At 64.0% G+C, this 56,622-nt stretch carries 56 protein-coding genes (2 of these 56 only partly in view); 31 read left to right on the forward strand and 25 right to left on the reverse strand.

The genetic code is table 11. The features are described from left to right. The 4 genes in view from tsaB to FBY36_RS02320 are tightly spaced (at most 56 nt apart) and all read right to left on the reverse strand, a layout consistent with a single transcriptional unit that may run on beyond the window. On the reverse strand, window positions 1-411 hold the 5' portion of the coding sequence (gene tsaB / locus FBY36_RS02305; RefSeq protein ID WP_142117154.1) for a tRNA (adenosine(37)-N6)-threonylcarbamoyltransferase complex dimerization subunit type 1 TsaB. The gene continues 261 nt to the left of window position 1, outside the view; only the first 411 of its 672 coding nucleotides appear in the window; its start codon is at window positions 409-411; its stop codon lies beyond the left edge, outside the window. Further along, window positions 405-1,037, reverse strand: a complete 633-nt coding sequence (gene tsaE, locus FBY36_RS02310; RefSeq protein ID WP_142117155.1) for a tRNA (adenosine(37)-N6)-threonylcarbamoyltransferase complex ATPase subunit type 1 TsaE — start codon at window positions 1,035-1,037, stop codon at window positions 405-407. The genes tsaB and tsaE overlap by 7 nt, the downstream gene beginning before the upstream one ends. Then, window positions 1,034-2,272: an alanine racemase gene (gene alr, locus FBY36_RS02315; protein ID WP_142117157.1), complete on the reverse strand. Its 1,239-nt coding sequence runs from the start codon at window positions 2,270-2,272 to the stop codon at window positions 1,034-1,036. The genes tsaE and alr overlap by 4 nt, the downstream gene beginning before the upstream one ends. A gap of 56 nt (window positions 2,273-2,328) precedes the next feature. Continuing rightward, the gene (locus FBY36_RS02320; protein ID WP_142117158.1) at window positions 2,329-3,420 is read right to left on the reverse strand and encodes a carbohydrate kinase family protein; all 1,092 of its coding nucleotides are present in this window, start codon (window positions 3,418-3,420) and stop codon (window positions 2,329-2,331) included. Between the two features lie 91 nt (window positions 3,421-3,511). Between FBY36_RS02320 and FBY36_RS02325 the strand changes: the two genes are divergently transcribed. The 4 genes from FBY36_RS02325 (at window position 3,512) to FBY36_RS02340 (ending at window position 9,120) form a co-directional block, all read left to right on the forward strand. Next, on the forward strand, window positions 3,512-4,939 hold the full coding sequence (locus FBY36_RS02325; RefSeq protein WP_142117159.1) for a family 4 glycosyl hydrolase: 1,428 nt from the start codon (window positions 3,512-3,514) through the stop codon (window positions 4,937-4,939). A 76-nt stretch (window positions 4,940-5,015) separates the two neighbouring features. Beyond that, complete coding sequence (gene mshA / locus FBY36_RS02330; RefSeq protein WP_142117161.1) at window positions 5,016-6,281, forward strand: D-inositol-3-phosphate glycosyltransferase; 1,266 nt, start codon at window positions 5,016-5,018, stop codon at window positions 6,279-6,281. Between the two features lie 119 nt (window positions 6,282-6,400). Beyond that, window positions 6,401-8,077: a formate--tetrahydrofolate ligase gene (locus tag FBY36_RS02335; RefSeq protein ID WP_142117163.1), complete on the forward strand. Its 1,677-nt coding sequence runs from the start codon at window positions 6,401-6,403 to the stop codon at window positions 8,075-8,077. Window positions 8,078-8,427: 350 nt separating this feature from the next. Continuing rightward, entirely contained in the window at window positions 8,428-9,120 is a 693-nt protein-coding gene (locus FBY36_RS02340) for a hypothetical protein (RefSeq protein WP_327436686.1), read from the forward strand. 81 nt (window positions 9,121-9,201) lie between these two features. Here FBY36_RS02340 and FBY36_RS02345 read toward each other — a convergent pair whose 3' ends face one another. The 7 genes from FBY36_RS02345 to FBY36_RS02375 all read right to left on the reverse strand — a co-directional run bounded on the left by FBY36_RS02345 (window position 9,202) and on the right by FBY36_RS02375 (window position 19,936). Next, window positions 9,202-10,287, reverse strand: a complete 1,086-nt coding sequence (locus FBY36_RS02345; RefSeq protein ID WP_142117165.1) for an inositol-3-phosphate synthase — start codon at window positions 10,285-10,287, stop codon at window positions 9,202-9,204. Window positions 10,288-10,446: 159 nt separating this feature from the next. After that, a complete protein-coding gene (gene mgrA / locus FBY36_RS02350) occupies window positions 10,447-11,487 on the reverse strand; it encodes an L-glyceraldehyde 3-phosphate reductase (protein ID WP_142117167.1) in 1,041 nt (346 codons plus the stop codon). Between the two features lie 100 nt (window positions 11,488-11,587). Then, window positions 11,588-13,360 carry a malto-oligosyltrehalose trehalohydrolase gene (treZ, locus tag FBY36_RS02355; protein ID WP_142117169.1) on the reverse strand — a complete coding sequence of 591 codons (1,773 nt, stop codon included), beginning with the start codon at window positions 13,358-13,360 and terminating at the stop codon, window positions 11,588-11,590. Beyond that, complete coding sequence (gene treY, locus FBY36_RS02360) at window positions 13,357-15,684, reverse strand: malto-oligosyltrehalose synthase (RefSeq protein ID WP_142117171.1); 2,328 nt, start codon at window positions 15,682-15,684, stop codon at window positions 13,357-13,359. The genes treZ and treY overlap by 4 nt, the downstream gene beginning before the upstream one ends. Continuing rightward, complete coding sequence (glgX, locus tag FBY36_RS02365; RefSeq protein WP_142117172.1) at window positions 15,681-17,921, reverse strand: glycogen debranching protein GlgX; 2,241 nt, start codon at window positions 17,919-17,921, stop codon at window positions 15,681-15,683. The genes treY and glgX overlap by 4 nt, the downstream gene beginning before the upstream one ends. A 68-nt stretch (window positions 17,922-17,989) precedes the next feature. Beyond that, window positions 17,990-19,573, reverse strand: a complete 1,584-nt coding sequence (locus FBY36_RS02370; RefSeq protein ID WP_142117173.1) for an NAD(P)H-hydrate dehydratase — start codon at window positions 19,571-19,573, stop codon at window positions 17,990-17,992. A 15-nt stretch (window positions 19,574-19,588) separates the two neighbouring features. Next, on the reverse strand, window positions 19,589-19,936 hold the full coding sequence (locus FBY36_RS02375) for a holo-ACP synthase (RefSeq protein WP_013601780.1): 348 nt from the start codon (window positions 19,934-19,936) through the stop codon (window positions 19,589-19,591). Window positions 19,937-20,168: 232 nt separating this feature from the next. Here FBY36_RS02375 and FBY36_RS02380 point away from each other — a divergent pair, with 232 nt between their 5' ends. Next, window positions 20,169-20,681, forward strand: coding sequence for a hypothetical protein (locus tag FBY36_RS02380; RefSeq protein ID WP_142117175.1), 513 nt, complete (start codon window positions 20,169-20,171; stop codon window positions 20,679-20,681). A gap of 57 nt (window positions 20,682-20,738) precedes the next feature. On the opposite strand, the gene glmS is transcribed toward FBY36_RS02380, so the two are convergent. After that, window positions 20,739-22,631, reverse strand: coding sequence for a glutamine--fructose-6-phosphate transaminase (isomerizing) (gene glmS, locus FBY36_RS02385; RefSeq protein WP_142117177.1), 1,893 nt, complete (start codon window positions 22,629-22,631; stop codon window positions 20,739-20,741). 117 nt (window positions 22,632-22,748) lie between these two features. Between glmS and coaA the strand changes: the two genes are divergently transcribed. The 5 genes from coaA to mscL all read left to right on the forward strand — a co-directional run bounded on the left by coaA (window position 22,749) and on the right by mscL (window position 27,781). Continuing rightward, the gene (gene coaA / locus FBY36_RS02390; protein WP_200830554.1) at window positions 22,749-23,744 is read left to right on the forward strand and encodes a type I pantothenate kinase; all 996 of its coding nucleotides are present in this window, start codon (window positions 22,749-22,751) and stop codon (window positions 23,742-23,744) included. A gap of 5 nt (window positions 23,745-23,749) precedes the next feature. Beyond that, window positions 23,750-24,613, forward strand: a complete 864-nt coding sequence (locus tag FBY36_RS02395; RefSeq protein WP_142117181.1) for a M15 family metallopeptidase — start codon at window positions 23,750-23,752, stop codon at window positions 24,611-24,613. 228 nt (window positions 24,614-24,841) lie between these two features. Next, complete coding sequence (locus FBY36_RS02400) at window positions 24,842-25,711, forward strand: hypothetical protein (RefSeq protein ID WP_235008683.1); 870 nt, start codon at window positions 24,842-24,844, stop codon at window positions 25,709-25,711. Next, window positions 25,704-27,302, forward strand: coding sequence for a phenylacetate--CoA ligase family protein (locus FBY36_RS02405; protein ID WP_235008685.1), 1,599 nt, complete (start codon window positions 25,704-25,706; stop codon window positions 27,300-27,302). The genes FBY36_RS02400 and FBY36_RS02405 overlap by 8 nt, the downstream gene beginning before the upstream one ends. A 77-nt stretch (window positions 27,303-27,379) precedes the next feature. Further along, window positions 27,380-27,781 carry a large conductance mechanosensitive channel protein MscL gene (mscL, locus tag FBY36_RS02410; RefSeq protein WP_142031959.1) on the forward strand — a complete coding sequence of 134 codons (402 nt, stop codon included), beginning with the start codon at window positions 27,380-27,382 and terminating at the stop codon, window positions 27,779-27,781. A 61-nt stretch (window positions 27,782-27,842) separates the two neighbouring features. On the opposite strand, the gene glmM is transcribed toward mscL, so the two are convergent. The 4 genes from glmM to rplM form a co-directional block, all read right to left on the reverse strand. Next, window positions 27,843-29,204, reverse strand: a complete 1,362-nt coding sequence (gene glmM, locus FBY36_RS02415) for a phosphoglucosamine mutase (RefSeq protein WP_142117182.1) — start codon at window positions 29,202-29,204, stop codon at window positions 27,843-27,845. An 85-nt stretch (window positions 29,205-29,289) separates the two neighbouring features. Further along, window positions 29,290-29,469 carry a hypothetical protein gene (locus FBY36_RS02420; protein ID WP_142117183.1) on the reverse strand — a complete coding sequence of 60 codons (180 nt, stop codon included), beginning with the start codon at window positions 29,467-29,469 and terminating at the stop codon, window positions 29,290-29,292. Window positions 29,470-29,730: 261 nt separating this feature from the next. Then, window positions 29,731-30,237 (reverse strand): 30S ribosomal protein S9, encoded by a 507-nt coding sequence (gene rpsI, locus FBY36_RS02425; RefSeq protein WP_142117185.1) that lies wholly within the window; start codon window positions 30,235-30,237, stop codon window positions 29,731-29,733. A gap of 38 nt (window positions 30,238-30,275) precedes the next feature. Continuing rightward, window positions 30,276-30,719 (reverse strand): 50S ribosomal protein L13, encoded by a 444-nt coding sequence (rplM, locus tag FBY36_RS02430; protein WP_015937805.1) that lies wholly within the window; start codon window positions 30,717-30,719, stop codon window positions 30,276-30,278. 384 nt (window positions 30,720-31,103) lie between these two features. Here rplM and FBY36_RS02435 point away from each other — a divergent pair, with 384 nt between their 5' ends. The 18 genes from FBY36_RS02435 to FBY36_RS02520 all read left to right on the forward strand — a co-directional run bounded on the left by FBY36_RS02435 (window position 31,104) and on the right by FBY36_RS02520 (window position 46,730). Next, complete coding sequence (locus FBY36_RS02435; RefSeq protein ID WP_235008690.1) at window positions 31,104-31,676, forward strand: prepilin peptidase; 573 nt, start codon at window positions 31,104-31,106, stop codon at window positions 31,674-31,676. A gap of 278 nt (window positions 31,677-31,954) precedes the next feature. After that, window positions 31,955-32,152, forward strand: a complete 198-nt coding sequence (locus FBY36_RS02440) for a Flp family type IVb pilin (RefSeq protein WP_142117188.1) — start codon at window positions 31,955-31,957, stop codon at window positions 32,150-32,152. Between the two features lie 84 nt (window positions 32,153-32,236). After that, a complete protein-coding gene (locus tag FBY36_RS02445) occupies window positions 32,237-32,629 on the forward strand; it encodes a TadE/TadG family type IV pilus assembly protein (RefSeq protein ID WP_142117190.1) in 393 nt (130 codons plus the stop codon). Next, window positions 32,617-33,642 carry a pilus assembly protein TadG-related protein gene (locus FBY36_RS02450; RefSeq protein WP_142117192.1) on the forward strand — a complete coding sequence of 342 codons (1,026 nt, stop codon included), beginning with the start codon at window positions 32,617-32,619 and terminating at the stop codon, window positions 33,640-33,642. The genes FBY36_RS02445 and FBY36_RS02450 overlap by 13 nt, the downstream gene beginning before the upstream one ends. A gap of 18 nt (window positions 33,643-33,660) precedes the next feature. Beyond that, window positions 33,661-34,437 carry a Flp pilus assembly protein CpaB gene (gene cpaB, locus FBY36_RS02455; RefSeq protein WP_142117194.1) on the forward strand — a complete coding sequence of 259 codons (777 nt, stop codon included), beginning with the start codon at window positions 33,661-33,663 and terminating at the stop codon, window positions 34,435-34,437. Continuing rightward, on the forward strand, window positions 34,434-35,633 hold the full coding sequence (locus FBY36_RS02460; protein WP_142117196.1) for an AAA family ATPase: 1,200 nt from the start codon (window positions 34,434-34,436) through the stop codon (window positions 35,631-35,633). Before cpaB (FBY36_RS02455) ends, FBY36_RS02460 begins: the two co-directional genes overlap by 4 nt. After that, complete coding sequence (locus FBY36_RS02465) at window positions 35,630-37,039, forward strand: CpaF family protein (RefSeq protein ID WP_142117197.1); 1,410 nt, start codon at window positions 35,630-35,632, stop codon at window positions 37,037-37,039. The genes FBY36_RS02460 and FBY36_RS02465 overlap by 4 nt, the downstream gene beginning before the upstream one ends. Window positions 37,040-37,041: 2 nt before the next feature. Further along, window positions 37,042-37,989 carry a type II secretion system F family protein gene (locus FBY36_RS02470; RefSeq protein WP_142117199.1) on the forward strand — a complete coding sequence of 316 codons (948 nt, stop codon included), beginning with the start codon at window positions 37,042-37,044 and terminating at the stop codon, window positions 37,987-37,989. A 25-nt stretch (window positions 37,990-38,014) separates the two neighbouring features. Further along, window positions 38,015-38,878, forward strand: coding sequence for a type II secretion system F family protein (locus tag FBY36_RS02475; RefSeq protein WP_200830417.1), 864 nt, complete (start codon window positions 38,015-38,017; stop codon window positions 38,876-38,878). 253 nt (window positions 38,879-39,131) lie between these two features. Continuing rightward, window positions 39,132-39,341, forward strand: coding sequence for a Flp family type IVb pilin (locus tag FBY36_RS02480; RefSeq protein ID WP_142117203.1), 210 nt, complete (start codon window positions 39,132-39,134; stop codon window positions 39,339-39,341). Between the two features lie 88 nt (window positions 39,342-39,429). Next, window positions 39,430-39,804, forward strand: coding sequence for a TadE/TadG family type IV pilus assembly protein (locus FBY36_RS21115; protein ID WP_142122445.1), 375 nt, complete (start codon window positions 39,430-39,432; stop codon window positions 39,802-39,804). Next, window positions 39,792-40,862: a pilus assembly protein TadG-related protein gene (locus FBY36_RS02490; RefSeq protein ID WP_142117205.1), complete on the forward strand. Its 1,071-nt coding sequence runs from the start codon at window positions 39,792-39,794 to the stop codon at window positions 40,860-40,862. Before FBY36_RS21115 ends, FBY36_RS02490 begins: the two co-directional genes overlap by 13 nt. A gap of 25 nt (window positions 40,863-40,887) precedes the next feature. Beyond that, on the forward strand, window positions 40,888-41,643 hold the full coding sequence (gene cpaB, locus FBY36_RS02495) for a Flp pilus assembly protein CpaB (protein ID WP_235008691.1): 756 nt from the start codon (window positions 40,888-40,890) through the stop codon (window positions 41,641-41,643). Next, window positions 41,640-42,836: an AAA family ATPase gene (locus FBY36_RS02500; RefSeq protein ID WP_142117209.1), complete on the forward strand. Its 1,197-nt coding sequence runs from the start codon at window positions 41,640-41,642 to the stop codon at window positions 42,834-42,836. Before cpaB (FBY36_RS02495) ends, FBY36_RS02500 begins: the two co-directional genes overlap by 4 nt. Next, window positions 42,836-44,320, forward strand: a complete 1,485-nt coding sequence (locus FBY36_RS02505; protein ID WP_142117211.1) for a CpaF family protein — start codon at window positions 42,836-42,838, stop codon at window positions 44,318-44,320. The genes FBY36_RS02500 and FBY36_RS02505 overlap by 1 nt, the downstream gene beginning before the upstream one ends. A gap of 9 nt (window positions 44,321-44,329) precedes the next feature. Then, window positions 44,330-45,262, forward strand: a complete 933-nt coding sequence (locus FBY36_RS02510; protein WP_142117213.1) for a type II secretion system F family protein — start codon at window positions 44,330-44,332, stop codon at window positions 45,260-45,262. Window positions 45,263-45,269: 7 nt separating this feature from the next. Then, window positions 45,270-46,154, forward strand: a complete 885-nt coding sequence (locus FBY36_RS02515; protein ID WP_142117215.1) for a type II secretion system F family protein — start codon at window positions 45,270-45,272, stop codon at window positions 46,152-46,154. Window positions 46,155-46,247: 93 nt separating this feature from the next. Continuing rightward, window positions 46,248-46,730: an Hpt domain-containing protein gene (locus FBY36_RS02520; protein ID WP_142117217.1), complete on the forward strand. Its 483-nt coding sequence runs from the start codon at window positions 46,248-46,250 to the stop codon at window positions 46,728-46,730. Window positions 46,731-46,733: 3 nt separating this feature from the next. On the opposite strand, the gene FBY36_RS02525 is transcribed toward FBY36_RS02520, so the two are convergent. Beyond that, a complete protein-coding gene (locus tag FBY36_RS02525) occupies window positions 46,734-47,519 on the reverse strand; it encodes a response regulator transcription factor (protein ID WP_142117219.1) in 786 nt (261 codons plus the stop codon). Between the two features lie 251 nt (window positions 47,520-47,770). Between FBY36_RS02525 and FBY36_RS02530 the strand changes: the two genes are divergently transcribed. Next, entirely contained in the window at window positions 47,771-49,438 is a 1,668-nt protein-coding gene (locus FBY36_RS02530) for an ATP-binding protein (RefSeq protein WP_142117221.1), read from the forward strand. 128 nt (window positions 49,439-49,566) lie between these two features. Here the strand turns inward: FBY36_RS02530 and FBY36_RS02535 are convergent, their stop codons facing one another. The 8 genes from FBY36_RS02535 to FBY36_RS02570 form a co-directional block, all read right to left on the reverse strand. Beyond that, a complete protein-coding gene (locus tag FBY36_RS02535; protein WP_142117223.1) occupies window positions 49,567-50,460 on the reverse strand; it encodes a tRNA pseudouridine synthase A in 894 nt (297 codons plus the stop codon). Between the two features lie 32 nt (window positions 50,461-50,492). Continuing rightward, window positions 50,493-51,065 carry a 50S ribosomal protein L17 gene (rplQ, locus tag FBY36_RS02540; RefSeq protein ID WP_142117225.1) on the reverse strand — a complete coding sequence of 191 codons (573 nt, stop codon included), beginning with the start codon at window positions 51,063-51,065 and terminating at the stop codon, window positions 50,493-50,495. A gap of 67 nt (window positions 51,066-51,132) precedes the next feature. Beyond that, window positions 51,133-52,143: a DNA-directed RNA polymerase subunit alpha gene (locus FBY36_RS02545; RefSeq protein WP_013601812.1), complete on the reverse strand. Its 1,011-nt coding sequence runs from the start codon at window positions 52,141-52,143 to the stop codon at window positions 51,133-51,135. A 130-nt stretch (window positions 52,144-52,273) separates the two neighbouring features. Beyond that, window positions 52,274-52,675, reverse strand: coding sequence for a 30S ribosomal protein S11 (rpsK, locus tag FBY36_RS02550; protein ID WP_018760435.1), 402 nt, complete (start codon window positions 52,673-52,675; stop codon window positions 52,274-52,276). A 54-nt stretch (window positions 52,676-52,729) separates the two neighbouring features. After that, a complete protein-coding gene (rpsM, locus tag FBY36_RS02555; RefSeq protein WP_028275004.1) occupies window positions 52,730-53,104 on the reverse strand; it encodes a 30S ribosomal protein S13 in 375 nt (124 codons plus the stop codon). A 176-nt stretch (window positions 53,105-53,280) separates the two neighbouring features. Then, window positions 53,281-53,394 carry a 50S ribosomal protein L36 gene (rpmJ, locus tag FBY36_RS02560; protein WP_009358722.1) on the reverse strand — a complete coding sequence of 38 codons (114 nt, stop codon included), beginning with the start codon at window positions 53,392-53,394 and terminating at the stop codon, window positions 53,281-53,283. Between the two features lie 71 nt (window positions 53,395-53,465). Beyond that, on the reverse strand, window positions 53,466-53,687 hold the full coding sequence (infA, locus tag FBY36_RS02565) for a translation initiation factor IF-1 (protein WP_009358723.1): 222 nt from the start codon (window positions 53,685-53,687) through the stop codon (window positions 53,466-53,468). Window positions 53,688-53,858: 171 nt separating this feature from the next. Then, on the reverse strand, window positions 53,859-54,866 hold the full coding sequence (locus FBY36_RS02570; protein WP_142117227.1) for a P1 family peptidase: 1,008 nt from the start codon (window positions 54,864-54,866) through the stop codon (window positions 53,859-53,861). Window positions 54,867-55,081: 215 nt separating this feature from the next. Between FBY36_RS02570 and FBY36_RS02575 the strand changes: the two genes are divergently transcribed. Both FBY36_RS02575 and FBY36_RS02580 read left to right on the forward strand, forming a co-directional pair. Continuing rightward, a complete protein-coding gene (locus FBY36_RS02575) occupies window positions 55,082-56,041 on the forward strand; it encodes a carbohydrate ABC transporter permease (RefSeq protein WP_200830418.1) in 960 nt (319 codons plus the stop codon). Continuing rightward, window positions 56,038-56,622, forward strand: partial view of a carbohydrate ABC transporter permease gene (locus FBY36_RS02580; protein ID WP_142117228.1) — the 5' portion only. It continues 336 nt past the right edge of the window; the window shows 585 of its 921 coding nt (coding positions 1-585); its start codon is at window positions 56,038-56,040; its stop codon lies off the right edge, out of view. The genes FBY36_RS02575 and FBY36_RS02580 overlap by 4 nt, the downstream gene beginning before the upstream one ends.

Consider the following 56,622-nt stretch of genomic DNA (forward strand, 5'->3'; position numbering starts at 1 on the left):
CTGGCCGTCGTCGAGGCTGTAACGGGCCCAGTAGACCTCTTTCCGGCGGGCATCGGTCACCACCAGGAACTCCGGAACGGCGGCAGTGGATTCGGCCACCTCCAGGGCCACCGCGTCCAGGCTCATCAGCCCGTGTAGGGGCTTGCCCCAGACAAACGCGAGGGTCCGTGCCGTGGCGATGCCGGAGCGCAGGCCGGTGAAGGGGCCAGGACCTACCCCCACCACCAGCGCATCAATGTCCTGCCCGGTGACTCCGGCGTCTGCCAGCATGGCGTGAATGCCCGGCGCGAGCACCTCGGCATGGCTGCGCGTGTCTTCGGTGGCGAAGCTGGCCAGCACCCCCTCCGGGGCTTGATTGGACAGCAGCGCCGCGCTGGCCACCGCGGAGGTGTCAATCGCGAGGATCAGCATGGGACGTCTCCTCCCGGCGCATCAAGTTCCGGTCCGCCCGGTTCAGGGGCGCCCAGTTCCGGGGCGCTTGCCCACCGCGGCCCGTACCCGCGCATCACGATGGTGCGGGGCTCGTCGGTGTCTTCGCCGTCGAAGTCCAGGGTCCCACCTCCGGCCCCGCTGCCAGAGGTATCAAGCCCGATGGCACGCAGGAGGTCGATTTCCAGCCGGCTGTCGCTCAGGTGCTCCACCCGCTCATGCCCCCACTCCACCACCGTCACGGACGAGTCCATGGTGTTTTCGAGGTCGATGTCGTCGATTTCCGCCGCCGAACCCAGCCGGTACGCGTCCACGTGCACAAGGTCCGGGCCGCCGGGACGCGGACCATCGGGCAGGTTGGGATGGATCCGGACCAGGACGAACGTTGGCGAGATGATGCCGGCGCGGACACCCAGGCCCTCGCCCAGGCCTTGGGTGAATGTCGTTTTTCCTGCCCCCAGCTCGCCGGACAGCACCAACAGGTCCCCGGCCTGCAGCACCTCCGCTAAACGTGCGCCGAACGCATGCGTCTGGTCCGCCGTCGTCGCCGTAAACGTCTTTTCCCAGTTGGCGGCCTGGTTGGCGGCCAACTCTTCCGGCGCGCTCATGCGGCCCCCGCCGCGCCGGGCACGCCCACCAGCCCCTGGCCGTTGACCGCCGGTTCGTCCTCGTTGATGAAGCGGCGCGGAACACGGGGGCTGATGCGGGTCACGATTTCGTAGTTGATGGTTCCGGCGGCGCGGGCCCAGTCCTCCGCGGTGGGTCCGCCGTCGGCACCGTCCCCAAAGAGCACCGCTTCCGTACCCTGCAGTGCCGCCCCGGATGCCTCCGGCCCAAGGTCGATGACCATCTGGTCCATGGCGATTCGGCCCACTACCGGGTAGGTCTTCCCGCCTACGCGGACGGGTCCGCCGGTGGCAATCCGGGGGACCCCGTCGGCGTAGCCCATGGGAATCAGGGCCAGGGTGCTTGCGGTCCTGGTGCGGTAATGCAGTCCGTAGGAGACGCCCTGTCCTTCGGGAACCTCCTTGCACTGCGACACCAGGGTGCGCAGCGTCATGGCGGGCCGGAGGCCAAGCTCTGCCGAGGTCTGCCCGTCAAACGGCGAAAGCCCGTAGATGCCCAGGCCAACCCTGACCAGGTCGAAGTGGGTGTCCGGCCGGGACAGCGTGGCGGGGGTGTTGGCGAGGTGCCGGACCTCGGGGTCCACGCCCGCGTCCTCGGCGATGGCCAGCGCCTCCCGGAATGCGGCCAGCTGTTCGTCCGTCTCGGGCCGCTCCGGCTCGTCAGCCACGGCCAGGTGGGAGAAGATGCCCACCACGCGCAGGAGGCCCTGGTCCTGGTACTCCACGGCCTCCCCCACCAGGCGGTCCCAGGCCTCGGGAGTGGCTCCGTTGCGTCCCAGCCCGGTGTCCACCTTGAGGTGCACCCGTGCCGGACGCTCCTGTTCACGGGCCGCGGCCACGATGCGCTCCAGCTCCCAGCCCGAACAGCCAATGTCGACGCCGGCGGCCACGGCGGCGCCGAAGTTGCTGTCCGTGGTGTGCAGCCAGGCGAGGAGCGGCGCATCGATGCCGGCTGCGCGCAGGGCGAGGGCCTCCGAAATGTGGGCCACGCCGAGCCAGGCGGCACCGGCCTGCAGGGCTGCGCGGGCGACCGGAACGGCACCGTGCCCGTACGCATCCGCCTTGACCACTGCCATGACTTTCGCGGGGGAAGCGGCTGCGGCCAGGCGGCGGACGTTGTGCCGGATGGCATCCAGGTCGATCACGGCGGACCGCTCGTGGCGGGGGTCCGGCCCGGAGGCAGCGCTGAATTCACCGGTTGTTGCGGGGTAAGTCACCTAAGTGATTCTAGTGCGGGCACTTCGCGCCGAATAATCAGGGCCTCCAGCACTCCCTAGGCGTCCGACAGGTGCGCGATGGTGGCGGCCGCCCGGCGCTGGGCTGCCAGCGGCACATCTTCGATGATGTCCGCGAGGAACCCGAAGCGCCGCAGCCATTGACTCGTTTGCCGTTCCGGACGGGCATTGGCGCGTCTCCACCAGTCGGCGATGTCGCCCCAGCCCGGGGCGGCCAGCGAACCGCCCACCTCCTGTACCGCCAGGGCTGCGCACAGGTTGGCGAACCGTAGCCTGTCCCCCAACGGCCAGCCGGCCAGGGTTCCCACAATGAACGCCGCATCGAAGCAGTCGCCGGCTCCAGTGGGGTCGTGTGCCTTTACCGGAAGCGACGGGACCCACTCCTCCTCGCCGGTTTCCGAGTCCACGGCCATGGCGCCCTGGGGGCCCAGGGTCACCACGGCCACCGGCACCCGGTCCGCCAGCGCGTAGAGGGCACTCCAGGGATTGTCCTTGCCCGTGAACGCCATGGCCTCGCGCTGGTTGGGCAGGAAGGCGTAGAAGTACTGCAGGTTCTCAAGCCGCACCGGGGCCCATTCCCCGCTGGGGTCCCACCCCACATCCCCGAACAGTTTCAGCCCGGCGGCATGGGCTGCCCGGGCCCACGGCTCAACCTCAAGGCCCACCTCGGCGATGCCGGCGCGCGCCTTGGGCGGGTCTCCAATCAGCTCGGAGTTTGTCACCGGCGCCGAGTGTCCGTGGGTTACCAGGGAACGGTCGCCGTCAACGCAGAGGGACACCGTCACCGGCGAGTGCCAGCCCGGGACGCGGCGGGAGAGGCTGAGGTCAACGTGCTCCTGCCCGGAGAGGATCTTCCAGTTGAAGTCCCCGTAGCCGTCGTCGCCGAACGCGGCAGCCAACCCAGTGCGGAGCCCCAGCCTGGCAGCGGCGATGGCCTGGTTCGCCACCCCGCCGGGGCAGCTGCCCATGCCGTCGCTCCAGATTTCCGTGCCGGGTTCGGGGCCGTGGGGCAGGCCGGTGAAGATGATGTCCTGGAACACGGTTCCGGCCAGCAGGAGGTCGAATCCGGGTTCCCCGGGTGAACGGACGGCAGCCAGGGGGTCGAAGGGGCGTGCGGGGATCGCGTCCATAGTGCGCAGGATACGCCGTGCCCCACAGCTGCGGTAGGGACCTTCGACAGCTGTGGACGGGGTGTCGGAGGCTGGTCCTAGACTGCATGGTATGCGGCTTCTGATTGCCGGCGGTGGGGGTTTCCGGGTTCCGTTGATATTCCGGGCCCTGGTGTCCGGCCGCTTTTCCGGACTGGTCACCGAGATGGTGCTGTACGACGTCGATCCCGCCCGCCTTGATGCCGTCACCGCGGTGCTGGAGAGCATGCCCGGGGGTGACGGTGCCCGTCTTCCGGTCCGTGCCACCACCAATCTTGCCGAAGCCCTGTCCGGCACCACGATGGTGTTCGCCGCGATCCGGCCGGGCGGCACGGCGGGGCGCGTTGCGGACGAGGCGGTGGCGCAGGACCTGGGACTGCTGGGGCAGGAAACCACGGGGGCCGGCGGGATTTCCTATGCTTTGCGGACTATTCCGCACATGCTGCACCTTGCCCGGTTGATGCGGGAACACTGTCCTGACGCGTCGCTGATCAATTTCACCAACCCGGCCGGAATGGTCACGGAGGCGCTGGTCCCGGTCCTTGGGCGCCGGGTCATCGGGATCTGCGACTCTGCCGGCGGGCTGGTGCAGCGGGCGGCGGCCGCTGCCCGCGTGCCGTGGCCGGAGGGGCGGCTCGACGGCGTGGGCTACTACGGGCTGAACCACCTGGGCTGGCTGTACCGGCTGGAGTCCGGCGGCCGGGACGTGCTGCCCGCCCTGTTGGCGGACGCCGCGGCGCTGCAGTCGTTCGAGGAAGGCCGGCTCTTCCCGCAGCCGTTCCTGGCGGAACTGGGCATGCTTCCCAACGAGTACCTGTACTACTACTACCAACGCGACGCAGCCCGGCGGGCCATACGGGCCATGGCGCAGACCCGCGGCGAAAGCATCCACCGCCAGCAGCAGGAACTGTATCCCCGGCTGGCCTCCGCGGGGCCTGACGCCTACCGGTTGTGGGAGGAGGCGCGGCGCTCCCGGGAAGAGGGCTACCTGGCCGAGGCGCGGCATGAGGGCGAGCGCCGGGCCGAGGAGGACCTGGCCGGCGGCGGCTATGAGAGGGTGGCGCTGGCGGCCATGCGGGCCCTCGCCGGCGGCGGAGACACCCAACTGGTCCTGAACACCCGGAACACGCTGGCGCCCGCAGGGCAACCCGAAGCCCAACCGCCCGCGTCCGCCACGGCTGCAGCAGCCGCTCCCCAACCCGCCATTCCCGGCCTTCCCGCGGACGCCGTCGTCGAAGTTCCCTGTACCGTCACTGCCACCGGCGCAGTTCCCCTGCCGCAGCAGGCACCGGACGGCGCGCAACTGCAGCTGCTCCAGCGGGTCAAAGAGGTGGAACGGCTCGTGGTCCGCGCAGCCACCACCGGTAACCGTGATGCTGCCCTGGAGGCCTTTGCCCGGCACCCGCTCGTGGATTCGCCGGACCTGGCGGCGAATCTTTTGGCTGGTTACGAGCAGGCTTTCCCGGCTTTGGGGAAGATGTGGGAGGGCGGCGGGCGTTAGGGGAAGGAGTAATGTTTTACCGAATGCGCATTGAGCCGGCTCCCCTGACACCTGCCGGCTGCCGGAAGGAGGTCCCGTGGCACTGATCCGCAGGGTCGCGTTACTTTCCCTCCACACCTCCCCCATGGAACAGCCGGGCTCCGGTGATGCCGGTGGAATGAATGTCTACATCCGCGAGCTGGCGTCGGCGCTTGCCGAGGCGGGTGTGGAGGTAGAGATCTTCACGCGCGCCACCTCAGCCGACCAGCCCGCCGTCGAACATCCCGATCCCGGTGTGTGCGTGCACAATGTCATGGCCGGCCCGCCCCGGAAGATCCCCAAAGAGGAGCTTCCCGGGCTGCTGCATGCCATGGTGGCCCAGATCGAGCAGATCCGGCGCCGCCAGCCGCACGGCCGCTACGACGTCATCCATTCGCATTACTGGGTGTCCGGGATTGCGGGGCTGGAACTGTCCGAGCTGTGGGGCGTGCCGCTGGTGCACACCATGCACACCATGGCCAAGGTCAAGAACCTGCTGCTGGAGTCCGGCGAACAGCCCGAGCCCCGGCGGCGGGAGGTGGGCGAGCACCGCATCGTGGACGGCGCGGCCAGGCTTATTGCCAACACCAGTTCCGAAGCAGCCGAGCTCGTCTCCCACTACGGTGCAACGTACGACCGCATTGACATCGCCCCTCCCGGGGTGGACCTGGCCACCTTTACCCCCGCGTTCCGTGCCCGGTCCCGGGCGCAGCACGGCATCAGCCCGGACACCTTCCACCTGGTGTTCGCCGGCCGCATCCAAAGGCTGAAAGGCCCGCAGGTCCTGGTCAAGGCGGCGGCGCTGCTGCGGAAACGCCGCCCGGACATCGATCTGCGCGTCACCATCCTGGGCGCCTTGAGCGGCAACAAGGAATTCAACCTGCGCTGCCTGATTGCGGAGGCAGGAACGGACGACGTCGTCACGCAGCTTCCGCCCGTGAAGGCACCTGAGCTGGCGTCCTGGTTCCGCGCGGCGGACGTTGTGGTGATGCCGTCCTTCAGCGAGTCCTTCGGGCTCGTGGCACTTGAGGCGCAGGCCTGCGGCACGCCCGTGGTGGCCACCCGCGTGGGCGGGCTTTCGCGCGCCATCTTCCACGGCCGGACCGGCCTGCTGGTGGACGGGCACCACGCTGCCGACTGGGCCGATGCCCTGGAAGCCCTGTACGACGACCCCGCCACCCGCGAGGACCTGGGCCGGGCCGCCGCCATCCGCGCCCAGAACTCCGGCTGGCAGCGCACGGCTGCCATCACGCTGGAAAGCTACCACGCCGCCGTCGAGAACTTTGTGGGCCGGCGCCTGGCCCCGGTGATTCCCGCTTCATGATTTTCCTTCGCCGGATTCCTCGCCGGCGCCCCGGGTGCTGTTAGCTTAGGGGCATGCCTCCGGCGCCTGCCGGTGCAGGAATGGACTGCGCAGGAAGAACTGCGTGGGAAAGGACAAGGATGTCTGCTCTCCCCTCTGATCTTGAGATAGCCCGGGCCGCCCGGATCCGGCCGATTGCGGACATCGCCGCTGCCGCAGGGGTGAACCCGGAAGCCCTGGAGCAGTACGGACGGTACAAGGCCAAGATTGATCCGGCCAGGCTGGCAGCGCCGGCGCCCTACGGCAAAGTGGTGCTGGTGTCCGCCATGTCCCCCACCCCGGCGGGCGAGGGCAAATCGACCACCACCGTGGGGCTGGCGGATTCCTTGGCCCGGGCTGGCCGTAAGGTGATGATCGCGCTGCGGGAGCCGTCGCTGGGCCCGGTCCTGGGGATGAAGGGCGGCGCCACCGGCGGCGGCTATTCGCAGGTGCTGCCCATGGATGAGATTAACCTGCACTTCACCGGTGACTTCCACGCGATCACCTCGGCCAACAACGCCCTGATGGCACTGGTGGATAACCACATCTACCAGGGCAACGCACTGAATATCGATCCCCGCCGGATGACGTTCAAGCGCGTGCTGGACATGAACGACCGGGCCCTGCGGGAGGTGGTCATTGGCTTGGGCGGGCCTTCGCAGGGGGTGCCGCGGCAGGACGGGTTCGACATCACGGTGGCCTCGGAGGTCATGGCCGTTTTCTGCCTGGCCAAGGACCTGGCAGACCTGCGGTCGCGGCTGGGCCGCATTACTTTCGGCTACACGTACGACCGGATGCCCGTGACGGTAGCGGACCTTGGGGTGGAGGGCGCCTTGACGCTGCTCCTGAAGGAGGCCATCAAACCCAACCTGGTCCAGACCATCGCCGGTACCCCGGCCCTGGTCCACGGCGGCCCCTTCGCGAACATCGCCCATGGCTGCAACTCCCTGATTGCCACGCAGACTGCCCGGCGGCTGGCGGACATCGTGGTCACGGAGGCCGGTTTCGGTGCTGACCTGGGCGCCGAGAAGTTCATGGACATCAAGGCCCGGTACGGCGGCCTGGCACCGTCGGCCGTGGTGGTGGTGGCCACCATCCGGGCCCTGAAGATGCAGGGCGGGGTGGCCAAAAACCAGCTGGCCCAGCCGGATGTAGCCGCCCTCGAAGCGGGGGTGGCCAACCTGCACCGGCACGTGCGGAACGTGGAGAAGTTCGGGGTCACGCCCGTGGTGGCCATCAACAAGTTCTCCTCCGATTCCCAGGAGGAACTCGACTGGCTGCTGGCATGGTGTGCTGCCGAAGGCGTGGCGGCCGCCGTGGCCGACGTATGGGGGCGAGGTGGCGGCGGGGACGGCGGTGACGAACTGGCGGCCCTGGTCCTGCAGGCGGCAGAGGGGCCCAACAGCTTCCGGCACCTCTACGCCCTGGGGCTGCCTGTGGAGGACAAGATCCGGACCATTGCCCAGGAGATCTACGGCGCGGACGGCGTTGACTTCTCGGTGCCGGCGTTGAAGCGGCTGGCCGACATTGAACGCAACGGCTGGAGCGGCCTGCCGGTGTGCATGGCCAAGACGCAGTACTCCTTCACCGACGATGCCTCCCGGCTCGGCGCCCCAAAGGGCTTCACCATCCACGTCCGCGACCTGCTGCCCAAGACCGGCGCGGGCTTCATTGTGGCGCTCACCGGGGCGGTAATGACCATGCCAGGCCTCCCTCCCGTCCCGGCGGCCCTGCGGATGGACGTGGACGCGGACGGCAACCCGGTCGGCCTCACCTGAAACCCCGAGTTGCTCTATCAGATATGGTCCCTAACCTCCGGGTTTAGGGACCATATCTGATAGAGCAACGAAAGGGTGTGGACAACTTCTGCAGGGCCCGGGACTTCCGGGCAACAATGATCCCCATGCGACCCGTCCCGCGACTGCCGGCCCATCTCGCAAGTTCTCCCTTCACGGTCCTTGAAGCGAGGGCCGCAAGCCTCAGCCCGGGGCGGCTACGCTCGTCCGACCTGACTTCCGGAGGCCGAGCGCTGTATCTGCCCTCCACGTGGGAGTTTGAGCTTCCGGCTCTGGCACGTGCCTTATCGGCTGCAACTCCCGGAGCATGGATTTCACACCAGACAGCAGCGATGCTTCTGGGACTTTGGCTCCCGCCGTGGCTGAAGGATTGCAGGGATCTGCACCTCAGTAAACCGAGATCGTTGCCGCAGGTCAGGCGTGGAGGCGTTATCGGACATACCGTTCTCGCCTATGAGAACGAAACGATGGACTGGGAACAGATGAGGATCTCAACCCCAGCGCGGACGTGGCTGGACCTGGCTCGCCTGCTTCCTTTGGAACATGTCGTAGCTATCGGTGATCAGCTCGTCCGCCAACCTCACCAAGGACTTGAGCTGCGAACACAGCCCTGGTCGAGCATTACCGAACTTCGCCAGTTTCTGAAGCGGCACCCCAAGATGCAGGGCATCGTCAAGGCGCGTGCCGCCGTCGACATGATTCGTGTGGGAGCAGACTCCGCACCGGAAACCTTCCTTCGCCTTGCCATGATCGAAGCAGGGCTTCCGGAGCCAGAGCTGCAGGTTCAGGTTGTCCCGGGAGACGCCTACTCCCCTGCAGCAGATTTGGGCTATCGGCGGCACCAGATCGCTGTGCAGTACGACGGCGGCCATCACCTTACGCGCGAGCAACAGTCCCGCGATAACCGGCGGGACGAAAGCTTCCACTCTGCACACTGGCGATATTTCAAGTTAAACGCTGACGATCTAGCCGATGACTTCCGCCGGGCGGTAAGGCAAATCCGAGCCGCCCTCCGGGACTTTTAAACACAGTTGCTCTATCAGTTGTGGTTCCTAACCATGGGGTTTAGGGACCACAACTGATAGAGCAAACGAGGGGTGTGGAGCTTAGCGCTCCAGGTCGCCGCGGATGAAGGCTTCGACCTTCTCGCGGGCGAGGTCGTCGTTGAACTGCTCCGGCGGGGACTTCATGAAGTAGCTCGATGCCGAGAGCAGCGGGCCGCCGATGCCGCGGTCCAGACCGATCTTGGCGGCGCGGATGGCGTCGATGATCACACCGGCGGAGTTCGGCGAGTCCCAGACCTCCAGCTTGTATTCCAGCGACACCGGGGCGTCGCCGAAGTTGCGGCCCTCAAGGCGGACGAACGCCCACTTGCGGTCATCGAGCCACTGCACGTAGTCGGACGGGCCGATGTGCACGTCCTTGGCGGCCAGCTCGGCCTCGACGTTGGAGGTCACGGCCTGGGTCTTGGAGATCTTCTTGGACTCGAGCCGGTCACGCTCCAGCATGTTCTTGAAGTCCATGTTGCCGCCGACGTTCAGCTGGTACGTCCGGTCCAGGGTCACACCCCGGTCCTCGAACAACTTCGCCATGACGCGGTGGGTGATGGTGGCGCCGATCTGGCTCTTGATGTCGTCACCAACGATCGGAACACCGGCAGCGGTGAACTTGTCAGCCCACTCCTTGGTCCCGGCGATGAAGACCGGCAGGGCGTTGACGAACGCCACGCCGGCGTCGATGGCAGCCTGGGCGTAGAACTCCGCCGCTTCCTGGGACCCGACGGGCAGGTAGCAGACCAGAACGTCAACCTCGGCGTCCTTGAGCGCCTGGACCACGTCCACGGGCTCTTCGGTGGATTCCTCGATGGTCTCGAGGTAGTACTTGCCGAGTCCGTCCAGGGTGTGGCCGCGCTGGACGGTGACACCGGTGGGCGGGACGTCCGCGATCTTGATGGTGTTGTTCTCGCTGGCCAGGATGGCGTCAGACAGGTCAACGCCGACCTTCTTGCCGTCAACATCAAACGCGGCGACGAACTGAACATCGCCCACGTGGTACTGGCCAAACTCAACGTGCATCAGGCCGGGAACGGTCTCAGCGGGATCGGCATCCTTGTAGTACTGGACGCCCTGCACCAGGGAGGCGGCGCAGTTGCCCACGCCAACGATTGCAACACGGATGGGATGTGAAGACACAGAACTCCTTTGGGGACAAACGTCAGCCGGCCGGGTTTGCTTCATCGAAAGTACGACGGCGGCCGGCTGGCACGGCGCCGCGCGGCGCCTTTTCATACTACCCAACGCAGCGGGACCGGGCGCGGTTGCGCCCGGTCCCGCCACGTAAGAAGTCATCCGTCAGGCGTTTTGCTTCCAGAGGTTGATGTCCGACTCCACCGCGAATTCGTCGATGGCGGTCAGTTCGTCGTCGGAGAAGCTGAGGTTGTTGATGGCGGACAGGCTGTCCTCCAACTGCCGGACACTTGAGGCGCCGATCAGGGCGGAGGTAACGGGCGATCCCTTGGGCTGGTCCCTCAGGATCCACGCGATGGCCATTTGGGCCAGGGACTGTCCGCGGCCTTCGGCGATCTTCCGCAGCCCGCGGACCCGGTCCAGTTTCTCCTCCGTGATGGAGTCCTCCGAGAGGAAGCGGGCCTTGGCTGCCCGTGAGTCGGCGGGGATGCCGTGGAGGTAGCGGTCCGTGAGCATGCCCTGCGCCAGCGGCGAGAAGGCGATGGATCCGGCCCCCGCCTGGTCCAGCACCTCGTACAGGTTTGGCGAGCCGTCCTCGGTCCAACGGTTAAGCATGGAGTAGCTGGGCTGGTGGATCAGCAGCGGCGTCCCCAGTTCCTTGAGGATGCGGGCGGCCTCAAGGGTCTGCTCCGGCGTGTAGGAGGAGATGCCGGCGTACAGTGCCTTGCCGGAGCGGACGGCGTAGTCCAGGGCGCCCATCGTCTCTTCCATAGGCGTTTCCGGATCAGGCCGGTGGCTGTAGAAGATGTCCACGTAGTCCAGCCCCATACGCTGCAGCGACTGGTCCAGGCTGGAGATCAGGTACTTGCGGGAGCCCCACTCACCGTAGGGTCCGGGCCACATGTAGTAGCCGGCCTTGGTGGAGATGACCAGTTCGTCTCGGTAGGGCTTGAAGTCGTCCCGCAGGTGCCGGCCAAAATTGGTCTCGGCGGACCCGTCCGGCGGGCCGTAGTTGTTTGCAAGGTCGAAGTGGTTGACGCCGAGGTCGAAGGCGCGGCGAAGGATGTCCCGCTGCTCCTCAAAGCGCTTATCGTCGCCGAAGTTGTGCCACAGGCCCAGGGAGATGGCCGGGAGCTTGAGGCCGCTGCGGCCCACCCGGCGGTAGGGCATGGATTCGTAGCGGTTGTCCGCTGCTGAATAAGTCATACGTTCCATCCTGCCAGTTGTGACGCGCGCTACACATCCGGTGTTAGCGCTCAGCAGAAAAGTTACGCCGCGGACCGTGTCCGCGGCGTAACCCTTCGTTTTAGGACTTGAGGATCGCGGCGCTCCAGGGCGCCAGGTCCAGGGATCCGCTGTCCAGGGCGGTTCCTTCGTCCGTGGCCAGCAGGACGCTGCCGGAGGCTTCGTCCAGCCGGACCTTCGACTCGGAGAAATTCACCAGCACCTCAACGCTCCCCCGCCGGAACCGCAGCCAGCCGGCGTCGTCGTCGAACGACACCTCCGTCTCGCCAAAGCCGAGCCCTGCCAGTTCCGAATGCTCGCGGCGCAGGGCCGTCAGCGCCCGGTACAGCTCAAGAAGCCGCGCGTGGTCGCCGGTGGAGGCCTCGGCCCAGTCCAGCTTGGACCGGCGGAAGGTTTCCGGGTCCTGAGGGTCGGGCACGACGGCGGGATCCCACCCCATGCGCTCGAACTCCTTGATGCGCCCTTCCGCGGTGGCCTTTCCGAGCTCCGGTTCGGGGTGCGAGGTGAAGAACTGCCACGGCGTGGTGGCGCCGTATTCCTCACCCATGAACAGCATGGGCGTGAACGGGGAGGTCAGCGTGAGGACCGCGGCCACGGCGAGCTGCCCGTAGGACAGGGACTGCGAGAGCCTGTCCCCGATGGCGCGGTTGCCGATCTGGTCGTGGTTCTGGTTGCAGACCACCAGCGCCGCCGGGTGCGCCAGGGAGCCGTTGATGGGCCGGCCGTGATGGCGCCCACGGAAGCTGGAATAGCTGCCGTCATGCAGGAACCCGTCCTTCAGCACCTTGGCCAGCACGGCCAGGGACTCGAAGTCCGAGTAGTAGCCAGTGGTCTCACCGCTGACGCTGACGTGCACCGCGTGGTGGAAGTCATCGCTCCACTGCCCGGCCAGTCCGTACCCGTTGGAGTCCCGGGGATAGATCAGGCGAGGGTTGTTGAGGTCCGATTCCGCAATGAGAGTCTTCGGCAGCCCGGACTCGGCCGAGATGGCGTCGCCCAAAGCCCCCAGCTCCTCCAGGATGTGCACCGCGCGTTCATCCTTCAGCGCGTGCACCGCGTCCAGGCGGAGCCCGTCCACGTGGTAGTCGCGCAGCCAGAGAGCGGCGTTGTCCAGGATGTATTCGCGGACCACGTCCGAGCCGGGGCCGTCCAGGTTCACGGAGTCGCCCCAGGTGTTGGCGTCCCCCTGCTTCATGTAGGGGCCGAACTTGGGCAGGTAGTTCCCGCTGGGGCCCAGGTGGTTGTACACCACGTCCTGGATGACGCCCAGCCCTGCGGCGTGGGCGGCATCAACGAAACGCTGGTACGCCGCCGGGCCGCCGTAGCCTTCGTGCACCGTGTACCACTGGACACCGTCGTAGCCCCAGTTGTGCGTGCCGTTGAAGCCGTTGACGGGCAGCAGCTCCACGAAGTCGATGCCCAGGTCCGCCAGGTAGCCCAGCTTCTCCACCGCCGCGTCCAGGGTTCCTTCGGGGGTGAAGGTGCCCACGTGGAGTTCGTAGATCACGCCACCCTGCAGGTCCTTGCCGCGCCAGCCCGAATCCTGCCATGCATAGGCTGCGGGATCGTACGTCCTGGACTGCTCATGCACGCCGGCGGGGAGTCGCCGGGACCTGGGATCCGGAATGGGGGTGGTGTCCCCGTCCAGCAGGTAGCCGTAGTCCACGTCACCGTCCGCAGGAGCGTCGGGGGCGGTCCACCAGCCTTCTGCTCCCGGCTCCGTGTCCTTCTTCTCTACCATCGGGTACTGCCGGCCGTCGGCCTGCAAAACCACCGATGAAGCGTCCGGTGCCCAGACGTCGAAGCGTTCGGGTCCAACGTTGACCAGGGTCATGCCTTTTCTCCATCCGCGGGTACCAGCAGGGCCACCGGGTAGGTACCCAGGACCTCTGCCACCGAAACCGGGCCAGGTCCGTAGCTGGCCCCCGTGAGTTCGTCCCGCATCGTGGTGGAAAGCTCGACGGCGGTGTCCCGCCACCCGCCCCCGGCCTCCAGTCCGGCGGGGAGCCGGGTGGCCAGCGTGAGGGCGCCGGAGGAGGTGTCGCTTCCCCGGCTGAAGGCAAGCAGGTGTCCGGCGGCTACACCGGCGGCTGCGACGGGCGTGTACCCCTGGAACAGCTCCGGCCGGTCCCGGCGCAGGCGGAGGGCCCGCGAGGTGACCAAAAGCTTGCTGGCCTCGGTGCCCGCGTCAGGCAACGTGCCGGCGTCGAGCTTTGCCAGCTCCGCCTGCCGGGCGCCAAAGTCCACGGGACGGCGGTTGTCCGGGTCGGTCAGCGAGCGTTCCCAGAACTCGCTGCCCTGGTACACGTCCGGCACGCCGGGCATGGTCAGCTGGACCAGCTTGGCCGACACGGAGTTTGCAGCGGAGTAGGCGTCGATGCGGGTCACGAAGTCCGCCACCACCTTGGCAACCTTGTCGTTGTCGAAGACCGCATCCACCGCGGCTTGTACTGACGCCTCGAATTCCTCGTTGGGGTCAGTCCACTTGGTGGAGTTGCCGGCTTCCCGGGCCGCCTTTTCGGCATAGCCCTGCAGCCGTTCCCGGCTGGCCGGCCAGGCGCCGATGATTGCCTGCCACAGCAGGTTCTCGTACGGGCCGTCAGGGATCGGCGCCAGCCCCCGGAGCGTCTCCAGCGTTTCCGCCCACTCCTGCGGCAGTTCGGCGATGACCGAAATCCGGGCCCGGGCATCCTCGCTGCGCTTGGTGTCGTGGGTGGACAGGGTGGTCATGGACAGCGGCAGGTCCTGCTGGCGCCGCTGCATCCGCCGGTGGAATTCCTCCGGCGCCACGGCGAACTCAGTGGGTTCGGCCCCCACCTCGGTCAGGGTGCCCAGCCGGGTGTAGCGGTAGAACGCCGTGTCCTCCACGCCTTTGGCCATGACCATGCCGGAGGTCTGCTGGAACCGGATGGCAATCGGATTGGCAGGATCCAGGAGCAGCGGAAGGAGGGTTCCCACCGCCACGTCCAGGTCCGGCCGGTGCGCGGCAGCTGACTCGCAGGCTTCCTTGAGGACGTCGGCGCCCACCGGCAGGTAGGACCGGTACACCGGGAAGGACGCGATGATCTCGGCGATCGCATCGGCCGCTTGGTCCAGCTCAAGCCCGTAAGACTCTGGAACCAGCCGGGCCAGGCGCAGCACCTCAGAGCGCAGGATGCCGTCGGCGATCATGCGCTTGGTCCCGCGGATCATCTCTGCATAGTCAGCCGGCTCCGAGGAACCGCGCAGCCTGGCATCCAGTGCGTCCAGTGCCTGCTGCCCTGCCGGGTCCACGAAGACCCGGTCCACGTCCGCCAGGGCGTCGTATCCGGTGGTGCCTTCGCACGCGAACTCCTGCGGGAGCACTTCCCCGGGTTCAAGGATCTTCTCCACCAGGACATATGCCCCGCCGCTGAGGTCCTTGAGCCAGCGAAGGTAGCCTGCGGGATCGGCCAGGCCGTCCGGGTGGTCCACGCGGAGCCCGTCCACCAGGCCCTCCGTGAACCAGCTGCCCACCTCGGCATGGGCCTCTTCGAACACGGACGGCACCTCAACGCGGATGCCCGCGAGCGTGGTGACAGCAAAGAAGCGCCGGTAGTTCAGCTCGGCGTCGGCACGGCGCCAGTCCATCAGCTGGTAATGCTGGCGGCTGTGCACCTCCTGCGGGGAGTCACCCTCGCTGTACGTGCCCTCGGCCAGGGGGAACCGGTGGTCGTAGTAGCGGAGTTCGCCGTCCTTGACCTCCAGCTTGTCCAGGTCCTCGTCTGAGCCCAGCATGGGCAGCCGGACCTTTCCGCCGCCCAGGTCCCAGTCGACGTCGAACGCTTCGGCGTAGGGTGAGCCGCGGCCTTCCTTGAGGAGGGACCACCACCACGGGTTCTGCGGCGGGGATGCCACGCCCACATGGTTGGGCACGATGTCCACCAGGACACCCATGCCGTGCTCGCGGGCCGCCCTGGAAAGGGCCAGCAGGCCTTCCGCGCCGCCGCGGTCCGGGTCCACCGCGGAGGGGTCGGTCACGTCATAGCCGTGGTCCGAGCCCTTCTCCGCGGTGAGGATGGGCGACAGGTACACCCAGTCCACGCCGAGATCCTTCAGGTACGGGACCTGTTCGGCGGCGTCGAACAGGGTGAAGCTGCTGCGGATCTGGAAACGGTAGGTGGAGACCGGGGTCCTCATGCCTTCGTTGCCTTTGCCTCGCTTGCTTCCGCTGCCTTGGTCTGGGCCTCCACCATTTCCTCCTGGGCTTCCTCATGTTCGGCCATGGACGCCAGGGATGCGGCTGCCGACGTGTCCACTTCTTCCTCGGGGCCGGAGTAGGCGCGCAGCACCACCATCGACTTCGCTTCCAGCGTCAGTGTCGCCTTCGCCTTGAGGGGCTCGTAGGCATCGGCCTGCTTGGCCGTATCAATCAGCACCTCCCAGTACTGCGAGTACTCATCGGAGGGCAGGCAGAAGTCCACAACGTCGTCGTGGGCGTTGAACGCCATGATGAAGCTGTCGTCGGTGATGCGCCGGCCGCGGGAATCCTGTTCCTGGATGCCGTCGCCGTTGTAGAACACGCCGATGGTCCGGCCGAAGCCGCTCCCCCAGTCCTCGGGCAGCATTTCGGTGCCATCGGTCTTCAGCCAGACGATGTCCGGCAGCTTCTCGCCTTCGCCGCGGCGTACTGGGCGGCCGTCGAAGAAGCGGCTGCGGCGGAACGTGGGGTGGTCGTGGCGGAGCTTATTGACGAAGGCGGTGAACTCCACCAGCGGCTGGTCCATGGCTTCCCAGTGGATCCAGCTGAGCTCGGAGTCCTGGCAGTAGGTGTTGTTGTTGCCCTGCTGGGTGCGGCCGAGTTCGTCGCCGTGCAGCAGCATCGGCACACCCTGCGAGAGCAGCAGGGTGGCGATGAAGTTGCGCTGCTGGCGGGCGCGCAGGGTAAGGACCTTGTCGTCGTCCGTGTCGCCTTCAACGCCGCAGTTCCAGGACCGGTTGTGCGATTCGCCGTCGTTGTTGCCTTCGCCGTTGGCCTCGTTGTGCTTCTCGTTGTAGGAGACCAGGTCCCGCATGGTGAAACCGTCGTGCGCGGTGACGAAGTTGATCGAGGCCACCGGCCGGCGGGCGGAGCTTTCGTACAGGTCGGCGGAGCCGGTCAGCCGGGACGCGAACTCGCCCAGGGTGGACGGCTCGCCACGCCAGAAGTCGCGGACGGTGTCGCGGTACTTGCCGTTCCATTCGGTCCACTGCGGCGGGAAGTTGCCCACCTGGTAGCCGCCGGGGCCAACGTCCCACGGTTCTGCGATCAGCTTGACCTGGGAGACTACGGGGTCCTGCTGGATGAGTTCGAAGAAGGTGGAGAGCTTGTCCACGTCATAGAACTCGCGGGCCAGGGTGGAGGCGAGGTCGAAACGGAAGCCGTCCACGTGCATCTCGGTGACCCAGTAGCGCAGGGAGTCCATGAGCAGCTGCAGGGAGTGCGGGTGGCGCACGTTCAGCGAGTTGCCGGTGCCGGTGTAGTCCATGTAGTGCTTGAGGTCGTTGTCCACCAGGCGGTAGTAGGCCTGGTTGTCGATGCCCTTGAAGGACAGCGTGGGGCCCAGGTGGTTGCCTTCGGCGGTGTGGTTGTAGACGACGTCGAGGATCACTTCGATGCCGGCGCGGTGCAGGTCGCGGACCATGGCCTTGAATTCCTGGACCTGGTGCCCGACGTCACCGGTGGAGCTGTAGGTGTTCTGCGGGGCGAAGAAGCCGATGGTGTTGTAGCCCCAGTAGTTGTTCAGCCCCTTCTCCACCAGGGTGCCGTCGTTGACGAACTGGTGGACCGGCATGAGCTCGATGGCGGTGACGCCGAGCTTTTTCATGTGGTCGATGACCGCGGGGTGGGCCACGCCGGCATAGGTGCCGCGCTGTTCTTCGGGGATCTCCGGGTGCAGTTCGGTGAGGCCCTTGACGTGGGCTTCGTAGATTACCGACTGGTGGTACGGGATCTTCAGCTGGCGGTCGCCGTCCCATTCGAAGAAGGGGTTGATGACCACGCCGTGCATGGTGTGCGGGGCAGAATCGGCGTCGTTTCGGGAATCAGGGTCGCCGAATTCGTAGGAGAAGAGGGCGGGATCCCAGTCGATCTGGCCCTGGATGGCCTTGGCATAGGGGTCCATCAGCAGCTTGTTCGGGTTGAAGCGGTTGCCGCTGGCGGGATCGTAGGGGCCGTGCACCCGGTAGCCGTACTTCTGGCCGGGCTGGATGTGCGGCAGGTAGCAGTGCCACACGTAGCCGTCCACCTCGGTCAGTTCGATCCGGGTTTCGGTCAGGTCATCGGACAGGAGGCAGAGTTCCACCCGCTCGGCCCGTTCGCTGAACAGGGCGAAATTGGTGCCGGTGCCGTCAAAGGTAGCTCCCAGCGGGTAGGCATTTCCAGGCCAGACTTCCATCGTGCTCCTCATTTTGTGGTCAGCAGCGAGGGCATCGGAACGCCCCTGCTGCTGGTGCGAACTAATGCCTACCGTAGTGGCTGGCTGTGACTATTACGTTTCCAGGCTCCATGTTTACTAAGCATGCTGACTTTACCCCAAATTTCCGGTATGGCATTCGCCACCCCGCCGGCGGTGATCGGGCCGCCTGACACCGCCTCCGACGCCGTACGCCCCGCGCGGCCGTGCAGGGCGGCCCCAAGTGCGGCGATGGCGGCCCACCGCCCGTCCGCCGCGATGCCCGCCGCACTGAAGGGTCCGACGTCGGGCCCTGCCTGGGCAAGCAGCGCACCGATGACGCCGGCAAGGACGTCACCGCTGCCGGCAGTTGCGAGCCAGGGCGTACCGTCTGCCTGGCTGAAGGCGTCGCCCGAGGGCGCGGCCACGAGCGTGCTGGCGCCCTTGAGCAGGACGGTGGCTCCCGTGCGGCCCGCAGCTTGGCGGACGGCCGTGAGCGTCCCCGCCTCCACCGCATCGCGGTCCTCGCCGCCGCCCAGTCGCTGGAACAGCGATGCCAGCTCCCCCGCGTGCGGTGTCAGCACCACGTGCGGGGCGAGGGTTTCGGGAAGTGCGGGCAGCGCGCCGGCGTCCGCAACGACGGGAAGGCCGGACGTGATGGCGTCACGCGCGCGGGCCAGCTGGTCGTGGTCCTGTGGGCCCATGCCGGAGCCCACCAGCCACGCCTGCACGCGGTTGTCGGCCACCGTCCCGGTGCTGCACACCACCTCCGGGCAGGACTGCCGCACCAGGTCTGCCACCGACGGCGGACCCAGGTACCGCACCATGCCCACTCCTGCGGCAAGGGCGCCCCGGCACGCCAGGACGGCGGCTCCCGGGTAGTCCTCGGAGCCAGCCACCACGCCCAACACGCCGCGGGAATACTTCTGCGCGCGCCGGGCGGGCTGCGGCAGGAGGCGGGCCATGTCGGCGTCCTCAAGCCGGCGCAGGGAGGGCTGCGGCAGGTGCTCCTCAATTCCGATCGGCACCACCGAGACGCGTCCCGAGTAGTCAGCGGCGGGGTCCGCCAGCAGGCCGGCCTTCGCTCCCCCGAAAGTCACGGTCAGGTCAGCGGGCAGGACAGGAAGATGGGCCTCGCCGGTATCGGCATCCACGCCGCTGGGAAGGTCGCAGGCCACTACGAAGCCGCGCCTCTTTCCGCCACTGATTGCCTGGACCAGGTCCGCGGCACTTCCGCGCAGCCCGCCCTTGGCACCGGTCCCCAGCACGGCGTCAATGACGACGTCGGCCGCTGCGGCTTCCCCCGCAACTTCCGGAAGTGCCGAATCTTTGAGCCGGTGCACCTGGCCGCCCGCGCGCTCAAAGGCCACCAGACCAGCCGGATGGGCCGCATCCCCGGTGAGTACCGCCGTCGTACGCATGCCGCGGGAGGCCAGGAAGGCGCCGGCGTAAAGGCCGTCGCCGCCGTTGTTGCCCTTGCCGGCCAGCACCACCACGCGGGCGCCGTTCAGGCGGCGGCCCCGGGACGTGAGTTCGCGGACGACCGCGTTGGCCAGGCCGTGCGCGGCGCGCTGCATGAGCACGTCCCCGAGGCCGGCGGCCAGGAGGGGTTCCTCGGCTGCCCGGACCTGGGTTCCGGTGTAGGCACTGATCATGCGGCGGCCGCCGGGTCAGCCTTCGGCCAGGACCGTGGCCGTGGCGATGCCGCCGTCGTGGCTGATGGAGAGGTGCCAGCGCTTGACGCCCTTGGCCTCGGCAACCGCCAGGACGGTCCCCTTGACCTGGACGGTGGGTCCGTTGTGGTCAAGGCCGATCCAGCAGTCCTGCCAGTTCATGCCGGCAGGGGCACCCAGGACCTTGGCCACGGCTTCCTTCGCGGCGAACCGGGCTGCCAGGGAGCGGGTGTTCAGTTCCCGCTCCGCCGGGACGAACAGGCGGTCCCTCAGGCCCGGTGTCCGTTCCAGCTGGCGGCCGAACCGCTCGATGTCTACTACGTCTACCCCAATGCCAACGATCATGCGGTTCATTCTACGGGGGTGGTCCTGGCGGCAAGCGGGCGCACGCCGCCGGCCCCCATTGTCCGCCATCAGCGCAAAAGCGTGACTTTTGGGCTGACAACGTAAAGTGCACGCCGGAACCCCGGGGTCTGCTCAGCCGAGGAGTGCCGAAAGTTACGCAAACCCGTTCGGCCGTTGCCTCGGCCACCGGGCAACTGCTGTACGTTTTTCCATTCGCTGTAGACAATGCCCTATGGACGCCACAAAAGACTCTCAGCCGCCACGAAAAAGAAGACCATGGCTAAGGGCGCCGAAAGGAACCCTGATCACCCTGGCTGTGATCGCGGCTGCACTACTGCTGTTCCAGGCGTCGTACCTGCTGGGAACGGCCCGGATGGTGTCCCTCGCCGACAGGCTCAGGCCGCTGGAAGGGTGGAAACCGGATGGTGAAAACGTCAGCGGCGGCATCTTCTGCACCGGCATCGATGTTCCCTGTGACAGCATGTGGCGCCAGTACCGGACGGAGCAGCCTGTGACTCCAGACGACGTCCGCAGACTAAGCGTGGCAGCGGGGCTGGACGGGAAGGTGGAGGGAGACTGCCAAAGCTCCCCGCTCCCGGCGAACGTCTCGTCGCTGTATACAGCTTGCCGGGCAAGCAGTGTGCTGGATGGCTATGACATTGAAGTTCAGGTGCTGAAACATGCGGAAAAGGATCCGGAGCGGATCATCCAGTTCGAGCTGAGCAGCATCAAAAACCGTAGGTAGAACGGAAGCCCCAGGCCGTAAAGGGCCTGGGGCTTCCGCTGTCTTGAACGAGACCGACTATTCGACGGTGACGCTCTTGGCGAGGTTGCGGGGCTGGTCCACGTCATAGCCCTTGGCTGCGGCGAGTTCCGCGGCGAAGATCTGCAGCGGGACGGTGGTCAGCAGGGGCATGAGCAGGGTGGGGGTTTCGGGGACGTAGAAGACGTATTCGGCGTAGGCCTTGACGGCTTCGTCGCCTTCCTCGGCGATGACCAGGGTCCGGGCGCCGCGGGCGCGGACTTCCTGGATGTTGGAGACCACCTTGGAGTGCAGCGAGTCGCGGCCGCGCGGGGACGGGACCACCACGAACACGGGCTGGCCGTCATCGATCAGGGCGATGGGGCCGTGCTTGAGCTCACCGGCGGCGAAGCCTTCGGCATGGATGTACGCGATTTCCTTGAGCTTCAGCGCGCCTTCGAGGGCCACGGGGTAGCCCACGTGCCGGCCCAGGAACAGCACCGACTTCTCGTTGGCCATGCTGCGGGCCAGTTCGCGCAGCGGACCTGCGTTGTCCAGGATGGTTTGGATCTTCGCGGGGATCTTGTTCAGGTCCGCGAGGACGTCCTTGATCTGGCCGGAGAAGATGTTCCCGCGCAGCTGGGCCAGGTACAGGCCCAGCAGGTACGCGGCGGTGATCTGCGCCAGGAACGCCTTGGTGGACGCCACCGCGATTTCCGGGCCGGCGTGCGTGTAGAGCACGGCGTCGGATTCACGCGGGATGGTGGAGCCGTTGGTGTTGCAGATGGAGATGGTCTTGGCGCCCTGTTCCCGGGCGTAGCGGACGGCCATCAGCGTGTCCATGGTCTCGCCGGACTGGCTGATCGAGACCACCAGGGTGTTCTCGTTCAGGATCGGATCCCGGTAGCGGAACTCGTGCGCGAGCTCCACCTCGGTGGGGATCCGGCACCAGTTCTCAATGGCGTACTTGGCCACCATGCCCGCGTACGCGGCGGTGCCGCAGGCCAGCACGATGATCTTGTCCACCTGCTTGAGCAGTTCGGGGTCGATCCGGAGCTCGTCCAGGGTCAGTTTGCCCTTGATGTCCGAACGCCCCAGCAGGGTCTGCGCCACGGCGTCGGGCTGGTCATGGATTTCCTTCTCCATGAAGGAGGAGAAACCGCCCTTTTCCGCCGACGCCGGGTCCCAGTCCACGTGGTATTCCTTGCCCTGGGCCGGGTTGCCATAGAAATCGGTAATCTCCACCGTGTCCGCGGTAATGGTGACGATCTGGTCCTGGCCCAGCTCCACCGCGCGGCGGGTGTAGTCGATGAACCCGGACACGTCCGAGCCCAGGAAGTTCTCGCCCTCGCCCAGGCCGACCACCAGCGGTGAGTTGCGGCGGGCGGCCACGACGACGTCGGGCTGGTCCGCGTGCACGGCAAGGAGCGTGAAGGCGCCCTCCAGGCGCTGGCAGGCCAGCTCCATGGCGTGCGTCAGGCCGCCGTTGGCGGTGTCCCCGCCGAGCTTGTTCCGGAGGATGTCCGCGAGCAGGGCAGCGGCGACTTCGGTGTCCGTCTCGGACAGGAACGTCACGCCCTTTTCCAGCAGCTCAGCCTTGAGCTCGGCGAAGTTTTCGATGATGCCGTTGTGGATCACGGCCAGCTTGCCGCCGTCAGCCAGGTGCGGGTGCGCGTTGCGGTCCGTGGGGCCGCCGTGCGTGGCCCAGCGGGTATGACCGATACCGGTCACCGACTCCGGCAACGGGCGGGCCTCCAGCTCGGCGATCAGGTTGCTCAGCTTCCCGGACTTCTTCCGCGACTCAATGGTCCCCTGGGACACCACCGCCACCCCGGCCGAGTCATAACCGCGGTACTCCAGGCGGCGCAGTCCCTCCAGGACAACATCCAGCGCACTGTGACCGTTAATTGCACCGTCAACCCGACGGCCTACGTATCCCACGATTCCACACATAGGCACAAGACTATCGGCAGCGTGGCTGTTGCTCTAAACCGGCAGCCCGTCCGGCACGCCGTCCTGAACAGCCCACGTGACGTGCGCCGCCGCGCTGAGCAGGGGCGTCATTTCGTGATGGGCCGGGCGCGGGGCAGAATCTTTACCGTGACTTCGCAACGCAATGAAGCGAACGGGGAGGGTGCCTCGCCGTTCGTGGAGCTGGACCGGCAAACCTGGTCCCGGCTCGCAGCCCAGATGGAACAGCCCCTTAATGAAGAGGACGTGCTGCGCCTTCGCGGGCTCGGTGACCCCCTGGACATCAATGAAGTCAGGGATGTCTACCTGCCGCTGTCACGGCTCCTGCACCTGTACGTGGAGGCGGCGGGGCAGCTGCACGCGGCCACCACCACATTCCTGGGCGAGCAGACCCAGCGCACCCCCTTCGTGATCGGCGTGGCCGGTTCGGTTGCCGTAGGCAAGTCCACCATCGCCCGAGTGCTGCGTGAGATGCTCCGCCGCTGGCCGGGCACCCCCAACGTGGAGCTCATCACCACTGACGGCTTCCTCTATCCCCTGGCCGAGCTCAAGCGCCGGCAGCTGCTGGACCGGAAGGGGTTCCCGGAGTCCTACGACCGCCGTGCACTGCTGCGCTTCGTGAGCGAGATCAAGGGTGGCGCCGAGGAGGTGCGCGCGCCCTGGTACTCCCACGTCACGTATGACATCGTTCCCGGCAAGGAAGTGGTGGTCCGCCGCCCGGACGTGCTGATCGTGGAAGGCCTGAACGTGCTGGCTCCGGCGCGGCCGCGGCATGACGGCCGCCAGGGCCTGGCGCTGAGCGATTTCTTCGACTTCTCCATCTACGTCGATGCCAAGACCTCCTACATCGAGGAGTGGTACGTGGACCGGTTCCGGAAGCTGCGGAGCACCGCGTTCGCGCAGCCGGAGTCCTACTTCCACCGCTACGCCACGCTGTCCGACGACGAAGCCGAAAGCACCGCCCGGGACATCTGGAAGCGGATCAACGAGCCCAACCTGGAGGAGAACGTCCTTCCCACGCGGGGCCGGGCACAGCTGGTGCTGACCAAAGAGGCAGACCACTCCATCCGGCGCATGCTGCTCCGGAAGGTCTAGCACAGGTGTGCTACCAATGCGGATCCCCCAGCCGGCGCAGCTTCACCCGCTTCCTGGCAGCGGGGGCAGGGCTCACTGTCCTGGCAGCCTGCACGCCTGAGGCGCCCAAGGCGGTGGCGCCGTCGTCCGCTCCTTCCTCCGCGTCCCCCTCCCCTGCGGCCGTCACCGTTTCGGCGGCCCCGACGGCGGAAACGGCCACGGTGGGCCAGTCGCCGGAGGCGCCGTCCCCGACGCCGTCGCCGTCGCCGTCGGCCACTGTCGCGCGGCAGTTTTCGCTCGATGACCCTGCCAGCCCGTGGGTCATCGTCAACAAGCACCGGCCACTGAACCCGGCGGACTTTGTGCCGGCCGACCTGGTGCGTCCCGCCATCGCCATTTCCGCCGCTGGCGAAGCAGCGCTGCTGAACAGTACGACGGCGGCGGCGGCCGAAGCCATGTTCGCGGCGGCCGCGCAGGACGGCGTCGCGATGGTCCTGGCCAGCGGCTACCGCTCGTACAGCACCCAGGTGACCACCTACAACGGGTACGTCGCCGCGCGTGGACAGGCCGACGCCGACACGGCCAGTGCACGGCCTGGCCACTCGGAGCACCAGACGGGGTGGGCGTTCGACATTGCGGACGGCGGGGGCGCCTGCAGCTTCCAGCCGTGCTTCGCCGACCAGCCCGCGGCATCCTGGGCGAAGGCGAACGGGCACCGGTTCGGGTTTGTGGTGCGGTACCCCTGGATGCTGCACCCGGTCACGGGGTACTACTACGAGCCGTGGCACCTGCGGTACGTGGGCGTGGAGGCGGCCACGGACATGGCGAACCGTGGCATCGGCACCCTGGAGGAATACTTCGGCCTGGAGGCGGCGCCGGGGTACCTGTGACAAGGGATAGTCACTGTCCCGCCAGGTCAGTAACCGCGCACCCACCTCTTCACACCACCAGTCGTTCGCTGGTATCCCTCACCCCATAATTCCCAGCCGATCAAGCTGAGGGCCATCAGTGACACGGCGGCAGTTGTTTATTATGATCTCGATCTCGGATTGCCTGCCGAATCGTTTGGTATCCCTTTTGGCCATGTCTGTGCAGGCGTCTTCTTGGAGTCCTTATCTGTGGTGGCGGAAGCCCGCGGCTACAGGACAGTAGAATTCCTCGAACATTCGGAAATGGATTTCGCTGCCGCAGACCGCTTGCATCGTATTGGGACAGTGCGATTGGAACCCGTCGCCGAGGACGACGAGTTGCAGTCCGCGGCTCAACGCCGGTTGGCTGCGTTCCGGTCACGACGAACTTCCCGCCGGCCCTATGACAGCAGGCTCGTTGGCGCCGAGTTACTGACATCAGCTTCCTCAATAGCCGCCGCGCAAGGATACGAATTCCGGTCGACTACCGACGCCCGCATTGTCTCTTTACTTGTGCAAATCAACCAGAAGACCCTGTTTTCCGACTTGCGCAATGATGCCGTCTACGCCGAGATTATGCATTGGCTGCGGTTCTCGAAGGATGAAGCGGCCGCGCTGGCCGACGGTCTTAGTGCAGAAACCATGATCATGCCGGGTCCTGTGCTTCGTTTCGCCATGCGGCACCGCGGCTTGTGGTCCTTCCCAGTAATTGGCGGCTTAATCAGAGCCATCTACTTGCGCACCATGCGTGGGGTGCGCCAGCTCGGGTGGCTCGAAGGCCCGTTCGATGAACCGGCGGATTACTTGGAAGCCGGGCGTACGTTCATGCGGATCTGGCTGTTCTTCTCTGAAAAAGGCGTGTGCCTTCATCCCTTCGGGACTGTCATCACCAACCCGGTCTCCCACGCCGAATTCGTTCGGGCGGCGGGAATTAGTGAAACCGCGGGCAGAATGGCCTGGATGCTGTTCAGGTTCGGATACAGCGCCACCCCTCCAGCCGCGCACCGCCGCCCGGCCACCTCGACCCTGCTTAGTCCATTGCCTGAGGACACATCAATACAGGAGCCTGTCCGTGAATAAAACGTTGGTATTCGCATTCGTTTTTCTGATGGACAGGTTCGTTGGCCTGTTCACCCCGAGGATTTCCACGCACCGGATACTGCTCATGCCTGGGATTGAACCTTTCCGGTGGGCCGCCGGGCGGTGGAGGGCGTGGCGGACCTTTGAGATCGCGGCTAAACGGGTGCCTGCCTATCGCGAGTTCCTCGCCGAACACCGGGTGCCCGGAAAGCTCTCTTTCAGTGGCAATAAGCTTACGCAGGCGTTCGCAGCGCTCCCGGAAATGGACAAGGACAGCTATATCAAGCGGTGGACCATTCCTGCCCGCAGTGTGGGTGGCGTTCTTCCCCGCCACGGGGTCGTAGTGGATGAATCGTCCGGAAGCTCAGGTGTTCCCACCAGCTGGGTGCGAGGCTTGGAGGAACGCCTCGCCACGCGGCAGTTGCTCCAGGTGGGTTTTTCGCGGACCGCAGAGACGCTCAAGAAGCAACCGTTCGTGCTCAACTGTTTCTCCCTTGGCGCATGGGCGACGGGGATGAACGTCAGCACTTCCCTCACGGATGTCACAATGATCAAATCCATCGGGCCGGACCGCGACAAAGTCATCGCCACGATGCTCGAATTTGGGACGGACTACACGTACATCATCCTCAGTTACCCGCCCTTCCTGAAGGCTTTGTTCGAAGACGAACGTATCGCTTGGGAAGACTACGACATCGTCGCGGCGTTCGGCGGCGAGGGCATCAGCGAGAACATGCGCGGGCACATCACAAAGTACGCCCACAGCGCTTTCGGCTCCTACGGGGCCTCCGACCTGGAAATCAACATTGCAATAGAGACTGACTACACCGTGGCGCTCCGTCAGGCCATCGCCGCGGATCCGGCGCTGTCGGCGCGGCTCACCAAGCAGGACGAGTACGGCGTGCTGCCGATGATCTTCCAGTTCAACCCCTACGACTACCTCCTTGAAACAAATGCGGATGGCGAACTGATCGTCACGATCGTGCGGAAAGAGAACGTCAACCCGCGGATCCGCTACAACATCCATGACCGCGGGCACGTCCTGCGCGTCCGCGACCTCAACGCCGTACTCAAGGAGTTCGGGCTCGAACACGTCATTCGCCAGCAGTTCCTCGATCTGCCCTTGCTGTTCCACTATGGCAGGAGCGACCTGTCCGTTGATTTCAACGGCGCGGTTGTTGCACCGGATGCGCTGCGTGACGTCCTCAGCAGCGACCGCAGGCTTCTCGCAGCCGTAGAAAACCACCGCCTTGTCAGTTTCGAAGACGAGCAAGGAAACCGGCAGCTGCACATCGCGCTCCAGCTCACGGCAAAAGCCACCTACGAATGCACCCTGGACCAGGTCGCGTACAGGAACTACATACTTGAGCAACTGAGGGAGATGAACGGCGACTTCAACAACGCAATCCTGACATCGGCGGAGTCAAGCCTGCCCACTGTTGCGTTCTACGCGTTGCGTACAGGACCCTTCAAAACAGATGGCGCAAAACTAAAAAACGAATACGTTTGGCAACTCGGCCCCTCAGCTCCCCAGGACTGGGCCTTGGACCTAACCTTCCGAGCCCAGAAGAATTCTGCAGCCGCTTCCTGATACACGGCCATGGCCCCTACCCCGCTCGGCATTTCCCGATAAGTTCGCGTACTGAAATCTGCGCTACTTTGGTTTCTATGCTTAGTGGATTCAAGAATTTCATCATGAAGGGCAACGTGGTTGACCTTGCGGTCGCCGTTGTCATGGGTACTGCGTTCGGTGCGGTGGTGACGGCCCTGGTGAACAAGGTGCTGATGCCGTTCGTCTCGGGCCTGGTGGGTGCGCCCAACTTTGACAGCTTCGCAAGGGTGGAGCTGAACGGCAACGCTATCGAGTTCGGCGTCCTGCTGACCGCCATTGTCAATTTCCTGCTCATTGCCGCGGCCATCTACTTTGTGGTGGTGATGCCGATGAACATCATGATCGAGCGCCGGAACCGCCGGCTGGGAATCAACAAGGACGTGAAGAAGGACGCTGCCGAGGATCCGCAGGTTGCACTGCTGACCGAGATCCGGGACGCACTGAAGGAACGCGTCTAAGCCGTTTGTTAATCGCAAAGTGGCCCGTCTCCTGTTGGGAGGCGGGCCACTTCGCGTGCGGCTAGTTCGAGGCCAGCTCCAGCGCGAGTGCGGTCCGGACCACCTGGGCGAGGTGTTCGGCGATGGACTGGGCGGTCTCTTCGTCCGCGGCCTCCACCATCACACGGACCACGGGCTCGGTGCCGGAGGGGCGGAGCAGGACGCGGCCGGTGTCGCCCAGCGCCGCTTCCGCCGCTGCCACTGCCTGGGCCAGGACATCGCTGCTGCCCACCCGGCTGCGGTCCACGCCCTTGACGTTGATGAGCACCTGCGGGAGCTTGGTCATGACCGTGGCCAGTTCCTTGAGCGGTTTCCCGGTCAGGGCCACCTGCGCGGCGAGCTGCAGGCCGGTGAGGAGGCCGTCGCCGGTGGTTGCATGGTCGGCGAAAATCACGTGGCCGGACTGCTCGCCACCCAGGTTGTAGCCGCCGTCGCGCATGCCTTCCAGGACGTAACGGTCGCCCACAGCGGTTTCCACGATAGTGATGCCAGCGTTGCGGAGGGCGATCTTGAGGCCGAGGTTGCTCATGACGGTGGCCACCAGGACGTCGTCCTTGAGCTTGCCGGACTTCTTGAGCGCTACGGCGAGGACGGCCATGATCTGGTCCCCGTCCACCTCGTTGCCCTCGTGGTCCACGGCAAGGCAGCGGTCGGCGTCGCCGTCGTGGGCAATGCCCAGGTCGGCGCGGTATTTGCCCACGGCGTCCTTGAGCGGGCCGAGGTGGGTGGATCCGACGCCGTCGTTGATATTGAGGCCGTCGGGGTCTGCGCCGATGACGATGACGTGGGCGCCGGCGTCCTTAAAGAGCTGGGGCGAGCAGCCGCTGGCAGCGCCGTTGGCGCAGTCCAGCACGACGGTGAGGCCATCCAGCCGGTGCGGGAGGGTGCGGAGCAGGTGGACGATGTAGCGATCCTCGGCATCGGAGAAGCGCTGGATACGCCCAACCTCCGCGCCCGTGGGGCGGACGGCTTCCTTACCCATCTGGGCTTCGATGGCGTCTTCTACTTCATCCGGCAGCTTCTGCCCGCCGCGGGCGAAGAATTTGATGCCGTTGTCCGGCGCGGGGTTGTGGGAGGCGGAGATCATGACGCCGAAGTCCGCGTCCAGGTCTGCCACGAGGTAGGCGGCGGCGGGGGTGGGCAGGACGCCGGCGTCGTAGACGTCGATGCCGGAGCTGGCGAGACCGGCTTCCACTGCGGCGGCGATAAATTCACCGCTGGCACGCGGGTCCCGGGCAAGCACGGCGCGGGGCCGGGAGCCGTTGGAGTTGCGGTCGTGACCGAGCACGACGGCGGCCGCCTGGGCCAGCTGCAGGGCCAGTTCTGCTGTCAGCAGGCCGTTGGCCAGCCCCCGGACACCATCAGTTCCAAATAATCTAGACACCGGTCAAGTGTAGAGGATGGGGTTGCGGAGGTTTGAAACGGCTGGCCAGCGCCTGATTTGAACCGGCGCTGGCGTTTCCTGCTTACTAGAACACCTGTGTCTCAAAGAATCCGTACACATAGAACAGGACGGCGCCGCCCGCGACCACGAGCACGATAGGTCCGGGGATTAGCCCCTGCTTCCAGATGAGCGAGAGGATGCCCAGGAAGATCGTAAAGAGGGCCAGGGGAAACGAAAAGAAGATAATCAAAAGTCCGTAACCCACGCCGGAGTCCACTCCGCTTTTATCCGGGATTGCCGCAGGCCAGCACGAGAACCAGAACGTTCAGGATAAGCAACAGGAGGGCGAGCAGGCCAGCGCCGGATCTCCACGCCCCGTGATTTGGTCGCTGTCCGGAATCTGCCTGGCCACCACCGGCTTCCTCTGCCCCCATAGCGGCGAGCGTAACCTAACTGGTGAACTGGCTGCTTTAAATGCAGAAACCCGCCCCACCAAAAGGTGGGACGGGCCTCTGTGCAAGCGGATTTAGCGCTTGGAGTACTGCTGAGCCTTACGGGCCTTCTTGAGACCGGCCTTCTTACGCTCGATGACGCGGGCGTCGCGGGACAGGTAACCAGCCTTCTTCAGGGTGGCGCGATTGTTCTCGACGTCGATCTCGTTCAGTGAACGGGCGATGCCGAGGCGCAGGGCGCCGGCCTGGCCGGAGATGCCACCGCCGTGGATACGGGCGATGACGTCGTAGGCGCCTTCGAGATCAAGGATCTTGAAGGGCTCGTTGACGTCCTGCTGGTGCAGCTTGTTGGGGAAGTAGTTGTCCAGCGCGCGGCCGTTGATGGTCCACTTGCCGGAGCCCGGCACAACGCGAACGCGTGCAACGGCTTCCTTGCGGCGGCCAACAGCTGCGCCGGCAACGGTCAGTGCCGGGCGCTCCTTCTTAGGCGCAGCGGCGTCAGCAGCTGAGCTTTCAGAGGTGTAGCTGGTCAGGTTTTCCTCGGCCTCGACGACCTCGGTGGTCTCTTCGTTCTGAGCCACGATTCTCCTTGTATAGATAAGTTGTTTGGTGGCCAGGACTACTGGGCGACCTGGGTGATTTCGAAAGTCTTGGGCTGCTGGGCGGCGTGCGGGTGCTCGGCACCGCGGTACACCTTCAGCTTGCCCAGCTGCTGGGCAGCGAGGGAGTTCTTGGGGAGCATGCCCTTGATGGCCTTCTCAACGGCGCGGACGGGGTTGCTTTCCAGCAGTTCCGCGTAGTTGACGGAGGTCAGGCCGCCCGGGTAGCCGGAGTGGCGGTATGCGCGCTTCTGCTCCAGCTTGGCGCCGGTCAGGGCTACCTTTTCAGCGTTGATGATGATGACAAAGTCGCCCATGTCCATGTGGGATGCGAAAGTGGCCTTGTGCTTGCCGCGCAGCAGGATTGCGGTCTGGCTTGCAAGACGACCAAGGACAACGTCGGTGGCGTCAATGACGTGCCACTGGCGGTTGATATCGCCGGGCTTCGGGGTGTACGTACGCACGGTGTTTGCCTCGTTCTTGTTCTGGCGTTCTTGTTTAGGTGTCACTAGCTCGTGCACCTACTGTCTGCGCGCTACCGGAACAGAGGTGAGGACTCCATGTAACCAGTCATCCTGAAGTTCCGAATGTGCACGTTGAGTAGTTATCCTGCAACCGGATTCTCAAGCGGGCACGCACCATCGGAATAGGACACGCACAACGACTACCAAGATTAGCGCGTCAGGGGGTTCAGGGTCAAAATGGGGTAGCCGGCGACCAGGACCGTACCGGCTCAGTCGGCGTAGGGGGATGCAGTGTTGTCAGCGGCAAACGGGAACTCCGTCAGTTGGCTGCTTGTCCTGGGGGCCGGACTCCTGGGATGCATCCTCTCCCCCATCGCCGAGGCCGTGATCGCAAAACTGCTTCCCAGGCTTGGCAAAGTGCCTCGCCTGCCAGCCCAGATTGCGACCGCGGCACTTACCGGTCTCGCGTGCGTCGCCTTTGCCGTGCATTTTGGAATTGCCTCCAGCCTTCCAGCCTTCTTGTACCTTGCGGTATTAGGCGTGCAGTTGGCACGGATCGATGTCGCACTCCACTTGCTGCCCAACCCACTCGTGTTAATGCTGCTTGCCGGCGGCCTTTTGCTGCTTTTCGTGCCTGAAATATTCAGTAGGCAATCTGACAATCTGCTCCGCGCGGCACTCGGGGCCGTCATTTTGTTTGCTGCCTACCTGATTTTGGGACTTATTTCTCCCGGCGGCATCGGAATGGGCGATGTGAAGCTCGCAGCTCCTGTCGGCCTTTACTTGGGGTACCTAGGTTGGACCCATCTCCTCTACGGGAGCCTCCTCGGCTTCATCCTGAATGGCGTTGTCACAGCGCTCATACTCAGCAAAAAAGGTCGAAAAAAGGCCGCAGAAGTGGCACACGGCCCCTCCATGCTCGGTGCCTTGGTGGCCGTAACACTCTTTCTCAGTTAAGCCTCCCCGCGCGGGCCGTTGCCTGTTCCCGCATCAAGCAGCACCCTGCTCCAAGTAGTCAGCCGAGTACTCACATCAGTTTCTGAGTACTGCCATCATCTTCCGAGTACGTGTATTTGGCATCCCTGAAAAAAGTCGAGTACCACTACGCATTGTTGCCTCATACCCCCCAGTGACAATCTCTTCTTAGCGAAGTCCAGCCGCTAAGGATTTATGGGGGCAGCTGGAAATTCGTTGAAATCAAATAAAACCCATTTCACCGAATTAAGGAAAATACAATGACTTCTCTCATGGTCTCAATGACTGCTTTCATCGCCGGCGTCAAGGATCGCCTGATGGGCGAGGAAAAGGGCGCGACGGCAGTTGAGTACGGCTTGATGGTGGCACTCATCGTCATCGCCGCAATTGTTGGCATCACTGCCGTTGGTACCCAGCTTCAGGATCTCTTCCAGAACGGCATCGCCGGACGTCTGTAGTACAGCCCTTATAGGCGCCAACCGATGGCGGCTCCCAGGCCACCTGGGAGCCGTCATTCACTTTTTAGGACAAAGGGTCGGAAAATGCGCAACAGAAATGAAGAAGGCGCAGCTGCAGTTGAGTTCGCACTGATTTTACCAGTGCTGCTGCTCATCTTGATCGGAATCATTGAGTTTTCCCTTGCTTTCAATGCGCAGCTGTCATTGAACCAGGCGGCTCGCGAAGGGGCTCGATACATGGCCATCCACAACAGCACGGGTGACGCCTCCACTGCGGCCAGCAACGCTGCCGGCCGGCTGGCACCAGCTTCAGTGACCACCACGTTTTCTGTCACGGGCGGCGGAACAACGTGTTCCGCTAACAAGCAAGTGACTGCAACCACCACGTACAAGCTCACAACGGTGACAGGTTTCCTCGACGCCTTCACAGGAACAATCGTTATGACCGGCAAAGGAACGATGCAATGCGGCGGTTAGACACGAATCCTGACAATGAACGCGGCGCCACCGCCGTGATGGTCGCGGTCATGATGGTGATGCTCCTCAGCTTCGGTGCCATCGCCGTAGACGTCGGCGGAATGTACGCGGAAAAGGCCGTAACACAGAACGGGGCGGATGCAGCGGCCCTGGCCGTTGCACAAAAATGTTCTAAGAACACAGCAGACGCCGAATGTGTGACGGGCTCGACGCTTTCCGGCACTTTGGCCAATGCCAATGCCAAAGACAACTTAACAAACGTGGCCTCCACGGTCGTGGATAAATCGGCGGGCAAGGTGACGGTCACAACCAACGCCCAAGACTCCTCTGGGGTTCATTTCTCCACCTTCTTCGCGAGGATCTTCGGAACTGACACAACGAACATCAGTGCTGTTGCCGAAGCAAAATGGGGAGGCGCCAAATCCGGAGACATCTTCCCGATTGCCTTCTCGGAATGCGAAGTCGACCTCAGCACAACGGGGGATGGGGCAATGCAATTCCTGCTCTCCCACGGGACTGGAGCAGGAAAGAAAGATACCTGCCACAGCACTGCCTCGGGGCTTGAGATCCCAGGCGGCTTCGGCTGGCTCGTTACGGGTGGATCATGCACGGTCAAAGTCGATCTGGCATCACCGTGGGTAGCCAGCAACACCGGAAACAATCCCGAGGCCGGTTGCGGCGACATCCTCCAGGGCTGGAAAGACAAGCTCATCGCCGGGCAGAAGGTGATTGCACTGCTGCCCGTCTTCGACCAAACGAGCGGTACCGGCACCGGTTCCAAATTCCATCTGAGAGCCTTCGCTGCCATCGATATCGCCGGCTGGGACCTGGCCAACCAGGACCCGTTCCATTACATGCCTGCCTCCGCCCAAGCCTTCAAGGATGCTGGCGGCTGGAAAAGCAGCGACCTCGGCATCGTCGGAAAGTTCGTGCGCTACGTCGCATTGGATGAGGCCTTCGACGTCGGCGGACCCACCGACTACGGCGGAAACGTCGTAGAGCTCACCAAATAAGAAACAAAGGAGAATCCCGTGAAAACCAGGCTGCTGGGGGGCCTAGCAGCACTGCTCTTGGCAATTGTCGGATCTGTACTGATGTTCAATTACGCACAGGCAGCCGACAGCCGAGCACAGCAAGGCCTAGATCCCATTGAAGTTCTCGTTGTTCAGAAGGCAATTCCCGCAGGGACTCCTGTCGCCGACGTTGCCCAATTCGTCAAACAGACTTCCCTTCCAGGCGCCGCGGTGCCGAAAGAGGTCGTGAAGTCACTGTCAGACTTTCCCGGCAAGATAACGTCCGTTGCCCTGGAGCCGGGCGAGCAGCTCCTTGCCTCAAGGCTCGTCGACCCCAACGCTCTGGTGGCCCCAGGCACAGTGCCGGTACCTCAAGGCATGGAGGAGCTCACTCTGCTATTGGAACCGCAGCGGATCCTGGGTGGACAGCTTAAGGCCGGAGACACCGTCGGGGTTTACACCTCGTACAAACTGGATGATGCCGCCGCAGCAAGTGCACCCGTCGGGAACGACGTTAAGGGATTCAAGGAGTTTACAAAGCTCGCGTTCCAAAAAGTGCTTGTAACCAGCGTCCAGCAAGCACCTGCTGAATCCTCAAAAAAGGAGTCCAACTCCACGTCGGACGGTCCAGCCCTTCCATCGGGCTCGGTTTATGTGACACTCGCCCGTGAAGACGTCGACGCGGCTCAAATCGTATTCGCGTCAGAGTTTGGCAAGGTCTGGCTGTCGAAGGAAAACAGCGATTCCAAGGACGGCAATCCCGGTGTAATAACCCTCGGAAAGGTTTCGCAATGAGCCGCTTCGTCCTTGTCACCGCTTCCCAGGATTTCCAGCGCAAGGTGTCTCAGGCCGTGCGCGGAGCGCTACACGGTTCAGTTCAAGTGCTGCCGCCCTCAGTGTTGTTGGGTGGGCCGCAAGAGCTCTTTGATCGGCTCACCGGAGAACCACCTGAAGTCTTGATCCTCGGCCCCGGATTGCCCGAGGACGACGCCCTCAAACTCGCCACGGTGTTCGACCTGCAGTTTCCGGAGATCAGCCTGGTTCTTGTAGAGGACAGGGAGCCCGAGCAGGTGATCACCGCGATGCGCGCCGGCATCAGGGACATTGTCAGCCCCAGTGCGGACGGGGACCAGCTCCGTGTCCTCCTTGAACGCGCTTGCCTTGCTTCAGCCGGACGGCGCCGCGGTCTCGTAGCGGCGGCGGGGCCAGAACGCGCTCCTGGTCGCGTCATTGCCGTCATGTCCCCAAAAGGCGGCGTTGGCAAAACAACTGTCGCCACGAATTTGGCCATCGGTCTTGGCAAGATCGCGCCTATGGGAGTCGTCATAGTCGACCTGGACGTCCAGTTCGGAGATGTGGCCAGCGGCCTCCTGTTGGAACCAGAACACACTTTGAAAGATGCTGTTAGCGGTGCAGCCTTTCAGGACTCAATGGTCCTCAAGGCCTTCCTCACAGTCCACCCCAGTGGAATCTACGCCCTCTGTGCACCCCAAAGCCCAAGCGAAGCAGACCACATCAGTGGGGAAGCAGTGAGTCACCTGCTCAGTCAAATGGCCGCCGAATTCCAGTACGTCGTTGTGGATACGACTCCAGGCCTTGGCGAACACGTCTTGGCGACCTTGGAACAAGCCACCGATGCAGTCTGGGTCTGTGGCATGGACGTACCGAGCATCCGGGGGCTTCACACTAGTTTTTCCATTCTGAGCGAGCTGCAGCTTGTGCCACAAGGTAGGCACGTCGTGCTCAACTTCGCTGACCGTAGGAGCGGCCTAACCGTACAAGACGTTGAAGCGACCATCGGAGTACCTGTAGATACGGTCATCCCCCGCTCGAAGGCTATTCCATTTTCTACGAATAAAGGGGTGCCACTTCTGCAAGATTCATCCCGCGACGGGGCCGCACGAGCTTTCGGCAAGCTTGTTGAACGCTTCGATCCAAAACGGAACGCACAACCCCAAAAGAAACTACATCGTCGGATGGTGATCTCATGAGTCTGGCAGAACGACTGCAAGCTGCGCGTAGCGGGCCTGCGGCCTCGCAGAATGCTCCTTCGCTTGAAACGGCCGCAACTCCAAAGACCGAGACGACAAACGTTAGCGCTGCACCCGTCGATGCCCTTGCAGGTCTCAAGCAGCGGGCGGGGAAGACTTTGTTTGAACGGCTAGGCGGCAGGCTTACTGATTCTTCGCTCAGCGATGAGGAATTACGGAAAATCGCTCGCGACGAGCTCAGCACTGTTATCGACGACGAGCAGGTACCCCTCACTTCGGAGGAACGACGCCGACTTATCCGCGATGTGGGAGATGACGTTCTTGGGTACGGCCCCCTCCAGCGGTTCCTGGACGATCCTTCAATTACGGAGATCATGGTCAACAGGCTTGATCAAATTTATGTTGAGCGGGACGGGAAGCTGCTATTGACAGATAGCCGCTTCAGCAGCGAGGAACACCTTCGTAAAGTCATCGAGCGAATCGTGGCAAAGGTGGGACGACGTATCGACGAGTCTTCTCCTCTGGTCGACGCACGGCTGGAAGACGGATCCCGCGTCAACGCCATTATCCCGCCCTTGGCTGTAAATGGTTCCTCGCTGACTATCAGGAAGTTCAGCAAAGTTCCGTTGACTGTCCAAAACCTAATCGATTTCGGAACGTTGACCCCACAAATGGCCGAGCTATTGGACGCCTGTGTTCGGGCAAAGCTCAACATCATCGTTTCTGGCGGCACCGGCACAGGTAAGACGACGCTGCTTAATGTGCTGTCGTCTTTCATCCCGGCGGACGATCGAATAGTCACCATTGAGGATGCCGTGGAGTTGCAGTTGCAGCAAAGTCACGTGGTGAGGCTCGAAAGCAGGCCGCCGAACATTGAGGGCAAGGGGGCTGTGACCATCCGCGAATTGGTCCGCAATTCGCTTCGTATGCGCCCTGACCGCATCGTCGTAGGTGAGGTTCGAGGCGGAGAGAGCCTCGACATGTTGCAGGCTATGAACACTGGACACGACGGTTCAATCTCGACGGTGCATGCCAACTCCCCAAGGGACGCAATCGCCAGGCTGGAGACCCTGGTCCTCATGGCCGGCATGGACCTACCACTGCGTGCCATACGCGAACAGGTTTCGTCCGCGGTGAACCTCATAGTTCACCTCTCGAGATTGCGGGATGGTACTCGTCGAGTTACTCACATCACAGAAGTACAAGGCATGGAGGGGGAGGTTGTCACTCTCCAGGATGCCTTCGTCTTCGACTACAGTGCGGGTGTTGACAGATACGGCCGATTCCTTGGCCAGCCGGTCTCTACGGGAATTCGCCCGCGTTTTATAGATCATTTTGCGGAACTCGGAATCTCCGTATCGCCCGGAATCTTTTCTACGCCCCCAGCGCAACCATCGAGGCGGTAGTCATGCCAACTCATGAAATCTTCGTTGCAGGCATCCTCCTCATAGGTGCGTCATTCGCTACTGCCGTACTCGTTGTTTTCAAGCCGGCGAATGGGTCGCTGCCACTGAGCAGGCGACGGCCCCTTGGCGCACCAGAACAGACAGCAATTGGCCGGTTTGCCTCATCTGTCGTGCAACTCGTTGATAGAGCACTGGCAGGAAAAAAAACTACGACCGTCAGTTCAAATAGTCTCCTCAGCCTTGCGGGAATTTCTCTCCCCCAAGCGGACTTTGTTGTTCTCGTGGTAGCCGCCACAATGGTTGCAGGTTTTGCCGGGCTAGTCCTCCAGGGAATTGGCCTTGGCCTCCTACTAGTCGTTGCAGTGCCAGTGGTCGCAAGAGTTGCTTTGTCTATCCTCGTCCAACGGAGGCGGGCCGCCTTCGAAGCGCAGTTAGGCGACACGCTGACCATGGTGTCGGGGGGCCTTCGGGCAGGACACAGCGTTCTACGGGCCATCGATGCGGTCGCGCAAGAGGCAAGTGAACCAACAGCAAGCGAGTTCTCCCGTGTGGTCAACGAGACTCGACTCGGTCGTGACCTGCAGGATTCACTCAACGAAGTTTCTCTGCGTATGAAAAGCGAGGACTTTAGCTGGATGGCCCAAGCCATAGAAATAAACAGAGAAGTGGGCGGCGATCTGGCGGAGGTGTTTGATCAAGTCGCTGAAACTATCCGTGAACGAACTCAGATTAAGGGAACGGTCAAAGCTTTGAGCGCAGAAGGCAAGCTGAGCGCCATCATTCTCATGGCACTTCCTGTCTTGTTGTTTATCCTGATCGGCTTGGCTAACCCAAAGTACATGGGAGCGTTGACGGGGCATCCCGTGGGCTGGATGTTGCTAGGTGTTGCCGCAGTCATGATGACAATCGGCGGAATCTGGGTCCATAAAATCAGTGATTTGAAGTTTTGAGGGGTGAACAGTGCAACCAATAGCAATGGGCATCATCGCCCTCACAGTAGTACCGATTGCATTTCTCGTCTGGTCCTTGATCGTCACAGACCGCAAGTCTCGCGTGCTGATACAAGGAAATCTGAATAAGGGCATCGATTTATCTGCCGCCGCAGTAACTGGCCAAAACATGGACCTGGAGAGGCTGGCGGCTCGTGTTACCCCCGCAGGCTATGCGGCTAAACTCGATAGGCTGCTTGCCTTGGCGGGAAGGCCCGCTATTATGCCGCTCCCAAGGCTTCTTGTAGCAAAGCCGGCAATGGCGCTCATTGCTGCCATCGTTATGATGCTTTTCCTTAGCCGCGGCGCAACACCCCAGTTATTACTTTTGGCCGTGTTTACAACCTTGCTCGCGTACTTTGTTCCCGACTTGCTGATCTACAGTCGCGGTTCTGAAAGGCAGACGAAAATTCAGCTTGAACTTCCTAACACGCTGGATCAAATGCTTATTGCGGTTGAAGCGGGGCTGGGTTTCGAATCAGCAATGGCGAGGGCTGGCCACAACGGGAAAGGTCCCCTCGCTGAGGAATTAGTCCGAACCCTGCAGGACATGCAGGTGGGTCGCAGCCGGCGCGATTCCTATCTCGCCCTGGCCGATCGCAGTAATGTTCAGGATCTGCGCAGCTTCGTTCGAGCCGTTGTGCAGGCAGATGCATACGGCATCGCCATCGCAAAGGTCCTCAAGGCTCAGGCCCAAGAAATGCGAGTCAAGCGACGCCAACGAGCAGAGCATAAGGCGATGAAGCTTCCTGTGTTGGTCTTGTTTCCGCTCCTGCTGTTTATTTTCCCGGTGATATTCATCATCATCCTGGGCCCCGCAGTTATCAACATCATCGAGGCCTTCAGCTAGGTTCGCAAGGCGAATAACCAAAGACCGGACCCCCTCGGCACCCAGAACCGAGGGGGTCCTTTTGCGTGCTGGAGGTTCTGGCAAACCACAGCCTCAGCGCAGGACAAACCCAGCAACAACGCAGGGAAGGTGCACCCCGTTAAGGCTTTGCGCAGGATGCTGCAAGATCCGGTCAACAGGGCAAATTCCGTTGCTAGCTTCGATTTAGTGCTGGTGCAGGGCCAGCCAACCCGTCTCGCTCAGGAGTCAAGAAATGCTTTCTCTCTACACCAACCTCATGATCCGTCTTCGCAGCGAAAAGGGCGCAACCGCGGTTGAATACGGCATCATGGTCGCCCTTATCGCGGTCGTCATCATTGTGGCCGTTACGCTGCTTGGCAACAACCTCAGCAGCATGTTCAACAACGTCGCCGGAAAAGTTCCCGTACCGACGACTGCCGCAACCGGGGGCGCTGGCCTCTAAAGCACCCGCGCTCGCCGTTCCGGAACCCATATCGAAACGGCGGCACTCTTCGCGACAGAAACAAGCAATGCAAGAGGAGGTGCAGCAGGTGAAACACGACTCGGAACGCGGTGCAGCCGCCGTTGAATTCGCGATCCTGCTGCCCCTTCTTTTAATGCTAGTTCTGGGAACCATAGAATTCGGCCGGGCCTACAATGCCCAGATCACCCTTACCAATGCAGCCCGTGACGGTGTAAGGGTCATGGCAATCAACAACAACCCGTCCGCAGCCGCAACCGCCGTTCAAAGCGCTGCTGCGTCGGTCAGCTCAACCATTCCCTCCTCCGCGGTCACGGTGAGCCCAACCTCGTGCACCGCGGGTATCCAGGTGACTGTCACCGTGAAGTACACGCTCTCCACCATCACCGGAATCGCCGGTCCGTTCCCCATGACTGGAAAGGGAGTCATGCTATGCGGAGGTTGACAACCTTGGGTAGACCGCAGGGGAAAACCAGCGAGCGCGGCGCCATTTCAGTCATTGTTGCCATCATGCTGGTGGTCTTGCTTGGCTCCGCTGCCATTGCTGTCGATGTCGGCGTCATCTACTCCGAACGTGCACAGCTGCAGAGTGGCGCAGACTCTTCAGCCATTGCGCTGGCGCAGAAGTGCGCGCGCAGCATTACCGATTCCCTATGCTCAACAACATCAACACTTGCCGCAAACCTGGCAAACCAGAACGCTCTGGATGGTAAAAGCAACGTCTACAACATCCAGCTGGAGAAGACCGCCCGTACAGTTTCGGTCATCACGACTGCGAAGGGCACCGGCGCGCCAGACAACTCCGTTTCGCTATTTTTTGCAAACGCTCTCGGGGTTCCGTCGAAAGAGGTCGGCGCCAAGTCGTCTGCTGTCTGGGGCAGCCCCATTAAGGGGCCCACCGCTTTTCCACTCGCTTTTTCGATTTGCCAAGTCCAGAACATGGTGGACCACGGCCTGCAGGTCCTTCAAAACAAGGACAGTAAATCCGCGAACCCCGGCTGCACCCTTCCCTCTGGGGGGACAGTGCCGGGAGGCTTCGGCTGGCTAGCCCAGGACACCGGCAAGTGCGGCGCCAGTATCGATTTGAGCATCGACAAAGGCGGCAGCGACCCAACAAGTACCAAAACGGGCAACAGCGCCCCTAGCAACTGCGAAGGCACACTCAATGGCTGGGCCGCCGATATCACGGCCGGGCGCAAAGTTATCGTTCTCCTCCCGGTTTTCGACAAAGTCACTGGCACTGGCGCTGGCGCAATTTACCACCTCACGGCTTTCGCCGCCTTCAATGTCGTCGGCTGGAAGTTCAGCGGGCAGGACAACACCACCCCCTACTCGTTCAGCAACACCGCACCGAAAGGGTCGGGCTCCGCTGCTACTGCTACATGCACAGGAGATTGTCGCGGCATCATCGGAGAATTCGTGACGTACGTCTCGCTTGTCGATGGCTACACACTCGGCCCCGTTAGTCCTTACGGCGCCACCATCGTTCGCCTCTCGCTCTGATCCACCCAACACCACGGAGTTCAACGTGAAGTCTCGCCTGCTCGCCGGTACCGCGGCCGTCGCCCTGGCGCTTGTGGGAGCCATCCTCATCATCTTCTATGCGCAGGGAGCCGACCAGAGGGCAATGGCCAGCACCAACCCTAAAAAGGTGCTGGTTGTCCAAAAAGCCATTCCAGCCGGAACACCGGTGAACGACATGGCAGCGTCACTCGTTATCGAGGACGTCCCCGGGGCAGGCGTTGCAGCATCAACCCTCACTTCTCTTGACGGCAAGGCAGGAAGGGTTGCCGCCGTGGACCTCGTCCCCGGGGAACAACTCCTTGCCGAACGTCTGATCGACCCGAAGGACGTCAAAGCCCAGGGCGCGGTCGAGATCCCTAAGGGCCTGCAGGAAGTCACCTTCGAACTTGAACCCAAGCGCGTAGTGGGCGGCCGGATCGAAGCTGGCGACCACATAGGCATTGGCTTTAGCTTCGCAGTCGGTGCAGATAAGACCAAAACAAGCGAGGCCACCACGCAGCTCACCCTCCGCAAGGTCCTGGTCACCGCCGTCCAGCGGGCCCCCCAGGCAACGGCAACAACAAAGCCCACGGACGGCGCCAACCCTCAGGACACCACCCTCCCTACGGGATCGTTCATGGTCACCGTTGCCGTGAACGACATCGACGCCACAAAGATCATCTACTCCTCGAACAACGGCGATCTCTGGCTCACCAAGGAACCCCTGGACGCCCAGGACAACGGCGGCTTCATCGCCAGGAAGGACACGGTGTACAAGTGAGCCGCTTCGTCCTACTCTCCCCCAACGGCGACTTCGACCAGAAGCTGCGCGCCGCCGTCGCCCACGGCCTGCGCGGCACCGTCCAGACCATCGCGAGTGACATCCTCCCCGCTGGCCCGGCGGAACTGTTCTCCCTCCTCAACCAGGAACAGCCGGAGGTCCTCATCATCGGTCCCGACGTTCCTTATGAAGAGGCCCTCAGGTTCGCCAAGGTCTTCGACGTCCAACTCCCCGGCCTCAGCCTGGTCCTGGTCAGCGACGTTGACCCCGGAGGCTTGCTGCAAGCCATGCGCGCCGGCATTCGCGATATCCTCAGCCCGCAGGCAGACGCCGCGGAAATCAGGGTGCTGCTCGAACGCGCCTGCCAGTCCTTCGCCACCCGCCACCGCGGCCCCGAGGCACACCAACCCGAGAACGGCAGCAAGGGCCTGGTCATCGGTGTCTTCTCCCCCAAGGGCGGCGTGGGCAAAACCACCTTGGCCACCAACATCGCCATCGGCCTGGGCCAGATCGCGCCCATGAGCGTGGTCATCGTGGACCTTGACCTGCAGTTCGGGGACGTCGCCTCCGGCCTGTACCTCAACCCGGAGCACACGGTCACGGACGCCGTCACCCCAGCCGCGGCCCAGGACTCGCTGGTCCTCAAGGCCTTCCTCACCGTGCACCCCGCCGGCATCTACGCCCTGTGCGCCCCGCCCAACCCAGTGGACGCGGACCACATCACCCCGGACCAGATCACCCGCCTGCTGGAACAGCTCGCGCAGGAATTCCAGTACGTGGTGCTGGACACCGCCCCCGGCATGCCGGAAATCGGCCTCGCTGCCATGGAGCAGTGCACCGACGTGGTCTGGGTCAGCGCCATGGACATCCCCAGCCTCCGCGGCCTCCGCTCCGGCCTCGAAGTCCTCCGCCAGCTGGACATCATGCCCGAATCCCGGCACGTGGTCCTGAACATGGCCGACGCCAAGGCCGGCCTGAACGTCCAGGACGTCGAATCCACCATCGGCGCGCCCGTGGACGTCAGCGTCCCCCGCTCCCGCGCCGTGGCACTGTCCACCAACCGCGGCATCCCCGTCCTCCAGGAATCTCGAAAAGACCCCGCCGTCAAAAGCCTCCGCCAGCTCGTGGAGCGCTTCAACCCGGCCTGGCGCGCCCAGGCACAGCGAAAGCTTCACCGAAGGGTAGTCATCTGATGAAACTCTCCGAACGCATCAGCGCCGCCCAGGACCGCCACCAGGGAACCGGCACTGCACTCCTCGAGCCGCCACGTCCCGCAACGGCGGCTGCCCCGGCCCCCGCGGAAGGTGCTGAGCGGCACCTTACGGCCCCGGCCGCCGTCGTGCATTCAACGTACGACGACGCCGCGCAGCAGGTGCCCACCGCACCCAAGGTGGACGTCTTTGCAGCCATGAAGGACAGGGCGGCCACCGCCCTGTTCGAACGCATGGGCACGCGCTTCAATGACGCCGCCGTCACCGAGCAGGAACTGCGGAGCACCGCCAAAAAGGAACTCACCCGCATTATCGACGCCGAGCAGGTGCCGCTGACGCCGGAGGAGCGTACCCGCCTGGTCCAGGACGTCGCCGACGACGTGCTGGGTTACGGCCCCCTTCAGCGCCTGCTGGACGACCCCGCCGTCACCGAAATCATGGTCAACCGGATGGACCAGATCTACGTGGAACGCAAGGGCAAGCTCGCCCTCAGCGAGTCCCGGTTCAGCTCCGAGGAACACCTGCGCAAAGTGATCGAACGGATCGTGTCCAAGGTGGGCCGGCGCATCGACGAATCTTCCCCGCTGGTGGATGCCCGCCTGGAGGACGGCTCCCGCGTCAACGCCGTCATCCCACCGCTGGCGGTTGGCGGCTCCTCGCTGACCATCCGAAAATTCAGCAAGACCCCGTTGACGGTCCGCAACCTCATCGACTTCGGGACGCTGACACCGGAGATGGCCGAACTGCTGAACGCCTGCGTGAAAGCCAAGCTCAACATCATCGTCTCCGGCGGCACGGGCACCGGCAAGACCACACTCCTCAACGTCTTGTCCTCCTTCCTTCCGCACGACGAGCGGATCGTCACCATCGAGGACGCCGTGGAACTGCAGATCCAACAGGACCACGTGGTCCGGCTCGAAAGCCGGCCGCCCAACACCGAAGGCAAGGGCGAGGTCACCATCCGCGAACTCCTCCGCAACTCCCTCCGTATGCGGCCGGACCGGATTGTGGTGGGTGAGGTCCGCGGCGGCGAATCGCTGGACATGCTGCAGGCCATGAACACCGGCCACGACGGATCCCTCTCCACCGTGCACTCCAACTCGCCGCGCGACGCGGTGGCCCGCCTCGAAACCCTGGTGCTGATGGCCGGCATGGACCTGCCGCTGCGGGCCATCCGCGAACAGATCGCCTCCGCCGTGAACCTGATCGTCCAGATTTCCCGGCTCCGCGACGGCACCCGCCGCATCACCCACGTCACGGAAGTCCAGGGCATGGAAGGCGACATCGTCACCCTCCAGGATGCCTTCGTCTTCGACTACTCGGCGGGCGTGGATGCGCAGGGTCGGTTCATGGGCAAGCCGGTTGCCACGGGCATCCGGCCGCGGTTCATCGACCGGTTCGAGGACTTGGGGATCCACGTGTCCCCGGCAGTCTTCGCCGGGCCGCTGTCACCGGGCACCAAGTAGGAACACCACATGATCATCGCCATCGGAAGCGTTATCCTCCTGGCAGCCATCTGCCTGCTCGGTGTGGCCGTGCTCCTGCCGAGCGCCTCCTCGGTGCCGCTGGACCGCCGTCGTCCCTTTGAGCCCGAGCCGCCGTCCTCCCTGACCCGCCTGGCACTCTCCGGCGTCAGGTCCTTCGAACGGCTGCTTGCGGGCCGGAACGTCAGGCTCTTCTCCCGCGCTGAGCTGGAGAACGCGGGCCTGCGCCTCAGCCAGGCCGAGTTCTTCCTGCTGGTGGGCATCGGCGCCTGCGTCGGCATGCTGGTGGGCGTGGTAACCGTGGGCCCGTTGGTGGGACTGCTGCTGGCCCTGCTGGCACCCTTTGCGGGCAAACTCTTCCTCGGATTCCTGGCCGGCAAGCGCCGCACCGCCTTCGACAGCCAGCTCGGCGACACCCTGCAGCTGCTCTCCGGCGGCCTGCGGGCCGGGCACAGCATCCTGCGGGCCATCGACGCCGCGGCCACGGAATCCCAGAAGCCGACGTCGGAGGAAATGCGGCGCGTCATCACGGAAACCAGCCTGGGCCGCGACCTGCTGGCCGCCCTCAACGACACCGCCGACCGGATGAAGAACGAGGACTTCGTCTGGATCTCGCAGGCCATCCAGATCAACCGCGAAGTAGGCGGCAACCTGGCAGAGGTCCTGGACCAGGTCAACGAAACCATCCGCGAGCGCGCCGAAATCAAAGGCCACATCAAAGCCCTCGCCGCCGAAGGCAAGTTCTCCGCATACATCCTGATCGCCATGCCGTTCGGCATCGTGGCCATGCTGCTGGCCGTGAGCCCCAGCTACATGAACTCGATGTTCACCCATCCCCTGGGCTGGGTGATGATCGGAGCATCCTTTGTCCTGATGACCATCGGCGCGCTCTGGATGCGCAAGATCATCGACCTGAAGTTCTGAGGACCCCATGAACCTGATCGTCCTCCTCTCCGTACTCCTGGTCTGTATTCCCGTGGCCGCCCTGGCATGGTCCATGCTGACCGTGGACAAGCAGGGACGCATCGCCGCCGCTGAACTGTTGGGCCGGGGCGCTCCGGCAGCCCTCGTTGCCCCTGCCGGGAAACCGGGCATCCTCGAAAACGTGGGCCGCCGGCTGACACCGCCTGCCTACGTTGCCTTCCTGGACCGGCTCCTGTCCCTCGCCGGCCGTCCTGCTTCCATGCCGATGGGCAAGGTGCTGGGCTCAAAGCTGGGCCTGGGGACGGCTGGCCTGGCAGCGGGACTCTGGCTCGTCAGCATCGGCGCGAGCCCCATAATGAAGCTCGCCGGCCTGTTCCTGATTGTCCTCGGCTACTTCATCCCGGACCTCCTCCTGTACAGCAAGGGCCAGGAGCGGCAGAAGGCGATGCAGCTGGAGCTGGCCAACACCCTGGACCAGATGCTGATCTCAGTGGAAGCCGGACTGGGATTCGAAGGCGCCATGGCCCGGGCCGGTGAGAACGGCAAGGGCCCCCTCGCAGAGGAACTGGTCCGCACCCTGCAGGACATGCAGGTGGGACGCAGCCGCCGCGAGTCCTACGTCGCTCTCGCGGAGCGGACCAACATCCCGGAACTGCGCAGCTTTGTGCAGGCCGTGGTGCAGGCCGACACCTACGGAATCGCCATCAGCCGGGTCCTGCGGGTCCAGGCGAAGGTCATGCGCGTCAAACGGCGCCAGCGGGCCGAGGAAAAGGCCATGAAGCTGCCCGTCATGATCCTTTTCCCGCTGTTGTTCTTTATCTTCCCGGTCCTGTTTATCGCCATTCTGGGACCAGCTGTGATCAATGCAGTGGTGACCTTCAGCGGCCAGTAAAGATACTCAGTGCGGCGGCAAGGTTGCCTCAAGGTTTACACAGAATGATAAGAAAACGGACGCCGAAGGATATCCAGGAAGTAGCCTTGAACAATGAACAGTCCCGATCCCGGCTCCAGCGGAAAGAGCCCCGCTGCGGACTACCCGCTGTCCGGGGTCGGTTTGCCCGCCGGTCCCGTTCCGGCCGCCGGCGCGGCCCCGTTGCTGGAGGAGGCCGCTCTCTTGCCGCTGGTTGATGCCGCCGTGCTGGAGGAACTTGAAGATGAGCTGGCCGGATCCGGGCTGGCGCAGCGTTTCGCCCGTGACTACGCCGCCATGTGGGACCTGCGGCTCGCCCGGCTGGGAACAGCAGTGGAGAGCCGGGACGAGGACCTTGCCCTTGATGCCGTCATCAGCCTCAAGATCAGCTCTGCCATGGTTGGCGGACTAAGGTTGGCCAGGCTCGCCGAACTCCTGGAAGGCCTCATCCGGCAGGGTGACTTTGCCCAGGGCCAGGCCTTGATGGCCGGTGTGGCCCTGGACGGGGCACGGACTGTGTCCGAGCTGCAGGCAACCTACATCCTGGAAAAGGGCTAGCAGCTACGCATCGTCCGGCCGCCGCGGTGCCAGCCGGTAACCCACGCCGCGCACTGTCTGCAGCCAGCGCGGCGACAACTGGTCCTCTTTGAGCTTGCGCCGAAGGTTTCCCACGTGGACCTCCACCGCGCGCTCGTCCGCCTCACTGATGTACGTGTCCCGGTCATAGAAATCACCCCGCACCGCCCGTACCAGGTCGGCCCTGGTGCACACGGCGCCGCCGCCCTTCAGCAGGACATGGAGGAGGTCGAACTCGCTGCGGGTCAGGCCCAGCGGCTCACCCTTGATCTCCACGGTGCGCGTCCGGTGGTTCAACAGCAGCCCGTTGTGCTGCAGGACCCCGGGCTCGGGCTGCGCGGGGGCAGGAGCCGCGGCCTGTCCCCACTGTGAAGCGGACGCGTTCTGCCCGTTTACTTCATGGCGCGGCCTGCGCATCATCGCTGAAACCCTGGCTCGCAGTTCCCTGGGCCTGAAGGGTTTGGCGATGTAGTCATCCGCCCCTGCATTCAGGGCGGACAACAGGTCCGGTTCGTCGGTCCGGCCTGTCAGCATCACCACATAGGCGTTGCTGAAATTGCGGATCCGCCGAAGGACCTCGAACCCGTCAATGTCCGGCAGGCCTATATCCAGCGTCACAACATTGGCCTGCTTGCTGCGGACCACCTCAACGCCGGCCCGCCCATCAACAGCTGTATGCACTTCGAAGCCCGCCTGGGTCAAAACACCTTCAAGGAGGTTGCGTACGTCGTCGTCATCCTCGATGACCACAGCTACACCAAGATCGTCCATTGCTATCCCTGCGCCAGGCGGAAATGGCCCCCCATTGGCCCAGCGCCAATGCCAATCCCGCTCCAACCATTTATACGCTACTAGTAAGCCGAGCTGATGACAGCCGAATCGGCACTGAAAATTGAAAAGTCAATTATTATGACAAGACATGTGCAATATCCAAAGGAAAGGGTGGACGCCAAGGTAACCGGGGGAATTGCTGCACCTTGGCCTCATCTGCTTCCGGACGTAAAGGGGTACGAGCCAAAAGCATGGCTGAACCGTTGTTCCACCGTGGACCCGGCCGCATCTTCCGCCGGCTGGGGACCCGCGCCCAAGTGGCGTTGTGCCAACTCCCCCTTACCCTCATTGTCGCGGCTATTACCGTGGCCACCCCGTTCGCCTGGCCCGCGCTGATGCACAGTCCCTTGTACGTCGCCGGGCTTATCCTTCACGCGGTCTTGTTCCTTGGCTGCTTCCTGGTGCCCTGGGAACGGCTGGCACACCGCCCGTACCTGCTGATCCCCGTGCTGGACTTCGCGGCCATCGGGTTCCTGCGCAACGGCGCCGCACCGCTCCTGCCGGGACTGGCGGTGCTGGTGATTTTCCCGGTCATCTGGCTCTCCGCCTCCGGCATGCTGGCGCGCAGCAGCCTGGTGCTCAGTTTCGTGGGACCTTTCCTGATCATGGTCCCCTCCGTGGCGGCCCACTTCCCCGACGTCACGGCCTCCGACATCACCAGCACGGTCCTTTTCCCCGTCATGATGCTCGCGGTGTCCCTGGCCATCCGGTTCGCGAGCGTGAGTCTCCGGCAGCAGCAGGCCGAGCTGGCGGACAAGGACCGTGAACTCCGGGAACTGCTGGCCGCAAGCCGGGAACGGGAGAAGCTGCTCGAAACCGTACTGGACGCCACCGACGTCGGTATTGCCGCCGTCGACCGTTCCGGCCACTTCCTGGTCTCCAACAGCCGCCAGCGCAACTTCCGCCGCGCCACCGGCGCGCACGAGGCGGTCCCCGGGCAGGGGCACCAACTCATCTTCGGCCAGGACCGCCGTACCCTGCTTCCCCAGGACCGGCGGCCCATCAACCGCGCCATGGCGGGTGAGTCCTTCGCCGACTATCTGGTGTGGGCCGGCGAGGGCCCGGAGCAGCGCGCCGTGTCCACCGCCGCCCGACCGCTGGTCAATGAAGACGGCCAGCTGACCGGGGCTGTGGTGGTCTACAGCGACGTCACCGGCTGGGTGGAATCCCTGGCCGCGAACCAGGAGCTGGTGTCCAACGTTTCGCACGAATTCAAGAACCCGCTGAACTCGATCCTGGGCAACGTGGACCTGGTACTCGACGACGCCGGCAACCTTCCCAAGCCCGTGGCCCAGCGCCTGCTCGTGGTGCAGCGCAACGCGGAACGGCTGCTGGACCTGGTGGCCGACCTGACGGCTTCAGCCTCCACCACCCTGAACGTCCACCCCAAGCGGACCGACCTGGCCAGCCTGGTGGAGACCAGCGTGGGTTCGGCCCAGGCCTTGGCGCAACGGTCCCACGTGGAGATCGCCGCCGAGGTTCCCTCACCCCTGTGGGCCTATGCTGATCCGCTCCGGATCGGGCAGGTGCTGGACAACCTGGTCTCCAACGCCATCAAGTACTCTCCCGACGGCGGCAGGGTCAGCATCAGCGCGGACGCTGACCGGCAGTGGGTCCGGCTGAGCGTCACGGACACCGGGATGGGCATGACCGGCGAGGACGCGGCGAGGGCCTTCAACCGCTTCTTCCGCGCCGAGTCCGCCCAAAAGGCCGCCATCCCGGGCGCCGGCCTGGGTCTTTCGATTACCCGGATGATCGTGGAGCGCCACGGCGGCACCATCGCCTGCCAGAGCGGTGAGGGGCGGGGCAGCACCTTCACGGTGACGCTGCCGGCCGAGGGCCCGCCGCCCGCTTTCTAATTCATCGGCTGCTGAGTAAGTGTCGTTTTCGGGCCTGAAAACGACCAATACGGAGCACTCGATGGGTGGGCCCACGCCCGGAGGGTTCCCTAACCGAGCTTGCGAGGTTAGGGGACGGGTGGGGAGGGTCAGTGTTCCCGGAGGGCGCGGGTCTGTTCCGCACGGGCCAGTAGTTCGCTGTCCGAAGGGTAAGCCACTTCCTCCAGCACCAGCGGATGCGGGGCGGCCAGGACCGACTTGGCGTCGCGCTTTTGCAGCAGGAGCCGCTCATACAGCCAGCCCGGCTCCTCAACGCCCTCACCCACATACAGCGCGGAGCCGATGAGTGCCCGCACCATGTTGTGGCAGAACGCATCAGCCTGGACCGTGGCCACAATGACGCCGTCCTCGCCACGCCGGAACTCGAACCGCTGGAGTTCCCTGATGGTGGTGGCACCTTCCCGCGGCTTGCAGAAGGACAGGAAGTTCTGCAGGCCCAGCAGCTTCGAGGCACCCTCGTTCAGCAGCGCCACGTCCAGCGGGTTCTTGTGCCACAACGTGAAGTACCGCTCCAGCGGATCCCACCGGGCCGGCCCGTCCGCGATGCGGTAGCTGTAACGGCGCCAGAGGGCGGAGAAGCGGGCGTCAAACCCCACGGGCGCCAGCGAGATGCGGTGCACCTCCACCGCGCCGGTCAGGTCGCCCAGGACACGGCTGAGCGCACCGCGGAGCCTGCGCATCATGGCGACGGCGGGATCCAGTTCGTGCCCCCGCGGCAGTCCCTGCCACTCGTCCTCCGTGAGGTCCAGGTGGACCACCTGGCCGCGGGCGTGCACCCCGGCATCGGTCCGTCCCGCAACGGTGACACGGATGGGCCGCCGGACCAGTAGATGCAGGGCTTCCTCCAGGACGCCTTGGACGGTGCGCAGACCCGGCTGCAGCGCCCACCCGCTGAACGGGCCGCCGTCGTAGGAAAGATCAACCCGGATACGCAAAAACCCGCCGCCCCCTGGAACGGGGGCCGCGGGTTTTTGGTGGTTCACAGACCTAAGTCTATGCGAAGAAAATCAGCGAATTACTTCGCGTCCTTCTCCTCGGCAGCCGGAGCAACAGCTGCTTCCTCAGCGGCCGGAGCCTCTTCGGTTGCAGCTTCCTCAGCGGCGGGAGCCTCAGCAGCTTCAGCCTCGGGAGCTTCTTCTGCAACGGGAGCAGCAGCAGCGGCTTCCTTCTTGTCGGCATCGCGCTTGGCAGCGGACGTAGCCTCGGCTACAACAGCCTGCTTGGCGGAAACCGGCTCGAGGACCAGCTCGATGACAGCCATGGGAGCGTTGTCGCCCTTGCGGTTGCCGATCTTGGTGATGCGGGTGTAGCCGCCGTCGCGGTTCTCCACAGCCTGCGCGATGTCGGTGAACAGCTCGTGGACGATGCCCTTGTTGCTGATCAGGCCGAGAACGCGGCGGCGGGAAGCGAGGTCGCCACGCTTGGCGAAGGTGACCAGGCGCTCTGCGTACGGCTTCAGGCGCTTGGCCTTGGTGACCGTGGTGGTGATCCGCTTGTGCTCGAACAGGGATGCTGCCAGGTTCGCGAGCATGAGGCGCTCGTGAGCCGGGCCGCCGCCGAGGCGCGGACCCTTAGTGGGGGTAGGCATAATTGTTTCTCCTCATGTGGAAGCCGTGGGCGGCACACCGTGGTGCTCCCGCCGGCCAAGGTCTGGTTTAGAGTTCGTCGTCGCCGAAGGCGGCGTCGTCCTCTTCGATTGCTGCGGCGCGTGCTGCGAGGTCAAAACCGGGAGGCGAGTCCTTGAGGGACAGGCCCAGTTCAACCAGCTTTGCCTTGACCTCGTCAATGGACTTTGCACCGAAGTTGCGGATGTCCATCAGGTCAGCCTCGGAGCGGGCAACGAGTTCACCCACGGTGTGGATGCCCTCACGCTTGAGGCAGTTGTAGGAACGGACGGTGAGGTCCAGATCCTCGATCGGCAGTGCCATGTCGGCTGCCAGGGCAGCGTCGGTGGGTGACGGGCCGATCTCGATACCTTCAGCTGCGGTGTTCAGCTCACGGGCCAGACCGAACAGTTCCACCAGGGTGGTGCCTGCGGAAGCAACGGCATCGCGCGGGGCGATGGCCTGCTTGGTCTCGACGTCGACAATCAGCTTGTCGAAGTCGGTGCGCTGCTCAACACGGGTTGCTTCCACGCGGAAAGTAACCTTCAGCACGGGCGAGTAGATGGAGTCGACCGGGATACGGCCGATCTCTGCGTCGCCGGACTTGTTCTGAGCTGCCGAAACGTAGCCGCGGCCGCGCTCGATGGTCAGTTCGAGTTCGAACTTGCCCTTCGAGTTCAGCGTGGCGATGTGCAGATCCGGATTGTGGAATTCGACGCCGGCCGGCGGAGCGATGTCCGCGGCGGTGACGACTCCGGGGCCCTGCTTGCGCAGGTAAGCCACGACAGGCTCGTCGTGCTCGGAGGAAACCGAGAGGCTCTTGATGTTAAGGATGATCTCGGTGACATCTTCCTTGACACCCGGAACCGTGGTGAACTCGTGCAGCACGCCATCGATCCGGATGCTGGTTACGGCAGCACCGGGGATGGAGGAGAGCAGGGTACGGCGGAGGGAGTTTCCGAGGGTGTAGCCGAAGCCCGGTTCCAGCGGTTCGATGATGAAACGCGAACGGTTTTCGGAGACTACCTCTTCGGAGAGGGTGGGGCGCTGTGCAATGAGCACTTAGGTTTCCTTTCGGCGAGCATCCGCTATATGACGCAACACAGGTGGTGGAAATTCGGTCTGAAGACTTAACGCGCTGGGCTTGCCCGGACCATCACTGGTCCGGGCAAGCTCCTGCTGCGGAAAAGAATTAGACGCGGCGGCGCTTCGGCGGGCGGCAGCCGTTGTGCGCTGCGGGGGTGACGTCCTGGATGGAGCCAACCTCGAGGCCTGCGGCCTGCAGCGAACGGATGGCGGTTTCGCGTCCGGAACCCGGTCCCTTGACGAAAACGTCTACCTTGCGCATGCCGTGCTCCTGAGCACGCTTGGCAGCGGCTTCGGCAGCCATCTGGGCAGCGAACGGGGTGGACTTGCGCGAGCCCTTGAAGCCAACCTCACCGGAGGAAGCCCAGGAAATAACAGCGCCGGACGGATCCGTGATGGAAACGATGGTGTTGTTAAAGGTGCTCTTGATGTGCGCCTGGCCAAGCGCGATATTCTTCTTGTCCTTCTTACGCGGCTTGCGAACCGCGCCACGAGTCTTCGGGGGCATTTTTTCTCCTACAGAAAGTTATTGGGGAAAGTCCGTAAATCCCGGGCGGGGATTTTAACGGGCCTTCTTCTTGCCTGCGACGGTGCGCTTCGGACCCTTGCGGGTACGGGCGTTGGTCTTGGTACGCTGCCCGCGGACCGGGAGGCCCTTACGGTGGCGAATACCTTCGTAGCTGCCGATTTCAACCTTGCGGCGGATATCAGCTGCTACTTCGCGGCGAAGGTCACCCTCAACCTTGTAGTTGCCTTCGATGTAATCACGCAGCTCAACCAGCTGGGCATCGGTCAGGTCCTTGACGCGAACGTCAGCGCTGATGCCCGTGGCAGCCAGGGTTTCGTGTGCACGGGTCTTGCCCACGCCGTAGATGTAAGTAAGCGCAATTTCCAGCCGCTTTTCGCGGGGAATGTCTACGCCAGCGAGACGAGCCATAGTGGCAGTACTCCTTGATAAACCGGAGGTCGTAGGCAGTACACCCGCACGTTCCGTGCGGCCCCAGCCTCCGACCGGGGGTTAGCTGCCCGGGCTCCATACGTCCCAGGTCAGCTTGTGCTGCCTTTATTTACTTGCGTGGGTTAGCAACCCAGGATTTCCTTCAGGGAAGGAAATTAGCCCTGGCGCTGCTTGTGGCGCGGGTTCTCGCAGATCACCATGACCCGGCCATTACGGCGGATCACTTTGCACTTTTCGCAGATCTGCTTGACGCTCGGCTTGACCTTCATGGCGTTCCTTTGCGTGTAGCAGTGTGGTCAACTGGAGCAGTAGTCAGCTTGCGCTGAAGCCGCCCAGCAATTTACTTGTAGCGGTAGACGATACGACCACGGGTGAGGTCGTACGGGCTCAGCTCCACCACTACGCGGTCCTCGGGGAGGATCCTGATGTAGTGCTGACGCATCTTTCCAGAGATGTGTGCCAGAACGATGTGCTTGTTGGTGAGCTCAACGCGAAACATCGCGTTAGGCAGCGCCTCGGTCACAACGCCTTCGATCTCAATGACCCCGTCCTTCTTGGCCATACCCTCCGCTAACTGTTGTTGCCGCAGCCCCGCCGGATTGCACCGGGCATGACCACGAACGTTTTTGTTGGATCGATTGCCGGCTCCAGGCCCAAAAGGGCGTGGCAGTCCAGACAACCAACAAACAACACTACCCTCTTGGCCGGTAAAAGTTAAATCGGCCATAGTAGCCTACGCGGTGCGGTACGCACCATATTCGCCCGCTGGAGTGCTGACGCCCTCAGCACTGGCCACCCCGTCCAGGATGGCTGAACGGACGACGTCGGCTGCCGCACTCTGCAGCGTAATCAGGCTGAGCTGCCGGGCAGCTTCGTCCGAGCGATCCAGTGGGAGAGCTCCAGTTGCCAAACAAAAGACAGTATCCCCGTCAGCCAGGGTGTGGGAGGGGTTCAGTGCGCGGGCGATCCCGGCGTGGGAAGCAGAGGCAGTCCGCTTGCACTCCGCCACATCAAGGACCGCGTTGGTAGCCACAACGACCAGGGTTGTATTCAGTGGCGCGTCTAAGTTGGGCCCACGCGAGCCGGGTTCCCTGGCCGAGCTTGCGAGGTTAGGGGGCTCGTGGGGCGGAACGAGCGAGCGCGCGGAGGGTTCGGGATTTCCCGAAGGAGTTACTGGCAGTCCCAGCGCATTCACCACCGCCAGCGCTCCAACAACAAGGCCGCTCTCCAGCACGATGGAGGCCATGCCCACTCCACCTTTGAACTGGCCGCGGCCGATGACGGCGCCAGTGCCGGCACCGACGTTGCCCCGTCCGACGTCGTGCCTTTCCTTTTGTCCCGCCGCGGCGGCCGTTGCCGCGTAGCCCATCTCCGGCGTCGGACGTGCTGTGAAGTCCCCTCCCCTGCCCAGGTCGAAGATGGCGGCGGCGGGAACGATGGGCACGACGCCGCCTGGAACGGCGAAACCCCTGCCGTTTTCCTCGCACCAGCGCTGGGCGCCGGCAGCGGACGCCAGCCCGTAGGCACTGCCGCCGGTGAGGACTACGGCGTCCACCGTGCTGACCAGGGTGGTGGGGTCAAGGGCGTCCGTTTCGTGGGTGGCAGGCCCGCCGCCCTGGACATCGACGGAACCCACCGTGCCCGGCGGCGGGAGGACCACGGTGACGCCGGTCAGCCATCCTCCGCTGTCCTTTTGGACATGGCCAACCCGGATGCCCGGAACGTCGGTGATGCTTCCCATCCCCCTATTCTCCCCTCCGCGGGCGTGCCCCTGCCGCATTGGGAAACTTTGTGCGAGACTGCATTCAACACAGCGTTAACGGGCGACGAAGCCTTGGATAACAGTCCCCTGACAAGGGCATATGCGGGTTTCAGCCCTCTGACGGTCTGGTGTAGTAGTGCCTAGATCAAGCCAGGGCCGGCCACAAGCAGGCTCCCAACCCGGGAGAGACACGCATGACCCGTCAACTCGCCCCGCACCCAGCCGCCAAACCCAAGAGGCCTCCGGGCCGCTCGGCGAAAGTCCCAAAGCGGCGGTGGACCGCGCGGACCCGGCGGGACTTCTTCGTTTTCCTCGCCATGGCGCTGCCCAACCTGGTGCTGATCGCGGTTTTCACCTACCGTCCGCTGTTCAGCAATATGTACTACTCCACACTGGACTGGACCCTGGGCTCCCCCACCGCAACGGTGGTTGGCCTCGCCAACTACGTCACCTTCTTCAGCAGCAATGACGCACCGAAAGTCCTGGGGACCACCGCCGTGTTCACGCTGGTTACAGTGGGTGGTTCCATGGTCCTGGGCCTGCTGGTGGCGCTGGCCCTGAACGCGAAGATCCGCGGCACCACGTTCGCCCGTTCAGCCGTCTTTGCACCGTACGTCCTCTCCGGCGTCGGCGTAGGCCTGGTGTGGCTGTTCATCTTCGATCCCGGCTACGGCGTCCTGGCCTGGCTGCTGCGCGGCATCGGGCAGCAGAGCCCGCAGTGGATTAACGACCCCCAGCTCTCGCTCGTCATGGTGATCCTGGTATACGTCTGGAAGAACCTGGGCTACTGCGCCGTGGTGTATCTCGCCGGGCTCCAGTCCCTTCCGCAGGATGTCATGGAGGCCGCATCCCTTGATGGCGCCAACGGATTCCGCCGTTTCACCAGCATCTCGCTGCCGCTGCTGTCCCCCACCGCGTTCTTCCTGCTGATCACCACCATGCTCAGTTCACTGCAGGCCTTCGACCTCATCCGCATCATGACGCCCTTGGGCACCGGCACCAGCACCCTGATCTACGAGGCCTACCTGCAGGCCTTCGGTGCCTACAACAGGGCAGGCTACTCGGCAGCAATTTCCGTGGTCCTGTTCGCGATCCTCCTGGTGATCACCGTGCTTCAGTTGCGGTTCGTGGAACGAAAGGTGCATTACTCATGACCTCCCTGTCCCCGGTCAGCCCCGACCCCACAGCCCCCGCCATCAGCGCACCGGAGCCAGGCCTTCACCGCGACCGCCCCTTCTCGCGCCGCAACCTCATCCGCACCGTGGTGGGCGGCTACCTGCCGCTGCTCGTGGCCACCCTGGTGGTATTCCTGCCCCTGCTGTGGATGGTCCTGAGCTCCTTCAAGCAGTCCGGCGAGATTGTCACCACGGACCTGAAAATCCTTCCGGAAAGCCTGAACCTCGAGAACTACCGGACCGCCATGACCACGGTGCCGTTTGGGCAGTTCTTCCTGAACAGCACCATCGTCACGCTGGCCGGGGCCACCATCAAGGTGCTGCTGGCCATCCTGACGGCCTACGCTTTGGTGTTTGTCCGCTTCCCGTTCCGGAACTTCATCTTCCTGCTGATCCTGGTGGCCCTCATGGTGCCGCCGCAGGTGTCCATCCTGCCCAACTTCATCCTGATCGCGGGCATCGGTGGAAAGAACACGCTGTGGGGCATCATCCTCCCCGGCCTTGGCACCGCGTTCGGGACGTTCCTGCTGCGCCAGCACTTCCGCACCCTCCCCGCTTCC

Source organism: Arthrobacter sp. SLBN-122, assembly GCF_006715165.1.
Classification (GTDB): Bacteria; Actinomycetota; Actinomycetes; order Actinomycetales; family Micrococcaceae; genus Arthrobacter.

Excerpts from the sequence above, each read along its gene's own strand:
- tsaE (WP_142117155.1), bottom strand. The coding sequence starts at position 1,037 with ATGAGCGCGCCGGAAGAGTTGGCCGCCAACCAGGCCGCCAACTGGGAA.
- FBY36_RS02505 (WP_142117211.1), top strand. The coding sequence starts at position 42,836 with ATGAAACTCTCCGAACGCATCAGCGCCGCCCAGGACCGCCACCAGGGA.
- FBY36_RS02370 (WP_142117173.1), bottom strand. The coding sequence starts at position 19,573 with ATGATCAGTGCCTACACCGGAACCCAGGTCCGGGCAGCCGAGGAACCC.
- mscL (WP_142031959.1), top strand. The coding sequence starts at position 27,380 with ATGCTTAGTGGATTCAAGAATTTCATCATGAAGGGCAACGTGGTTGAC.
- FBY36_RS02475 (WP_200830417.1), top strand. The coding sequence starts at position 38,015 with ATGGGCATCATCGCCCTCACAGTAGTACCGATTGCATTTCTCGTCTGG.
- FBY36_RS02375 (WP_013601780.1), bottom strand. The coding sequence starts at position 19,936 with ATGATCGTTGGCATTGGGGTAGACGTAGTAGACATCGAGCGGTTCGGC.
- FBY36_RS02470 (WP_142117199.1), top strand. The coding sequence starts at position 37,042 with ATGCCAACTCATGAAATCTTCGTTGCAGGCATCCTCCTCATAGGTGCG.
- FBY36_RS02340 (WP_327436686.1), top strand. The coding sequence starts at position 8,428 with ATGCTTCTGGGACTTTGGCTCCCGCCGTGGCTGAAGGATTGCAGGGAT.
- FBY36_RS02320 (WP_142117158.1), bottom strand. The coding sequence starts at position 3,420 with ATGGACGCGATCCCCGCACGCCCCTTCGACCCCCTGGCTGCCGTCCGT.
- rpsK (WP_018760435.1), bottom strand. The coding sequence starts at position 52,675 with ATGCCCCCGAAGACTCGTGGCGCGGTTCGCAAGCCGCGTAAGAAGGAC.
- rpmJ (WP_009358722.1), bottom strand. The coding sequence starts at position 53,394 with ATGAAGGTCAAGCCGAGCGTCAAGCAGATCTGCGAAAAGTGCAAAGTG.
- infA (WP_009358723.1), bottom strand. The coding sequence starts at position 53,687 with ATGGCCAAGAAGGACGGGGTCATTGAGATCGAAGGCGTTGTGACCGAG.
- rplQ (WP_142117225.1), bottom strand. The coding sequence starts at position 51,065 with ATGCCTACCCCCACTAAGGGTCCGCGCCTCGGCGGCGGCCCGGCTCAC.
- FBY36_RS02325 (WP_142117159.1), top strand. The coding sequence starts at position 3,512 with ATGCGGCTTCTGATTGCCGGCGGTGGGGGTTTCCGGGTTCCGTTGATA.
- FBY36_RS02530 (WP_142117221.1), top strand. The coding sequence starts at position 47,771 with ATGGCTGAACCGTTGTTCCACCGTGGACCCGGCCGCATCTTCCGCCGG.
- FBY36_RS02510 (WP_142117213.1), top strand. The coding sequence starts at position 44,330 with ATGATCATCGCCATCGGAAGCGTTATCCTCCTGGCAGCCATCTGCCTG.
- glgX (WP_142117172.1), bottom strand. The coding sequence starts at position 17,921 with ATGGAAGTCTGGCCTGGAAATGCCTACCCGCTGGGAGCTACCTTTGAC.
- FBY36_RS02380 (WP_142117175.1), top strand. The coding sequence starts at position 20,169 with ATGGACGCCACAAAAGACTCTCAGCCGCCACGAAAAAGAAGACCATGG.
- treZ (WP_142117169.1), bottom strand. The coding sequence starts at position 13,360 with ATGACCCTGGTCAACGTTGGACCCGAACGCTTCGACGTCTGGGCACCG.
- FBY36_RS02450 (WP_142117192.1), top strand. The coding sequence starts at position 32,617 with ATGCGGCGGTTAGACACGAATCCTGACAATGAACGCGGCGCCACCGCC.
- FBY36_RS02515 (WP_142117215.1), top strand. The coding sequence starts at position 45,270 with ATGAACCTGATCGTCCTCCTCTCCGTACTCCTGGTCTGTATTCCCGTG.
- FBY36_RS02335 (WP_142117163.1), top strand. The coding sequence starts at position 6,401 with ATGTCTGCTCTCCCCTCTGATCTTGAGATAGCCCGGGCCGCCCGGATC.
- FBY36_RS02520 (WP_142117217.1), top strand. The coding sequence starts at position 46,248 with ATGAACAGTCCCGATCCCGGCTCCAGCGGAAAGAGCCCCGCTGCGGAC.
- FBY36_RS02480 (WP_142117203.1), top strand. The coding sequence starts at position 39,132 with ATGCTTTCTCTCTACACCAACCTCATGATCCGTCTTCGCAGCGAAAAG.
- mgrA (WP_142117167.1), bottom strand. The coding sequence starts at position 11,487 with ATGACTTATTCAGCAGCGGACAACCGCTACGAATCCATGCCCTACCGC.
- coaA (WP_200830554.1), top strand. The coding sequence starts at position 22,749 with ATGGGCCGGGCGCGGGGCAGAATCTTTACCGTGACTTCGCAACGCAAT.
- FBY36_RS02570 (WP_142117227.1), bottom strand. The coding sequence starts at position 54,866 with ATGGGAAGCATCACCGACGTTCCGGGCATCCGGGTTGGCCATGTCCAA.
- FBY36_RS02440 (WP_142117188.1), top strand. The coding sequence starts at position 31,955 with ATGACTTCTCTCATGGTCTCAATGACTGCTTTCATCGCCGGCGTCAAG.
- treY (WP_142117171.1), bottom strand. The coding sequence starts at position 15,684 with ATGAGGACCCCGGTCTCCACCTACCGTTTCCAGATCCGCAGCAGCTTC.
- FBY36_RS02525 (WP_142117219.1), bottom strand. The coding sequence starts at position 47,519 with ATGGACGATCTTGGTGTAGCTGTGGTCATCGAGGATGACGACGACGTA.
- FBY36_RS02460 (WP_142117196.1), top strand. The coding sequence starts at position 34,434 with ATGAGCCGCTTCGTCCTTGTCACCGCTTCCCAGGATTTCCAGCGCAAG.
- FBY36_RS02575 (WP_200830418.1), top strand. The coding sequence starts at position 55,082 with ATGACCCGTCAACTCGCCCCGCACCCAGCCGCCAAACCCAAGAGGCCT.
- FBY36_RS02445 (WP_142117190.1), top strand. The coding sequence starts at position 32,237 with ATGCGCAACAGAAATGAAGAAGGCGCAGCTGCAGTTGAGTTCGCACTG.
- rpsM (WP_028275004.1), bottom strand. The coding sequence starts at position 53,104 with ATGGCTCGTCTCGCTGGCGTAGACATTCCCCGCGAAAAGCGGCTGGAA.
- glmS (WP_142117177.1), bottom strand. The coding sequence starts at position 22,631 with ATGTGTGGAATCGTGGGATACGTAGGCCGTCGGGTTGACGGTGCAATT.
- FBY36_RS02465 (WP_142117197.1), top strand. The coding sequence starts at position 35,630 with ATGAGTCTGGCAGAACGACTGCAAGCTGCGCGTAGCGGGCCTGCGGCC.
- FBY36_RS02490 (WP_142117205.1), top strand. The coding sequence starts at position 39,792 with ATGCGGAGGTTGACAACCTTGGGTAGACCGCAGGGGAAAACCAGCGAG.